A 57,671-nucleotide genomic window follows, 5' to 3' on the forward strand; every position below is an offset into this window, starting at 1 on the left:
TAGCTTCCTATCCGGAGTTTGGGACTTGTATGAGGGTAGGCGCATGGCCCTGTAAACGGCGCGTTTGGCGCAGCTAGTAAAGCAAAAACGTCGTTCCGAGCCCCGCGAGGAATCTCGCGTGCTGGCGTTGTAGTGGTAATCCAATATAAGCACGCGAGATTCCTCGCGGGGCTCGGAATGACCGTTTCTATTATTTATGCGGAGCTCGGCATACCTGTTCTTATTGGGCGGGTAACATTGCTTACTTACACACCCTAGTATCTTGCCGTATGGCTGCTACCCCTCCGCAACATCCTGTTATTCGAGGCGACGCGCTGGATTTTTACTTAAGCCAGGGCTATTACCGGATGCACCAGGACTTATTTACCTGCCGGTTTCTTCCTATCAATGACGACCTGTACACGGTGCACTGGCTGCGGCTGGAGCTGGTCACGGTGCACTACGGCCCGGCGCAGCGGCGGCTTCTGCGTCTCAATGAGCCGTTTGCCCTAACCATCCGGTCGTTCCAGCTCACCGACGAGTACGAGGCCCTTTATGCCCTTTACCGCGGCGCCATTGCGTTTGATGCGCCCGAAACGGTGGAAGCTTTCCTGCTGGCCGGCGCCGCGCACAACGTGTTCAGCACCTATATCATTGAGGTACGAGATAAAGGCCAGTTGATTGCCGCCGGCATCTTTGATAGCGGGGCCCGCAGTTTGGCCGGCATCATGAACTTCTACCATCCGGCCTACCGCAAATACAGCCTGGGTAAATACCTTATGCTGCTGAAAATTAACTACGCGCGTCAGCACCAGAAAACGTACTACTACCCCGGCTACCTGGTGCACGGCTACCCCAAGTTCGACTACAAGCTTTTCCCTTGCCTGACCGCTACCCAGGTGTTTGATGCCCTCAACGGGAGCTGGCTTCCCTTTGATTGGCAAACCGTGGCGGCTCACTCCGCGGAGCTGCTGACCGGCTGGCTCCCCGAGGACCTGGACGAGGCTACCTTCGGGTGAGTTGGGGCGCAGATACAGGTGATAATAGCCCGGAATCAAGCCAGTACGCCGTGCGGGTTCACGGCGCCATGAGCACGGAGTCACCTAAAAAAGCAGACGAGTGCCTATCTTTGCGCACGTTTTGAGCGGGTTGCGTCCGAAGTTCGGCGGCGCCTGGTCTGCTGACGGGCCTACCCGGATGCGGGTGGGTTCTGTTTGAGAAGCGGCGAACTTTCCCCCTTCTAGTTCCTGTTTCCATCCAACGGTAAAGGCCCCGCGGCGGCTACCCCCAGCGAAGTTTGAGGCAGCCGTCCGCAATCCGTGCCATTCGATAAATCCGTCTAAATCCGTGATTCATGTTTCAGCAAGAAGAGTACGACGTCATTGTAGTAGGAGCCGGCCACGCCGGGTGTGAGGCCGCCGCCGCCGCCGCCAACATGGGCTCCAAGGTTCTGCTCGTGACGATGAACATGAACACCATTGCCCAGATGTCGTGCAACCCGGCCATGGGCGGGGTGGCGAAGGGCCAGATTGTGCGCGAGGTGGACGCGCTGGGCGGGCAGTCGGGCATCATCACCGACAAAACCATGATTCAGTTCCGGATGCTGAACCGCTCGAAAGGCCCCGCCATGTGGAGCCCCCGGGCCCAGAGTGACCGGATGCGCTTTGCCGAAGAATGGCGCCTGACCCTGGAGCAAACCCTGAACGTGGACTTCTGGCAGGAAGCTGTGATGGGCATTCTGGTGGAAAATGACACAGTAGTGGGCGTGAAAACCCAGCTCGGCATTGAGTTCCGCGGCAAAGCCGTGGTGCTCACCAATGGTACCTTCCTCAACGGCCTTATCCACATCGGAGAGAAGCAGTTTGGGGGCGGCCGCGCCGCCGAGGGGCGCAGCACCGGCATCACGGAGCAGCTAAAAGAGCTGGGCTTTGAGGCCGGCCGCATGAAAACCGGCACCCCGCCCCGCGTGGACGGCCGCTCCCTGGATTATTCCAAAATGGAGGAGCAGGCCGGCGACGAGGTGCCCAGCAAATTCTCCTACCTCGATACGCCGGCCCTAACCAAGCAGCGCCCCTGCTACATCACCTACACCAACCCCGAGGTGCACGAAATCCTGAAGGAAGGCTTCGAGAAGTCGCCCATGTTTCAGGGCCGCATCAAGGGGCTGGGGCCGCGCTACTGCCCCTCGGTGGAGGACAAAATCAACCGCTTCGCCGACAAGGACCGCCACCAGATTTTTGTAGAACCCGAAGGATGGTCGACGGTGGAAGTGTACGTGAACGGCTTTTCGAGCAGCCTGCCCGAGGACGTGCAGTACCGCGCCCTGCGCAAAATTGCCGGCTTCGAGAATGCCAAGATGTTCCGCCCCGGCTACGCCATTGAGTACGACTTCTTCCCGCCCACCCAGCTGCACCTGACGCTGGAAACCAAGCGCATCCAGAACCTGTACTTCGCGGGCCAGATCAACGGCACCACGGGCTACGAGGAGGCCGCCTGCCAGGGCCTGATGGCCGGCATCAACGCCCACAACAAGGTGCACGGCAAGGAGCCGTTCATCCTGAAGCGGAGCGAAGCCTACATCGGGGTACTCATTGATGACTTGGTCAACAAAGGCACCGACGAGCCCTACCGCATGTTCACGAGCCGCGCCGAGCACCGCTTGCTGCTGCGCCAGGACAACGCTGACCTGCGCCTCACGCCCCTGGGCCATGCCCTGGGCCTGGCCTCCGACGAGCGGATGGAGTTGGTGCGCGAAAAGGAGCGCCAGACCCAGGAAGTAGCCAAGCTGCTGAAAAACTACTCCATCGAGCCCCAGGAAATCAACGACTGGCTGACGGAGCTGGGCTCAGCCACTATTTCTGAGAAGACGCGCGCCGTGAACCTGCTGCGCCGCCCCAACGTGGACCTGCCGGCCCTGGCCCGGGTGCTGCCCGGCCTGACGCTGGCCTTGGCGCCCTACGGCCCCGAAGCCCTGGAGCAGGCCGAAATTCTGGTGAAGTACGAGTCCTACCTCGTGAAAGAACACCAGCAGGCGGCCCGGGTGCAGGAGCTGGAAAACTTCCAGATTCGGGGCCGCCTTGACTACCAGGCCATGCCCGCCCTCTCGCACGAAGCCCGCGAAAAGCTGCTCAAGATTCAGCCCGAAACTCTGGGCCAAGCCTCGCGCATCAGCGGCGTTTCGCCAGCCGACGTGTCGGTGCTGATGGTGTACCTGGGCCGGTAAGCAGGCGCCTACCCTAGCAAGCAAGCCCGTCATCGGATGACGGGCTTGCGTTTGTAGTGGCAGTATGGTTTATAGTTCTATCGTTGTTGCCTGACAGCTGCCACGAATTCTCCGTGAATTTGTGGCAGCTTCGTTTTGTACCTTCGCCAGCGGGAGCAATTGGGCTTAGGCCCAATGTCAGCTTCCGCTAATCAAATTAATCAGCGCAAATCAGTGGTGTACGAGCGTTTGGAGAAGTGCCCAGTGTGTGGCAAAACGGAGTTTCGCAACAAGCTGGTCGTTGAGGATAAGTCGGTCAGCAAAGAGAGTTTTGCCATTCAGCAGTGCGCAGCCTGCTCGTTTCAGTTCACTAATCCCCGGCCCGACGCCGACCACATTGGCCGCTACTACGAGTCGGAGGAGTACGTGTCGCACAACAGTGGGGCGGGAGGGGTTATCAACCAGGCCTACAAGGTGGCTCGCTTCTTTACCATGCGCCGCAAGGTAGGGCTGGTAAACAAGCTGGCGCCGCGCAAAGGCCGCCTCTTCGATTATGGCTGCGGCACGGGGCACTTTCTGGCCGCGGCCAAAAGCAACGGCTGGCAGGTAGCCGGCTGGGAGCCCAACCCGCGGGCCCGCCAGGATGCCGCCCAGCGCGTGGGCCAGCCCCTGGACCTGGACAACCTGGCCCAGCTGCCCGCCGACTCCTTCGAGGCCATTACGCTCTGGCACGTGCTGGAACACGTTCATGAGCTGAACGATACTTTGCAGCAGCTCATTCGGTTGTTGAAGCCCGACGGCGTGTTCATCATTGCCGTGCCCAACGTCGACAGCCTCGATGCCCAGCACTACCGCCAGGACTGGGCCGCCTACGATGTGCCGCGCCACCTCTACCATTTCAGCCCTAAAACCATGACCCAGCTGCTTAAAAAGCACAAAATGCAGGTCAAGGAAGTGCTACCCATGCCCCTGGATGCCTACTACGTGAGCATGCTCAGCGAAAAACACCGCGCCGAGCGGGGCGGCGGCATGTTAACCGTACTCAAGGCGGGCTACCAGTCGAACCGCTACGCCGCCAGCCACGAAGGCCAGTACTCCAGCCTGATTTACGTCTCCCAGAAGCGCTAGGCTAGCCGGTGGGGTAGGGGAGAGGCTACTCCGTTGTTTTTAAGAACGTTGTCATTCCGAGCCGGGCGAAGAATTTGGGTTACGCACGAGAGGCTAGCCCCAATTCCTCATCCGGCTCGGAATGACAGTTTTTGGCCGTTCCAGCGTTGTGCATTGTACCTTCGATTTCCTGCTGCGGCCTGCGGCAGGCATACGGCCTGTTCTGCGGTAAGTGCGCTACCCCGCGGGAAACCTTAAGCCGCGTACTCTCTATTCTTCGCAAAATCCGCGCTTCTCTTTTCCATGACTCTACCTGCCCGAGCGAGTATCTATCTGTTATTAACGGCTGCCGCGGGCCTGGGGGGCTGCGCGGCCATCAGCTCCCCAGAGGGCGGCGCCCGCGACACGACCCCGCCCAAGTTGGTTGGTACCATTCCCGCCAATGGAGCCCGCAACGTAACGGGGCAGTCGGTGCGGCTGGAGTTTTCGGAGCAGGTGCAGCTGAAGGACCTGCAGAAAAACCTGATTGTGGCCCCGGTGCTCGGCGAGAAGGACACCTATAAAATTCGGGAAGACCGCTCGGCTATTACCCTGACCTTCGACCGGCCCTTCGCTCCAAACACGACCTATTCGTTTAACTTCGGCAACTCCATCAGCGACATTACCGAAAGCAACCCAGCCCAGAAAGTAGTGTTGAGCTTCAGCACCGGGGCCCGCCTCGATTCCGGCTCGGTGCGGGGGGTAGTGCGCGACCTGCTCACGGGCCAGCCCACCGAAAACACGGCCGTGGTGTTATATCCGGAGGCAGATACGGCCAACATCCGGCGGGGCCGCCCCTACTACCTGGCCCGCACCGATAAACAGGGCGGCTTTGAGCTGCAAAACTTAAAGGAAGGCCGCTACCGGGCGTTTGCGCTGGCCGATAAAAACCAGAGCAACCGTTACGAGGAAGGCGAAAAAATTGGCTACCTCCCCGACCTGCTCACGGTGCGCCCGGGCCTGGATAGCCTGCAGTTCCTGCTTACCCGCCCCGATGCCCGTCGCCCCTTGGTGACTACCCAGAAAACCAACCCAACGGACTTTCGCATCAGCTTTAACGAGGGCGTGGAGCGCGTAACGTTGGCGCCCCTGGGGGCAGCAGTTGCTTCGCCGGCCCTGAATGAGGCTGTGCAGCTCGCGGAAAAAGGCCGGACGGTGCTGCTTTACCGCACTCCGGCTCTCACGGAAGGTCGCTACCTGCTCGCTTCTACCGATAGTGCCGGCAACGTCGGCCGCGACACCATCAACGTGCGGTTCCAGGGCAACCCGCCCGCCCGGCGCGGGGCGGCGTACTCCGTGGAGGGTAGCCCGCGGGAAGTGTACCGGCAGGGCCAGGTGAAGTTTGTATTTACCGAGCCCGTGCGCCTGGCGCCCAACAAGCCCATCGGTACGCTGGTTGAGGACTCCCTGAAGCGGCGGCCGCTCCGCCTACCCCAGGACGGTACCCTCAGCCCCGACCGAACTACGCTGGCCCTGAACCTGAACACCAACGCCCGCAAAACCGTCATGTTTCTACTCGACAGCACGGTTATCAGCAGCATCACTGGGCAGCGGCTGGGCCTGAAGCCCCTGCGCCTGCGCGTTTCCGAGCAGACTGCTACGGGCACCCTGAGCGGGCCCTTGCAAACCAAGGCCACCCGCTACTGGGTGCAGCTACTAGAAGCCAACGGCCAAGTAGTTACTACCCTTAACAGCCCGCGGGGTACGTACCGGTTCGACAACCTGCAGCCAGGTACCTACCGGGTGCGGGTGCTGATTGACACCAACCAGGACGGGCGCTGGCAGGGCGGCGACCCGCAGCTGCGCCTGCCGCCGGAGCCCGTGTATCTGCTGCCCAAATCCATCCAGGTCCGCTCCAACTTCGATAACGTCGAAACGCTTAGTTTCTAAATCAGCCCATAGTCTTTGAACTCCAACGCCCAATTCCGAAGCCGGAATTGGGCGTTGTTGTATACGGCTGGCACCAGTTGCTCTTGGTTAAGTGCCGGGCTTGCGGGCAGACCTCGCCGCCGCTAGGAACACCTCGGGGTGGCTAGGCCTGCCGAAATCGTGCTTTCAGCTATATAGGATTCGGCCTGAGTAGATATCCACAGGTCGAATGTGGGCTTACGGGCCGGGGTGGCATTTTTCGCACCAGGTTGATTTGCAATCCACATAGTTTTCCACGGCTTTAGACCTAGCACGCATAATCTGTGGATAATAGTGGGGAAACCTGAGGATAACCCGTGGAGAACTTGCGGAAAAGTTTTTTTGGATGGGGCAGGCTCACAACAGCACCTTGGCGCAGTGCAAAGCCGGTGGATAAGGGTGGATAACTATCCCCCGAAAATCACACAATCCACAGCGGGGTGTGGATGTGAATTGTGGATTTGTGTACAAGCTATGTGGATTGTTAAAAACTAATACAAAATTCTTATAATCAATTACTTAATATCAACATACCCTGTTGATAGACGGTGCATAACTGAGTTCTTGTGCACATGTTATCCCCGGTGTGCATAACCTCATTTTCTTATCCACTTATACACAGCCCTAACGACGGATAACAAAAGAGAATTTATTTAAAGAAGACTTTTAAAAGTTATTAACCCTGTGGAAAAGCGAGCCGGGGCATCCATTTTCATGTTCACGTGCAGAGGTGCAAAACAGGTAGGCCAAGACCCGAGCAACTGAGCCGTGCAGAAGTTACCTCGGCTTCCAAAACCGGACGGGAGTTTGGGGCCACCTGCTAAAGGTCAGTGGTGTCCTTCCGCTAAGTAGGCGTGCTTACGAGTTAATAGCAGGATGAGCCCGCCGGTAGCTTGGCACTACGCAAAGGAAAAATTTGGGCATTAGGCCCGGTGGAAAATCAGAGCGTGAGTGTAGTCAGTGTTTATAATCAGATAGTTATCCACCGAAAAGCAGCGTTTATCCACAGGGCTTCTTGCGCTAGTGGAAAACATGCAGCCTCTAAGCCTAATGTGGCGTATAGAAAGGCCCATCCTCCCGCAAGCGTTCTGCTTCTTCTTATGCCGTTCGACTACACCCTGGATTTTCGAACCGTTGATTTCCGCCAGCACCCGGAACTATACCGCGTGGGCAAAGGCGAACAAGGCGTGCTACTGGTGCAACCTTACAAGGGTGAGATTTTGCCCTACTGGCGCTTCCGCACGCCGGAACTGGCCCGGGAGTCGTCGGAGCAGATTTACGCGCTGTTTGAGGCGTATCTGGAGAAACACGATTTCGTGGGAGCCGACATGGCTCGCAAGTTCCTGCAGATGGGCTTTACCCGCGCCCGGCGCTACGCCAACCACAAAGGCGGCAAAAAGTACGATGGCCCCGTGCCCGACGACAAAAAAGGCCAGAGCGGTGCCCACGGCCGGCCAGAGCTGCCTCGGGCCGAGGAAGACCCCCTAAAGGCCGAAGCTGCCGCCATCTTTAAGCGCAAGTGGGACGAGGCCAAGCTCCACCCCCGCTACGTGCAACAGCGGGCCGAATTTGAGGCCCGGTACGGCAAATGACCCTCGAGAACCCCTACCTTTACTTTCCCTGAACCCATCTTCACTCTTGAACCCACTAACGGCTATGCAGACACCAGCCCAATCCTCCAGCACCGACGAAAACGAAATTACCCTCGGCATCGGCATGGGGCCGCTTAAGTTTGGCGCCTCCATGGACGAGGTACGCGCCCTGATGGGTGAGCCCGAAGAGATTGAGGAGTCGGAAGACGACGATGAGTTTGAGCACCAGGCCTGGAACTACCTCGAAGAAGGCTACTCCCTCTACTTCGACCGGGAAGATGACTACCGCCTGAGCTGCATTGAAACCGACCACCCCGGCATTCGCCTCTACGGGGAAGCCATTCATGGCAAGAGCCCGGAGGAAATCCAGGCCCTGATGAAGCGCCACGGACACGAGCAGAGCGAAGTCGAGAAAATGGACACTGGCGAGATGCGCCTATCCTACGAAAAGGAAATGATTGACCTCTACTTCGACGAGGAGCAGTTGCAGTTTGTCAACTTCGGCGTGTTTATCAACGACGATTTAGAGGTGCAGTGGCCCGCTTAGCTTAGAGTTATCCACAAAAACGAAGAAAATTCGTGTGGATAAGTTGATAAGATGCTCATTGCTGGGAGTTTTCAACAGACTATCCCAATTTGAGAGCTAAAAAGAATAGCAAGTAAAAGCACTGACGCTCAACCTGAAAACAAAAAAGCCACTCCGGTTAGAGAGTGGCTTTTTTGTTTTATTCCAGGATATGCTTAGGAAGGCATAATGGCTCGGAACAGCAAAAACAAACCGCCCGACAGGGCCATAGTTACCGGTAGGGTTAGCACCCAGGCCAGGGCAATGTTGCGTACCATCTGGGGGTTCAGGTTCTTAATGCCGCGGTTGGCTACCATGGAACCCGCAATGGCGGAGGATAGCACGTGGGTAGTGGAGGCCGGCAAACCCAGCTGCGTGTTGGCCCCAATCATAAGGGCAGCAATCAACTCCGAGGAAGCGCCCTGAGCGTAGGTCAGGTGCTCCTTGCCAATACGCTCGCCAATGGTTTTCACGATGCGCTGCCAGCCAATCATGGTGCCCAGGCCCAGCGATACGCTGACGGCCACCAGCACTTGCCAGGGCGCGTAATCGGTAAAGCCTTTCATGTTAGTAAGGCCCGCGCTGAGCGTTTCCCGGTCGGTGGTGCTCATGCTTACCTTTTCGCTACCCAGTACGGTTTTGGCCTGGTTGCCCAGCAGCAGAATGGCCTTCCGGATTTCAAAGCGGGCGTTTTGTGGAAGCTGGGCTACCTGAGTTTTGCCGGCGAAGATGCTGTCCAGGGAGTTGGTTTGCACCTTAATGTTAGCTACTGCTTCCCGGTCTTTGGCGCTCAGCTCGGAGGTATTCACCTTCTGCATTACCTGCTCAATCTTCACCAGCGAATCGCGCATGTCCAGGGGGTTCTTGCTGTGGTCGAGGGCGAAGAAGGTCGGCACAATACCAATCAGCACCAGCATAATCAACCCCACGCCTTTCTGCCCGTCGTTGGAGCCGTGGAAGTAGCTTACCAGGGTGCAGGTAGCAATAAGAATCAGTCGGATCCAGAGGGGTGGTGGCTTGCGCTTGTGGGGTTCCTTAAAGATGGCCTTGTTGCGAACAAAACGCTTGAGCAGAAACATCATAATAATGGTCAGCGAGAAGCCGAACAGCGGACCCGTGAGCAGGGCTACCCCCGTTTCGCCGGCCTTGCTCCAGTTTACGGCCGCGTTATCGGAGCCAGGCAGAAAGCTGAAAGCTATGCCCACGCCCAGAATAGACCCAATCAGGGCGTGCGAAGAGGACGAGGGCAGGCCGTAGTACCAGGTGCCCACGTTCCAGATGATGGCCCCCAGAATCAGGGCGCCTACCATGGCAATGCCGTGGTATACATTCTGATCCACGAGGCTCTGCACTGGCAGCAGGTACACAATGCCCATGGCCACGGCAATACCGCCCGTCAGTACGCCCAGAAAATTCCAGAACGCCGACCAGATAACGGCCACCCAGGGCCGCAGGGTGTTGGTGTAGATAACCGTGGCCACGGCGTTGGCCGTGTCGTGGAAACCGTTGACAAATTCAAACGCGCAAGCTGCTACCAGACAGGCAACGAGCAGCAGTAGCACATGAGGCTCTAAGCCAAACATAAGGGGGGGATTGGTGAAGATTCAGTTTCGGTAACCAAAGGTAGGACCGCCCTAAGGGGGCGCAAGATTATGAAATTGTTACCGGACCGACCGGTTATGCCTTATTGAGCCGCTAAACGCAGGAAGTTGTTACGGGTTAGGGTGGAGGAGCTGAAGCACAGTAAATTATTGACAGGCAGAGCTTCCGCGGTATTTGTGCGGGGTAGGGTAGGCAGCAAGCTAAAGCTTCTGCTACTTTTGCCGCTGAAGTAGTTGCCATCCTGAGCGCAGCCGGGAATCTGCATGGTGGGGGCTAGTCCTTACCAAATTGCCTGCTCCGCTCAGAACAATAGGCCTATTCTATTAAACTTCCTTCCCTTATGAGCAACGAGCAGAAACCCGCCGCCACGGCCGAAAGCACCCTGGCCGATATTGTGTCGCACGCCAAGGAGTACGGCTTCGTATTCCCTTCCTCGGAAATCTACGACGGCCTGGCCGCCGTGTACGACTACGGCCCCAACGGCGTGGAGCTCAAGAACAACCTCAAGCAGCTCTGGTGGCGGGCCATGACCCAGCTCAACCAGAACGTGGTGGGTATCGACGCGGCCATCTTCATGCACCCGCTCACTTGGAAAGCCTCTGGCCACGTCGACGGCTTCTCGGACCCCATGATTGACAACCTCGACAGCAAGAAGCGCTACCGCGCCGATGTGCTGCTCGAAGAAAAAGCCGCTGAGTACGAAAACGCCGGCGACCAGGTCCGCGCCGACGCTCTGCTGGCCGAAATGGGCCGTCTGCTCACGGCCGAAGACCTGGCCGGCGTCAAGCAGCTTATCCTTGAGGAGAAGATTCTCTGCCCAGTTTCCAAAACCGGCAACTGGACCGATGTGCGCCAGTTCAACTTGATGTTCAGCACGCAGGTAGGGGCCGTGGCCGATGATTCCAGCAAGATTTACCTGCGCCCGGAAACGGCCCAGGGCATCTTCGTCAACTTCCTGAACGTGCAGAAATCGGCGCGGCAGAAGGTGCCGTTTGGTATTGCCCAAATTGGCAAGGCCTTCCGCAACGAGATTGTGGCCCGCCAGTTCATCTTCCGCATGCGGGAGTTTGAGCAGATGGAAATGCAATTCTTCGTGCGCCCCGGCACCGAGGGCGAGTGGTACCAGACCTGGAAGGAAACCCGCCGCCGCTGGCACGAGGCCCTGGGCCTGCCCGCCGACAAGCTCCGCTTCCACGACCACGACAAGCTGGCCCACTACGCCAAGGCCGCCGTCGACATCGAGTTTGAGTTTCCCTTCGGCTTCAAGGAAATCGAGGGCATCCACTCCCGCTCCGACTTCGACCTGACCCAGCACCAGAACCTGAGCCGGAAGAAGCAGCAGTACTTCGACAACGACCTCAACCCCGAAACCGGTAAGCCCTACGGCAACTACGTGCCCTACGTGGTGGAAACCTCCGTGGGCGCCGACCGTCTGTTCCTGGCTACCCTCTGCCAGGCCTACCAGGAGGAAACCATTACGGAAGGCGAGGGCGAGAAGCAGCAAACCAAAACCCGTAAGCTCCTACGTCTGCATCCGGCCGTAGCGCCCATTAAGGCCGCTATATTCCCGCTGGTGAAAAAAGACGGTCTGCCCGACAAGGCCAACGAAATCTACAACAGCCTGCGCCACGACTTCCGGCTGGTGGTGGAAGAGAAGGACTCCATTGGCACGCGCTACACCCGCCAGGACCTCATCGGTACCCCCTTCTGCATTGCCGTCGACCACCAGACCCTGGAGGATAACACCGTGACCGTGCGTCACCGTGACTCCCGTGAGCAAACCCGTATGCCCATTGCCGAGCTGCGCAGCTACATTGGGGAGGCCGTGAGCTTCTCGCGCATTTTCGAGAAACTATAGCGCACTGCTGATCAGACAGCCTTACAACTCAAACAGGCCGCCGGATTGCTCCGGCGGCCTGTTTAGTTAAAAGATATTGGCTGGCAACTTCTGCGTTAGTTCTCGCTAAGCCACTGGGTAGCGTCGCGGCGGGAGGTAAAGTAGTTGAACTCTACCTGGGAAGGAGGCAGGCTAGCCGAGGCAATTGAATTACCAACCTGGTACTGGTACTGGCCTTCCGATACGACGGCGGCAATATACAAGGGCCGCTGCAGGTGGCTGGGCAGGATGGTGGTTAGAGGCTGGAGTAAAGCATCCGCTTCGTCGGTGGGAGGAGCGTTTCGTTTCAGATCCAGCAGTAGCTTGTCCACGTTCTGGGCAAGCATTTCTTTCAACGCCCGGTGGTAAGCCTCCCCAAAGGAGCCCGACAACTGAGCAGCATTGTAGCTCAGGTGTAAGGTGTCCAAGAGTGAGTTATACGTCAGCGACGCATCAGGGGAATTGTACAATGTCATTGTAATGAGAAAATATCAACAAAGCGCGGAAAAGTGCAATTTTTTATTGCCGCAACGCCTTGAAGTGCGACTCTTTACGATATATAGTGCATAAAATGTTCCCTATATTCAGAAGAAAAAATGAGTTTGTCAATCACACAGTACTATTTGATTCGCTACCAATACTCAGGATGGGGGTTGTTTACTAACTGAGGCTCACCGCATACCTGCCCAGGGTTGCGTACCTTTGCTGCATTTTAGCAGCCTATGTGGAGAAACCTCGCCCTATTCGTCATCAAGAACCGACGCTTGCTTGTTGGGCTGTTGGCCGTTATTACGGTGTTTATGGCCTGGGAAGCCCGCAAGGTGCAGATGACCTACGATTTTGCCCAGGTTGTGTCGCCCGACGACCCGGACATGGTCTACTTCCAGCAGTTCAAGCAAACCTTCGGCGAGGATGGCAACGTGCTGGTGCTGGGCATGCAAGACAGCTCGGTGTACCAGCTCGGCAACTTCAACGAGCTGCGTACCCTCACGGATACGCTCAGCAAAGTAGAGGGCGTCAACGGGATTCTGGGCGTGACGCGCCTGCCCCGGTTGGTGAAAGACACGGCTAGCCAAACCTTTCGGGCCGAGCCCATCTTCCGCAACTTCCCCCGCACCCAACTCGAGCTGGACTCCCTGATGCGGGTAGTAAATTCCCAGGAGTTCTACAAAGGCCAGCTGATTTCGCCGAGCACCGGAGCCACGCTGCTGGCCCTGACCATGGACCCGAAGTACCTGAACTCCAGCCGGCGCGAAGCCGTGATGCAGGAAATACTAGGCCACGCCGAGCGGTTTCAGCAGAAGACCGGCATCCGGATGCACTACGCCGGCCTGCCCTACGTGCGGGCCACGATGACCACCAAGGTAGCCTCGGAAATGAAGCTGTTCGTGGCCCTGACCATTGTGATGATGGCCGTAACCCTGCTCATGTTCTTCCGGACGTGGTCGGCGGTGGTGTTTCCCCTATTGATTGTGCTGATTGTAGTGACTTGGTGCATTGGCTCCATGGTGCTGCTGGGCTACAAGATCAACCTGCTCACGGGCCTGATTCCGAGCATCATCATCGTTATCGGCATCCCGAACTGCACCTACCTGCTGAGCCGCTACCACTACGACTACCGCAAATCCGGCAACCAGGTGCTGGCCATGGCGCGGGTAGTGCGCAAGATTGGGTTGGTGACGCTCATGAACAACACTACCACGGCCATTGGCTTCGTGGTGTTTTGCTTTACCAACATTGCCATTCTGTTCCAGTTTGGGCTGGTGGCTACCGTCAATATTTTCGTGGCGTTTGCGGTGTCATTCATTCTGATGCCCATCATCTTCACCATTCTGCCGCCGCCTACCCCCAAGCAGCTGGAGCACCTCGAAGCCAAGCCCCTGACCAAGCTGCTGGAGTTCTTCGACTACCTCGTGCTGGAGCGCCGGCGCACCGTGTACCTGACGGCCCTGGCCCTGATGGTGCTGGCTTCGTTTGGGGTAATGAAGGTGAAATCGGTGAGCTACATGGTCGATGATCTGCCCAAGGATTCGTCGGTAAACTCCGATTTGAAGTTTTTCGAGCAGCACTTCAACGGCGTCATGCCCTTGGAAATGGTGGTAGATACGGGCCGCCCCAAGGGCCTACTGAAGCTCAAGAACCTGGAGCGGATTGACCGCCTCGAGAACTTCCTGCGCACCCAGCCCGTGCTTACTACCCCCGTGAGCGTGGTTACCTTTTTGAAGGCTTCAACCCAGGCCTTCTATAACGGCAGCCCCGAGTTTTACCGCCTACCCGATAACTCCGAGAAGAACTACGTGTTCAGCTACCTGGCCCACTCCCAGTCCACGGAGGGCACGGAAGGCCAGCTGACCAGCAAGCTGCTGCGCTCCTTCACTGACAGCACCATGCAGCGGGCGCGCATCTCCCTGAAGATTGCCGACGTAGGCTCCCATAACCTCGATACGCTGGTTAACAACCGCATCAAGCCCGAAATCAACCGGATTTTCAAGGGCACCGACATGAAAGTGAAGCTGACTGGCACCACCATCATCTTCACCAAGGGCAACGAATACCTGATTGGTACGCTCAAGGAAAGCCTGGTTATTGCCTTTGTGCTGGTGGGGCTGGTGGTGCTGATCTTGTTCCGCAGCGTGCGGGCGGTGGCGTTTACCCTGCTACCCAACTTCTTCACCTTGCTGCTCACGGGTGGTATTATGGGCTACTTTGGCATTCCGCTCAAGCCCAGCACCGCCCTGATTTTCAGCATTGCCCTGGGCATTGACGGCGACAACTCCATTCACCTGCTAGCCAAATTCCGGCAGGAAATGGCCGCCAACGGCCGCCGCGTAAAGGCCGCCATCAGCACCACGCTTTCGGAGGCCGGTACCAGCATGATTTACACCAGCATTGTGCTGTTTCTGGGCTTTTCGGTGTTTGCCTTCTCGGAGTTCGGCGGCACCAAGGCCCTGGGCCTCTTGATGTCGGCCAGCCTGCTCATCACCAATTTCTCCAACCTGATTCTGTTGCCCTGCCTGCTGGTTACCTTCGAGCACGGCAAGGACGAGAACGTCATCAACCAGTCGGGCATCAAGCACTACGACGATAACTACCACGAGGAAGATGACGACTTGGAACTCAACCTTAATCGGATGCAGCGGCAGCCCAAACTGAACGGATAAATCCATCATATTCCACCGTCCTGCTGAGCCTGCCGACGCATCTTTACCGCTTCGGTCTCACTACTAAGTTATTCTGAGGCAGAGATGCGTCGGCAGACTTAGCAGGACGTTCTGATACAACGACCCTCCCCACAATGAACTACCCCGAATACAAGCAGCCGCTCAACTACGGCCAGGTCGGCACCGATATCCTGGCGTGGTGGAAGCAGAACGGCATCTTTGAGAAAAGCGTGAGCACCCGCGAGGGGCAGCCCACCTTCGTGTTTTACGAAGGTCCGCCTTCGGCCAACGGCGCCCCCGGCATTCACCACGTCATGGCCCGGACGGTAAAGGACATCTTCTGCCGCTACCAGACCCTGCTGGGCAAGCAGGTAAACCGCAAAGGCGGCTGGGACACCCACGGCCTGCCCATTGAGCTGCAGGTAGAAAAAGAGCTGGGTATCACGAAGGAGGACATCGGCAAGAAAATCAGCATCGAGGACTACAACCAGCGCTGCCGCGAGACCGTGATGCGCTTCAAAGCCCAGTGGGACGACCTCACCGAGAAAATGGGCTACTGGGTAGACCTTGACGACCCCTACATCACCTTCGAGCCCGAGTACATCGAGAGCTGCTGGGCCCTGCTCAAGAAGCTCTACGACAAGGGCTTGCTCTACAAAGGCTACACCATTCAGCCCTACTCCCCGGCCGCCGGCACCGGCCTGAGCAGCCACGAGCTCAACCAGCCCGGCACCTACCGCGACGTAAAGGATACGACCATCGTGGCCCAGTTCAAGGTAAAGCGCGATGAGAAGTCGGAGAAGCTGTTTGCGGCGGTTAAGAATAGCCTACCACAAAAGTGGCACAGACTTGATGGTGACGGCCCAATTCCGGCGAACTTCTCTGAAGATATTGTCAGTGAGCTTGATGAGAGTACGGAAGTCTTTATCCTAGCTTGGACAACAACGCCGTGGACTTTGCCTGCTAACACCGGTTTGGCAGTCGGCAAAAACATTCCTTACGTACTGATTTCAACGTTTAATCCCTATACCGGTAAGCCCATCCACGTAGTATTAGCAGAGGCACTAGTAGATAAATACTTTGCTAAAAAGAACGAGGTAACTTCATGGAAAGGCTATGCTTTTTCGACTGGTAAAGAACAACCCTGGTACATTCAAAGCCACTTCACCGGCGCTGACCTGGTAGGCATTCGCTACGAGCGGCTGTTCGGGCAGGACAAGGGTTTCCCGGCCTTTGAAGGGGAGGAGCGCGCCTTCCGCGTGATTCCCGGCGACTTCGTGACGACGGAGGACGGAACCGGCATCGTGCACATTTCGCCCACGTTTGGCGCCGACGACTTCCGGGCCGCTCAGCAGGCGGATATTCCGGCCCTGATTGTGATGGACGCCGAGGGCAAGCCCACGCCCATCGTGGACCGCACCGGTCGCTACGTGCCTCAGATGGGCGAATTTGGCGGCCGCTGGGTGAAAAACTACGACGGCCACGACCAGAGCGGTGCCGACTACAAGACCCTGGACGAAAGCATTGCCATCCGCATGAAAGGCGACGGCACAGCCTTCAAAGTAGAGAAGTACGAGCACACCTACCCCCACTGCTGGCGCACCGACAAGCCCGTACTGTACTACCCCCTGGACTCCTGGTTTATCAAGACCACGGCGGTAAAAGACCGGCTCATCGAGCTCAACAAAACCATCAACTGGCAGCCGGCCAGCACCGGCACCGGCCGCTTCGGCAACTGGCTGGAAAACCTCGTAGACTGGAACCTGAGCCGCTCCCGCTACTGGGGCACGCCCCTGCCCATCTGGCGCACCCAGGACGGCTCGGAGGAAATCTGTATTGGCTCCATCGAGCAGCTCGTCGCCGAAATCGACAAGGCCGTGGCCGCTGAGGTGATGACCTACAACCCCTACCAAAAGGTTGATGGCGCCTGGGTAATGGCCGATAACTCTTCCGAGCAGCCAACAGCGAAAATCGACCTGCACCGGCCCTACGTGGACGACATCTTCCTGGTGTCGCCCTCGGGCCAGCCCATGTACCGCGAAACCGACCTCATCGACGTGTGGTTTGACAGCGGCGCCATGCCTTACGCCCAGTGGCACTACCCCCTGGAAAACGGCACCCAGTTCCAGAAGAATTTCCCGGCCGATTTCATTGCCGAAGGCGTGGACCAGACCCGCGGCTGGTTCTTTACCCTGCACGCCCTGGCCGTGATGCTGGAGGACTCGGTAGCTTACAAAAACGTGATGGCCAACGGCCTGGTGCTGGACAAGAACGGCAACAAGATGAGCAAGCGCCTCGGCAACGCCATCGACCCGTTCCAGACCATCACCCAATTCGGCCCCGACGCCACGCGCTGGTACATGATTGCCAACGCCCAGCCCTGGGACAACCTCAAGTTCGACCTGAACGGCATCACGGAGGTGCAGCGCCGCTTCTTCGGTACCCTGTTCAACACCTACTCGTTCTACGCCCTCTACGCCAACCTCGACGGCTTCCAGGCCCGCGAGTTTGATCGGGTGCCGCACGCGGAGCTAACCGAGTTGGACCGTTGGATTCTGAGCAAGCTTCAGTCGCTGATCCTGGAAGTGCGCGGCCATTATGACGCCTACGACCCCACGAAGGCCGCCCGCGCCATCCAGGATTTCGTGACCGATCAGCTTTCCAACTGGCACGTGCGCCTCTCGCGCCGCCGTTTCTGGAAGGGCGAGCTGACTCAGGATAAGAAGGCCGCCTACGAAACTCTGCAGGAATGTCTGGTAGTCGTGGCCCAGCTCATGGCGCCCATTGCGCCCTTCTTCGCCGAGTGGCTCTACCAGAACATGACTGACGGCATGCGCGCCGAAGCCATCGAGCGGAATACGCCGCTAGCTCCCGAATCCATCCACCTCACCTTGCTGGTAGAGGCGGAAACAAACCGCATCGACAAGGCCCTGGAGGAGCGCATGGAGCTGGCCCAGCGCATTTCCTCGCTCACGCACTCCCTGCGCAAGAAGTCGGTGTTGAAGGTGCGCCAGCCCCTGCAGCGCATTCTGGTGCCGGTACTTAACGACACGACCCGCGAGCAGGTAGGCAAGGTAGAGGACCTGATTTGCGCCGAAGTGAACGTGAAGCACGTGGAGTTCCTCGACGACACCAGCGGCGTGCTGGTAAAGTCGGTGAAGCCCAACTTCAAGCGCCTTGGCCAGCAGTACGGCCCCAAGCTGAAAGCCGTGGGAGCCCGCATTCAGCAGATGACGGCCGAGGAAATCAGCACCCTTGAAAAGACCGGCCAGCTGGCCGTGGAAGTTGAAGGGCAGCCGATTACCCTAGCCCCCGACGACGTAGAAATCCGCACCGACGATTTGCCCGGCTGGCTCGTAGCCACCGACGGCCCCCTCACGGTAGCCCTCGACGTGACCCTAACCGACGAGCTGCGCCAGGAAGGCGTGGCCCGCGAGCTGGTGAACCGCCTCCAGAACCTGCGCAAAGACAGCGGCCTGGAGGTACAGGACAAAATCCGGGTAACCCTGGGCCAGCAGCCCGAGCTGGAAGCCGCCGTGCAATCTTTCGGTGACTACATCCGAACCGAAGTGCAGGCCCTGGCCCTGAACTTCGCCCCGGAAATCAGCGGCGGCTCGGTGCTGGAGTTCGACGACTACAACGTGCCCGTGCAACTGGAAGTAGCCAACAGCTAATAGCCCAGATCAGTACTGAAGTCAAAAAGGCCGCGAAACATGCGTTTCGCGGCCTTTTTGTTTGCGCTGGTTATAACAAGACCGTCATGCTGAGCGCAGCCGAAGCATCTCTCCCGCTGACTACTTAACTGGCCTAGGACCGACTCAACGAAGCGGGAGAGATGCTTCGGCTGCGCTCAGCATGACGTTCCTAATAACGATATAAGCCCTACCTCACTACCAGTTCCTGCCGAACTTCCTCTTTCAGCTTCTCTGACAGCACGCGGTAGACGTAGCGGCCCGGAACCAGGCGTAGTGACAGAACCTCGTCTGAGGGCCGTATTTCGTGGGTATAAATGGGCGCTATGTCCTCCCGGATGCCCAGCTCCTGCTGCAGGTATAGCTGCAGCATCCGGCGGCCGGTGGCGGCGCTGGGTTTGTAGGGGCGGAGGTCCAGGGAGGCCGGGCGGGCTTCGCTAGCGTCGGCGTAGGGCAACGGCAGCTGCTGGGGCGTGAAATTGTTGCGCACGACGAGTTCCGCTCCCGGATACAGCGCGCGGCGCTGGCCCCGTTGCAGCCGGTACACCACCTCGGCCGTGCCGGGTGCAGTGGCTGGCAGCGTGTTGAGCGGTTCGTTGGACAACCGTGACTGGTTGATGCGCAGCACTGGCCAACCCGTCAGCTCGGTGAACTGCTCGGGCAGTGATGTAGCGGGGGGCTGGCCTTTCTTCGCCAGCCGTTTGCTCATCATGTTGCCGCCGTAAATCAGCACCCGGGCCTGGGCATCGGGGCGCAGGGCAGCGTGCAGGGCGGTGGCCTGCGCCAGCTCCGGATTGACAACGTTTGGGCGGGTGTTATAGGCAATCAGCGTGAAGCCCAGCCGGCGGGCCGTGCGCACTAGGTTGGCGAAGGTAGCTTCCCGGGTTTCCGTGCCCGCCTGTAGCGGCAACGGGCTCAACGTACTCGCCGCCGAATCGTGTAGCGTCTCCAGGGCTAGGTAGCGGAACCCTTGCTGGTAGAGGCCCGGCAGCAGGGCCGCCGCCAGGGCCCGATGCTGGGGCTGGATAGGTGATTCGTCCAGCCATACCGCCCGGGCTGGGGCCGTGTGGCGCAGAATTTCCGGTACCGCCGCCACGCTTACCAACGTATCCGGCGTAGCGCGGCGGGGCCTAGTTGGGCTGGCCAGCGGTGGCGAAGCGGGCAACCGGATGTTATCCAAGTCCTGAAAATAGGCTACCGAATCGGCGTTGCCGGCCAGGGTGTGGTACTGCAGCAGGGCGTAGCGCAGCGTACCATCCAGGGAAGGGTCGGCGGGGGCGTGGCGGCTCTGGGCCAGGGCCGAAAGCGGGGCCAGGTAGTCACCGTTAGGCCGGTTCAGAAAGGCATCATTGGCCAGCCGCACCGGCGACACTACTCGCGGCCAGCGGCCCGGCTGCACCGAAGGAAACGTGAACGTCACGAACTCCGCGTCCATTTCTCTGCTGCGGTCCTTGATGGAGGTGCCGGGGCGCGAGCTGGCTTCGTCGGTGGCAACGAGGTAGAGCCAGCCTTGCTGGTCGGGTAGGGACGCGGCGTATTCCATCAGCAAATCGGGGCCGGCGGTGCCCGTGTGCTGGTAGCGGCCCGCCCCATTCTCCTGGAACCCCAGGGCGCGCCAGTCGGGGCTGCCGGCTACCCGCAGCCCGCGCAGCCGATACGTGGGCGCTAGGTTGGTTTGGCCTGTAAACAGCACGGCTGATTGACGGCGGGAAAAGCCGAGCTGTTTTAGCCGCGCTTTCGTCACCTCATCCGGCTTGTTGCGGGGCCGTAAGTTTATATCGTAGTCCCCGTTGAGCAGCAGGCAGGTGTTGAGCTGACGGTTATAAACGGTCGTCGTCATGGTGCGCTGCTGCTCGTTGCTGCGGGTGAGCGGATGCGGGGCGGCGCAGGCCCCCAAGCCTAGCGTACCTACTAGAAGTAAACGGGTTACGGTAGCGCAAGGGCCGCCAAAATGAATAGTCGACATAAGGATACAGATGGAGGTAGTGGATATGGAAATATATAACTAAAGCTTACACTTAACTAAAGCGCCTTCTTCGTTCCTGCCAGGAAGCATGAAACCCGCTGCTCCTTCCCGCCGGTAGCCCGGCCACGCGCTGGCATTAGAACCCGCGTGCTAGCAGCGAGGGTGCGCGCTGAGGCTGCCAGGAAAAAATTGCCTCCAGTAGATCGACCTTTTCGAAGGGTGTTTGGCATAACGTCGTACAAATCCTCTGAAATCGGGTTTAAATCGGCACAAAAGCTCTTTCAGATATATACTGGCGGGGTGGAAGCTGCCACGAGACGCTGCACTAGAAAGTCAAAAATTCTGCGTCACTTTGTACTTATGAAGTATTGGAAATACTACCTCGTGGCGCTGCTGGTCATCGTCATCGATCAGCTCTCGAAATGGGCGGTGCACCGCTACATGCCCATGGGGATGCCCGGCGAAGTGCCCGTGTTCGGCGACTGGTTTAAGCTGCACTACACGCTGAACCCGGGCATGGCCTTCGGGGTGGAGTTGCCGGCGCCCTACGGCAAGGTTATTCTCACGCTGTTTCGCTTGGTAGCCGTTACGGGCATTAGCTACTACATCTACCGCCTTTGGAAGCAGCACGCGCCCAGCGGCTTGCTCATCTGCATCAGTATGATTCTGGGCGGGGCCATTGGCAACCTGGTTGATTCCATCTTCTACGGCGTCCTCTACAACAATGCGCCCTTTAATGCGCCTACCCCCTGGCTGCACGGGCAAGTGATAGACATGCTGTTTGTGGACTTCCCGGACGGATTTTTTCCAGCTTCCTGGCCCTTTGTAGGTGGAGAAATCATCCCCGACTTCCCCATCTTCAACATTGCCGACTCCTGCATCTTTATCGGGGTCGTGCTGATCTTACTTTTCCAGAACCGCTTCTACAGCCAGCATCTGGAGGAAGCCCACCCCGTAGCCGCCGATGATGCCGCCGCTGCCCAGGCCCGCCGCGACGCCGAAGCCTCGGAGCTTGCCTAAGAACCACTACTCACAGAGCCAAAAGGCCCGCCGGAATTGCTCCGGCGGGCCTTTTGGTTAGTAGCCGAGCAGATACACGTATCTTAAACTACACCGTCATGCAGAGCCGGAGGCGAAGCATCTCGCTCGGCTGACTTCTGAGTTGCTACCACAACGTCAGCACGCGAGATGCTTCGCCTCCGGCTCTGCATGACCGGTAATTTGGCAACCTTAATCCGCGAGACGCTTCGGTTTAGGCTCTGCATGACTGTTTTAATGGCCCTTTGACTACCCGTTCTTCCTACCACACCTGATGCACCAGCGGCTTGATGCGCTGCTCGTAGACGGCGCGCACAGCCTGCATTTGCTCCGAAGTCAGGGCGGGTAGCTCGGCGGCTTGCAGATTAGAGGTGAGCTGGTCGGGGCGGGAGGCACCGGGAATCACGCAGCTTACTTCCTCGAACATGAGCACCCAGCACAGGGCCACGGGAGCGAGGTTGGGCTGATCGGGAAACACCTTTTTCAGCTCTTCCACGGCGGCCAGGCCTGTTTCGTAGTCTACGCCCGAGAAGGTTTCGCCTTTGTCGAAGGCGGCGCCGTCGCGGTTGAACTGGCGGTGGTCGTCGGGGGAGAAGGTGGTCTGGGGCGAGAACTTGCCGGTGAGCAGGCCGCTGGCCAGCGGTACGCGCACAATCAGGCCTACGTCGTGGCGCTTGGCTTCCTGGAACAGCAGCTCGGCGGGGCGCTGCCGGAACATGTTGAAGATAAGCTGAATGGTGGTGACGTTGGGGAAGGCGAGGGCCTTGAGGCCTTCTTCCACCTTTTCCACGCTCACGCCCAGGTTCAGAATCTTGCCTTCCTCCTTGAGCCGGTCAAACAGCTCAAAGATTTCAGGCCGGTAGTACACCTCCGTGGGCGGGCAGTGCAGCTGAATCAGATCCAGGGTTTCGAGCTGCATGTTGCGCAGGCTGGCTTCTACAAACTGGCGGAGGGCCGCGGGCTGGTAGGCCTCGTTGGTGTGGGGCTGCAGCTGGCGGCCGCACTTGGTGGCCACGTACACCCGCTCTGAGCGGCTGCGCACCAGCCGGCCCACGGCTTTTTCGCTTTCCCCGTCGCCGTACACATCGGCGGTGTCAATGAAATTAATTCCGCTGTCAACGGCGGCGTTGAGGATGGAATCGGCGGTTTCGTGGCTGAACGGGTCGCCCCATTTGCCGCCTACCTGCCAGGTGCCCAGGCTGATTTCGGAGACGTTGAAGCCGGTTTTACCAAGTGTGCGATACTGCATAAGGGTAGGAGGTAAAGAATGATTGAAGGTGTCAGAAGTAGAGAATTGGGCTGTCATTCCGAGCCGGGCCAGGAATCTGAGGTCACGAACCCGGGTTACCTGGCGGCCGACCCCGATTCCTGGCCCGGCTCGGAATGACAACTTCTGCATACGCCAGAAGCCCGCGGCAAGCTACTGCCGGCCTGCCTATCTTTACTTTTTTCCGCCTCGTCTTTCGTCGCCGTGTCCCAGCCCATTCTCTCCGTCCGCAACCTGACCATCGACTTCCAGAGCCACCGGGGCAACACGCGGGCCGTGGCCGACATTTCCTTCGACTTGCGGCGGGGCGAAACCCTGGCCATTGTGGGCGAGTCGGGCTCGGGCAAGTCGGTTACTTCCCTGGCCTTGATGGGGCTGATTCCGCTACCGCCCGGCCAGATTGTATCCGGCGAGGCGCGGTTTCAGTCGGAGGCACTAGGGGAGGTAGACTTGCTGCAGCTTACCGATCAGCAGCTGCAGCAGGTGCGGGGCAACGACATCAGCATGATTTTTCAGGAGCCGATGACGTCCCTGAACCCCGTGTACACCTGCGGCAGTCAGGTAGTGGAAGCCCTGCGCCTGCACACCACGCTTACGGCAAAAGAAGCCCAGGCCCGCACCGTGGAGCTGTTCACCATGGCCCAGCTGCCGCGCCCCGAGAAGATTTTCACGAGCTACCCCCACGAAATCAGCGGGGGGCAGAAGCAGCGCGTGATGATTGCCATGGCCATGGCTTGCAACCCCGCCATCCTCATTGCCGACGAGCCCACCACGGCCCTCGACGTGACGGTGCAGGCCCGAATGCTCCGCCTCATCGACGAGTTGCGCCGCCAGCACCACACAGCCGTCATCTTCATCACCCACGACCTGGGGGTAGTGGCCGAAATAGCCGACCGGATTCTAGTGATGTACCGCGGCCGGGTAGTGGAGCAAGGCCCGGTCCTGGACATTTTCACCAACCCCCAGCACCCCTACACCAAGGGGCTGCTGGCGTGCCGGCCAAAACTTTCGGTTGGCAAGAAAAAATTACCGGTAGTAGCCGATTTCATGCGTGAAACGGCGGATGGAGGCTTTATAGCTACTGAAAATAGCTCAACGCAAGTGCTTGCTACTGAAAATGGTGAGGGAGAAAAGCTAAACTCTCAAAATAGCTCTGAAACCACCAAAACGTTCCCCGTGGAACATTCTGTTTCACGCCCTTCGGAACCACAGTTTGGGCTGGATGTGGCCCCGAGCATGGAATCTGGGCAGCTATTGCTGCTAGAAGCAAGTAGTCCGACCAATCCCCCGCAGGGGTTGGTAGAACCACTCTCGTTGAACGAAGGCAACCCAGCCGTCAGTAACCTCAGCAGCGAGAGTGGTGCGACCAACCCTGCGGGAATTAGTCGGACCACAGCCGATGGACCCCTGTTAAGCGTGAAAGAACTGAACGTGCATTTCCCCATTCGGAAAGGCTTCTTCAACCGGAACAAGGAATATGTGCGCGCCGTGGATGGGGTAAGTTTCAACATCTACCCCGGCGAAACGGTGGGGCTGGTGGGGGAGTCGGGCTGCGGCAAAACCACGCTGGGCCGGACCTTGCTGCGGCTGGTGGAGCCCACCTCGGGCAGCATCCTGTTCGAAGGGGTAGACCTGGCCACCCTGCCCGCCGAGGAGCTGCGCCGCAAGCGCCGGGAGTTTCAGATGGTGTTCCAAGACCCTTACGCCGCTCTGAACCCCATGATGACCGTGGGCGAGGCCATCCTGGAGCCCATGCGCGTGCACCGGGTAGGCGGCACGAAGCAGCAGCAGAAAGACCGGGTGCTGGAGCTGCTGCGTACCGTGGGGCTGAAGGAGGAACATTACCAGCGCTACCCCCACGAGTTTAGCGGCGGCCAGCGCCAGCGCATCTGCATTGCTCGGGCCCTGGCCCTGCAGCCCAAGTGCATCATCTGCGACGAGTCCGTGTCGGCCCTCGACGTGTCGGTGCAGGCCCAGGTGCTCAACCTGCTCAACGACCTCAAGCGCGCGTTCGGCATCACCTACCTCTTCATCACCCACGACCTCTCCGTAGCCCGCTTCATGTCGGACCGCCTGCTGGTCATGCGCCAGGGTCAGATTGTGGAAAGCGGCCCCGCCGCCGAGCTCTACGCCAACCCCCAGCACGAGTACACCCGGCAGCTGCTGGCCGCCATTCCTAAAGACGAGCCCGCCGACATCCGCGCCGCCGTGGCAGGTAGGGCGTAGGAGGGAAGTAGGTAGTGATGCCCTCGTCTGTTATTCCGAGCATGTGGGGCCTCCTACTTGGCTGACGTTGGGGAGTAACCTTCGAGAGTAACTGTCATGCAGAAGCGGAGCCGAAGCATCTCGCGTGCATTGTCTGGTTAGTCTAGCAATGTCAGCACGCGAGATGCTTCGGCTCCGCTTCTGCATGACATTCTGCCCCTATTGTTATTCCTGCTAGGGTGTGTGCACAGTAACTTAACAGGCCGTCATGCAGAGCGCAGCGAAGCATGACGGCCTGTTAAGTTACTGTGCACACACCCTAGCCAATTATTCATCAGCTCTGTGTACGTCTATCTGCTAACTAACCCAACTCGTACCGTCCTCTACACCGGCGTAACCAACGACCTGGAGCGGCGCTTGTATGAGCACAGCCAAGGGCTAGGCGAAGCGGGACGCTTTACGGGTCGGTATCAGTGCAACCTACTCGTGTATTTTGAAATGTTGCCCGATGCCCAGCAGGCTATAGCCCGCGAGAAGGAAATCAAAGGATGGAGCCGAGCAAAGAAGGAGCAGCTGATTGCTACGCTGAATCCGACGTGGGTACCTATCGAGTTAGGTACTTGGGATGGTGGCAACACAGCAGCCGGAAACTAATCTACCTCGCTAAACGTCGTAAGGCAGCTGACGTAAGTTGCCGCCTGTCATGCAGAGGCGTAGCTAAGCATCTCGCGTGCTGACGTTGCAACAAGTAACTCCCGATGTTAACACGCGAGATTCCTCGCACGCTCGGAATGACGGGCGGCAATTCTTCCTTCACGCGCTAGCGCCCTAGCCACGGCCGCAACCCAAGCGTAACCTCCCTTTTTCGACTAGAAATAGTTATTCCCCAATATATTCCGTATCATCTTTTCGAAGCCCGATTCCGGGCTGGATTACTTTACCCCGGGAAACCTCGTAGTACTACCAGTTTCCCACTCATTCAACCCCGCCGCCTGCGAAAAAGACAACCACTGGCGGCCCCTTTTCTACATGAAAGAAAAAGATGAATCCGCCGCCCCCCGCGCCCCTCGCGCGAAGGCAGCCCGCCGTAGCGACGCCGCTGTGGCTTCCATTTCCAAGGACTTGGTGTTTCGCGTTTTCCGCGACAACCCGGGCAAAGTATTCTCCTACCGCCAGCTCTCCCGCCGCCTCGGCGTGACGACCAAAGAGCAGCGCGAAGACATTTTTGAACACCTGAAAAGCCTCAAGAAAAGCGGCCTGCTCACGCTGCTGCAGAACGACGACTACCGCCTGACCGATGCCGCCGCTGCCCAAGCTGCTACGGAGCCCGCCAGCGGCCGCAAAACGCGCCGCAACGAGCGGGAACCCTTCGCCGGCATGACCCGCGGGGGCGGCCGCCCCGTGGAAGCTGAGTTTGGCCAAGACCCCGTGGTGCACCGTCGGCGGGAGGCGGGCTTCGACTTCCCTAATGCCGATGACCCGACTACTCCCCGCCGCGGCCGGCACGACCAGGGTGGCAGTGAAACCATCACCGGCACTGTGGCCTTAGCTACCGACAAGTACGCTTTCGTCATCTCAGAAGAAAGCGAGCAGGATGTGCGCGTGTTCACCGACCGACTCAAGTTTGCCATGCACGGCGACACGGTGCGCCTGCGCCTGCGTGGCTCCCGCGACGGCCGCCCCGTCGGCGACGTGGTGGAGGTCGTAAACCGGGTGCGTCCGGAGCTGGTGGGGCGCCTGCACCTGCAGGGCGGCATCGGCTTTGTGAAGGCTGACAACCGCAAGATTTATTTCGACGTGTTCGTGCCTTTCGAGAACCTGAACGGCGCCAACCACGGCGAAAAGGTGCTGGTGCGCATTGCCGAGTTTCCGGAGAACGATGCCGGCCAGTTGCCCGTGGGTCAGGTGGTACGCAGCTTCGGTAAGGCCGGCGAAAACGAGGCCGAAATCAACGCCATCATGGCGGAGTTCGGACTGCCGTTTGAGTTCCCGGCTGAGGTAGAAGAAGAGTCGGAAAGCATTCCGCTGGAGATTCCGCAGAGCGAGATTGAGCGCCGCCGCGACTTCCGCCACATCACCACCTTCACCATCGACCCGGTTGATGCCAAAGACTTCGACGATGCCCTCAGCATTCAGCAGCTCGAAAACGGGCACTGGGAAATTGGGGTGCACATTGCCGACGTGACCCACTACGTACGCCCCGGCATGGCCCTGGAAAAGGAGGCCCGCTACCGCGCTACCTCCGTCTACCTCGTGGACCGCGTGATTCCCATGCTACCCGAGCGCCTCAGCAACGGCCTCTGCTCCCTGCGCCCCCACGAAGACAAACTGACCTTCTCGGCCGTGTTTGAGCTCGATGAGAAGGGCAAGCTCTACAACTCCTGGTTTGGCAAAACCATCATCCACTCAGACCGCCGCTTTGCTTATGAAGAGGCGCAGGAGCGCATTGAAGGGCTGGACGCGGACTACACCGCCGAGATTCAGCTGATGAACGACATTGCCAAGAAGCTGTGTGCCGCCCGCTTCAAGCAGGGCGCCATCAGCTTCGAAACCCAGGAGGTGAAGTTCAAGCTGGATGAGCAAGGCAAGCCGCTGGGCGTGTACGTGAAGGAGCGCAAGGATGCCCACAAGATGATTGAGGAGTTCATGCTGCTAGCCAACCGCAAGGTGGCCGAGTTCGTGTTCAAGCTCAAAAATCGGAAGCCCCGCTTCACGATGGTATACCGCGTACACGACGCCCCCGATGAGGAGCGCCTGGCCAACTTTGCCCTCTTCGCCCAGAAGTTCGGCCACCAGCTCGACCTCTCGAACCCGAAGAAGCTGAGCACGGAACTAAACGATTTGAGCAGTGAGGTAGTGGGCCGCCCGGAGCAAAACGTCATCCAGACGCTGGCCATCCGGACCATGGCCAAGGCTACCTACACCACCGATCCGCGCGGGCACTTCGGCCTGGCTTTCGAGCACTATTCGCACTTCACCTCACCCATCCGTCGTTACCCCGACATGATGGCCCACCGCCTGCTGGAGCACTACCTCGAGGGCGGCAAGAACGTGGAGGTGGAGGCCATTGAGGAAGAGTGCAAGCACTCTTCGGAGCGCGAAAAGCTGGCCGCCAATGCCGAGCGCGCTAGCATCAAATACAAGCAAGTAGAGTTCCTGCAGGACCGCATCGGCGACACGTTCACCGGCGTGGTGTCGGGCCTGACGGAGTGGGGCCTCTACGTCGAAATCGAGGAGAACAAGTGCGAGGGCATGGTACGCGTGGCGGACATTCCTGGCGACTTCTTCGAGCTGGACAAAGACAACTACCGCCTAGTAGGCCAGCGTAGCAAGCGCATCATCCAGTTCGGCGACGAGCTGCAGGTGGTAGTGAAGGCCGCCAACCTGCTGGACCGCACCATCGACTTCGAGCTGGTGGACAACCGCCCCGATGCCGTGAAAAACCGCGAGCGGGAGGAGCGCGACGCCGGTCGGGAAAGCCGCCGCGGCTACCGCCCCGAGCGGAGCGGCAGTGGTAGTAAAGGTGGCAAAGGCGGCCGCCCCGGCGGCGAGAACAAGCGCCGCCGGTAAAATAAACCTGAGAATATCGGGTCTGTCATCCTGAGCAAAGCGAAGGACCTTATTACGCAGGAACCAGCCGTGAATGCGGCAGCTGTTCCTGCGTAATAAGGTCCTTCGCTTTGCTCAGGATGACAGACTTTTTTTATGGGTTTGCCTCCCACCCGTATTTAACTCCGAAACCCAAAAGGTTGTCATTCCGAGCCCCGCGAGGAGTCTCGCGTGCTGACGTTGTGGTGGTAATTCCAACGTCAGCACGCGAGATTCCTCGCGGGGCTCGGAATGACAACCTTTCACCTCATCACCTCATCACCTTTCACTCCACGACCCCATCACCTCATCTTCCGTACCTTTCCCATCCGAACTTTTACCCCATTCCGTGGATCTGTCCCAACTCACTGACCGCATCAATTCTGCCCTGGCACCTCTGCAATACGGCGAGCAGCCCACGGCCCTCTACGAGCCTATTCGCTACATCATGGCCCTCGGGGGCAAGCGCATTCGGCCCCTGCTGACCTTGCTCGGGGCCCAACTCTTTACCGATGAACTGGAGCCCGCTCTAAAGCCTGCCCTGGCTACGGAGGTCTTCCACAACTTCACCCTCCTGCACGACGACCTGATGGACCAGGCGCCCCTGCGCCGGGGCCAGGCCACGGTGCACGAGAAATGGAACCCCAACGTGGCCATTTTGAGCGGCGACGTGATGCTGGTGCGGGCCTACGAACTCTTCCTCGATGTGCCCGCCGCGCTGCTGCCCCACGTGCTGCGCCGCTTCTCCCAAACGGCCGCCGAGGTGTGCGAGGGCCAGCAGTGGGACATGAACTTCGAGACGGAAACCGAGGTCAGCATCGTGCAGTACCTAGACATGATTCGGCTGAAGACGGCCGTGCTGCTGGGCTTTGCCCTGGAGTTGGGCGCCCTGCTCGGCGGCGCTTCCCGCCAGGATGCCGACCACCTGCGCCAGTTCGGCGTGGGCATCGGGGTAGCCTTTCAGCTCCGCGACGACCTGCTGGATGTGTACGGCGACGCGGCCACCTTCGGCAAGCGTGTGGGCGGCGACATTCTCAGCGACAAAAAAACCTACCTCCTGCTCACGGCCCAGGCCCAGGCCAGCGAAGCGCAGCGGGCTACCCTGGCCCAGCACATCGGTCAGCCCGTGGCTAGTGCCGACGCCAAGGTGCAAGCCGTACGGACCATCTACGACGAGCTCGAAATTCGCCCTCAGACGGAGGCTCTCATCAATGACTACTTCCTGGATGCTTTGCAGCACTTGGAGCGCGTAGCGGCCCCCGAAACGCGTAAAAATCCCCTTCGCCAGTTGGCCTTGCAACTCATGGAGCGGGAGCAATAGCCCCACCACTTCTTTCTGCCCTTCTTTCAACCCGTATGGAATTGTCTCCTACCCTAATCCTGACCGTGCTGACGGCGGGCATCTCTCTTTACGCTTGGTCGAATCCGGCCTTTCTGGATAGCTGGATTCTGGAACCCTACCGCGTAAAGCGCAACAACGACTACTACCGCTTTATTACCTCGGGGTTTCTGCACGCCGACTTTGGGCACTTGCTGTTCAATATGCTGGCGTTCTACTCCTTTAGCCAGATAGTAGAAACCGTATTTTTCGGCGTCTTCGGACCCACGACCGGCCTGCTGTACTTTCTGCTGCTGTACTTAGGCGGCATTGTGCTGTCGGATGTGCCTACCTACCTGCGCCACCGCGACGACCCCAACTACCGCAGCCTTGGGGCTTCGGGGGGCGTTGCTTCCGTTGTGTTTTCGGCTATTCTGTTCAACCCTACCGCCGGTATCCGAATTTTCCCGATTCCCGTGGCCATTCCAGGCTTCATTTTCGGCTTTCTATACCTGGCTTACTCCTACTACATGGGCCGCCGCCGGGGCGACAACATCAACCACGACGCCCACTTTTACGGGGCGCTGTACGGTATCGTACTGACTCTCATTCTGATACCAAAAGTTGGGCCGCTGTTCTTTGACAAGATTCGGGAGTTTATTAATTAAGTAATTGATTATAAGATATTTAGCAATATAATGCTTGCCTGATAATATCCATTTCAGGTGATGTGCGTACAGAACGACATACTCTCTACCATTCTACACACTCCCTGCACCATGAATAAGCTTGTTTCCTCACTCACCAGCAACCGTTCCTTCACCCTGACCGGTATTCTGGCCTTCCTGATGTCATTTGCGTTGAGCAGCTGCGGCCGCACTCGTAATGCTGACGGCTCCTTGACTACGGCTGGCGTTATTCACTTGATTCTGGCCGTATATGCCTTGTTCAAGTTGTTCCAGCAGCCGTGGTCAATCGGTAAGAAAATCGTGTGGGGTCTGATCATCTTCTTCTTCCCCTTCCTTGGCTCACTAGCCTTCCTGCTGTTCGGCAAAGACAAATAGTGGGTAATTACCTTCCACGAAAAAGCCCCTACACTCACTGAGTGTCGGGGCTTTTTCGTGGAAGGTAGTTGCGTAAGCTACTGTCTTACTTGCCGACTAGCCGCTGCTTTTCCAGGCGCGCTACTTGCTTCAGAATATCACCTGTATTCGTAATTTCCGTAGCCTGCCAATAGTCGCCCTGGTCACGCATTTTTACTTCTAGCACGAGGGTAGTATCGTAGCGAGGTTGCGTAAACTCCAGGCCCACCAGCGCCTGCTCGCCCTCCTCGTGGGTGTACTTCACCCCCTTAAACCTGCTGTCAGGGCCTACTACCTTGCCCACCACGCCTAGCACTGATACGCCCATTGGTTTAGGCGCCGCCGCTGCGGCTTCTACTGAACCCGTCTCAACGTAGCGCTGCACTTCCTGGCGAGCTGCCTGTGCCAGCTGGGGCTTTAGCAGGCGCAGAGCTCCTTTCATAGCCAGTCCTCCCGGGTTCAGCATTCCCAGAACCGAGCTTTGCGCCGTAACCTGGTCAACCAGGTTGCTAGTCACGCTGCTCACGTCTACGTAGCGCTCAAAAGCCGCCGGGTCGTGGTCTTGCACCGCCTTTGCGGCCTGCAGCAGCGAGTATTCAGGGCCCGTCGTTAGGTTTTTGTAGTAGAGGTAGGCGCCAATTGCCAAGCCAATGAGAAGCAGGCTCAGGATGGTTTTTTTCATAAGTGAAGAGGTAGAGGGGGAAAAGCCGTACACGGGTAAAAATAGAAGGATTTTGCCCGGTTTTGGCGTGCTCATCTGGGCTGCCTGCTTCTCATTGTAGCTCTGTACTCCACCTCCTACTCTTAATATGTATGGCTACTACGCCTTTCCCTGAAGTGCACGGGCACCGTGGTTGCCGTGGTTTGCGACCAGAAAATACTATTCCTGCCTTCCTACACGCCCTAACGTTGGGAGTTGATGTGGTAGAAATGGACGTGGTCATCTCGGCCGATAACCAGGTAGTCGTATCACATGAGCCCTGGATGTCGGCTGCTATTTGTCGTACTCCAGTGGGCCAGCCAATCTTAAGCGAACAGCAGAAGCAACATAACTTATATCAGCTGCCTTACACCGCCATCCGGCAGTACGACTGTGGCCTAACCCGGCATCCGTACTACCCTGAACAGGTACCCGAGCCTGCCAGCAAGCCGCTACTGCGCGAGGTAGTGGAGGCCCTCGATAAGCTTGCGTATCAGCTCGGCCGCTGGCCGGTACGCTTCAGCATTGAGCTCAAAAGTACCCCCGAAGACGACGGCTTATATCACCCGGCGCCCTCACGCTTTTTAGAGCTGGTCTTGCTCGAACTACACGCCTTATCCCTGCTGGCCCGCACCACGCTGCTGTGCTTTGACAAGCGTGTTCTACAGGCTGCCCGGCAGGTAGTCCCAGGCGTGCCTTTGTGCCTGTTGGTAGAGGATGAGAAGTCCTTGTCAACTCACTTGGCGGAGTTAGGTTTTATGCCCTCTGTTTATGGCCCCAACTTCCACTTGCTGACTCCGCAGCTAGTGGCTGAACTGCGCCAACTGCACATTGAATTGGTGCCCTGGACTGTGAATGAGCCCACCGATTTACGCAGCATTCTGGCCTACCAACCCACGGGAATTACTACTGACTATCCGGACCGGCTATTGGCCCTGCGGAACACTGTACGATAGCCTGTTCAGCTGCTCCAGAAAGGCTTTAGGCAGTAACGCATCAACTGGCAAGGAATACAGGTTGTTTAGGACACAATGCATTCTAATAGTGTGTACCTGTTACGTGTTCAGCCCCTTGTTATATATGTTACATTAATTTCTGTAACACGGCTACCTTTGTAAAGTGTATCATTGTACCTATATTACAGTGATACACGTGTAATATTGATTTGCTGTGAATCATAATTGTAGCCATTGTATTGTGTACATGTGACACTATGTTATATTTACAGACCCATCTTTTGTCACCCGTCATTCTATGCCACATCAGGGCGAAATACTGCAGGAAGCCATCAAAAACAGCGGAATATCAATCACGCGAATAGTGGACGAACTGGGTATTACACGTCCGACCATATACCGCAAATTCAAAGAAGAGACACTTGATTACGCTTTTGTAAAGCGAGTGGGTGATATAATATCTCACGACTTTTCTCAAGACTTTACAGTCACACAACAATCTGCTTTTCTTTTTGTAACACCAAGTGTTTCAAGTAATGTTGCATCTGTGCCGGATAAAGTTGTAACACCTCGTAACGTGCCTCTTACTGTAACAGAGCCTGACTTGGGAAAACAGCTTCTGGCGCTTCAGCAGAAGTATATCGCCTTATTAGAAGCTTACAATGAGCTTTTATTGAAGGTGTATGGCCCAAAGTGACAAAAACGTTCCACGTGAAACATATTTGTTCGCTTAACAGTGGTCTTGCCTGTTACTAAGCCATGTCAATGGGTAGGAGTAACCGAAGGGAGAGGGTAATCGGCGGAACGAGCAAAGACAAGCGGATAGTAGTCTGGGCTGCTAGGTAGGAACGGTAGAAGGAGGTAAGGGAAGCTCGAATTGTTAAAGTCGCCGCCGTACAGAGTGGCGCTACTTTGCGGGCTAAATCCGCCGTCATATTTCACCAATAGTTATAATCCCCAACACCCTGCCGGAATACCGTTCAGTGCCTTATTCCCGAGTAACGCTAACGGAGTTGATGATTCCTTCTTATACCAGTTTTGGCGGCACCATTCACGGTGGTATTCTGCTCTCGCTAACAGACAAAGTAGCCTACGCCGCCGCCTCAAAGCACGCCGGTAACTACTACGTTACGGTGAGCGTGGATGGGGTAAACTTTCTGCAGCGGGTGGAGGTAGGTGAGTTGGTTTCCTTGCTGGCTTCCGTAAACTACGTAGGCCGAACCTCCCTGCTGGTCGGCATCAAGGTAATTGCCGAAGACGTTCGGAATGGTAGTGTCAACTACACCAACACCTGCTACTTCACTAGGGTAACCAAAGACGATGCCGGGAAGCCAACCACAGTGCCCAGCCTAATATTGGAGACCAGCGAGGATACCCGTCGTTTCCTGGAAGCCATCAAACGACGGGAGTTCAAGGAACAGTACAGCCGCGAGTTCAATAATGCCCGCTCGGTACTTGCCGCTGAGCAGCAGTTGCACCTCCTGTAGCGGGAGCGGTGCCAGCTGGGGTACTAAGTGAACGATGATATCGTAGGAGTAGGGGAGGAGGTATAGTCAATAAAGCCAAGTGCCGCGCCGCCAAAACTTTGCCAACCTGTAGTGGGGTTGGGTACTGCACAAGGCGAGAGGCCTCCTGCTACAGGAATACTACTTCCTTAATAATGTCTTCTCCAACCTCGGCATTCAAATTCTCTAGAACCCGGGTCTTGGCCATAATGAGTTCGTGCTTGAGCGGAGCCGAAGTTAAGCGCACAAAAAGCTTGTGGTTGCTAACATAGACCTCCTGGGTTTTCATAGCAATTGCCTTGCCCATGACCCGCTCCCAGCTAGCAACGACTGTCACCTCATTGAGCTTTCCCTGCAACCGATAAGCGCGCAGCAACGCCGTAATACCATCCTTCAGCGGGACGATGTCAGACTTGCGGGAATTTTCGGAGGGGAAAGGTTTTTTGAAAGCCATTGTATTTCTTAACGCGCGAAGGAGCAGCTTGTTGTTGCTCTTTTCAAAGGTACTACGGCCCTGCTGCTAAAGCGGCGTAACAGTGCCAGATTCAACCCGAAACCGGCGGATATCATCAGAGAGGGTAGCCAAAACCCGGTCAGTTCGCTCTAGGTGTGTATCGGTTAGAAAGATTTGCCCGAAGGTGTGATTGGCTACTAACTGCATCAGCCGGGTAATACGCTTTTCATCAAGCCGATCAAAAATATCATCGAGTAGCAGCAACGGCTTGTGCTGCTTGTGCTGGGCCAGCACTTCAAATTGGGCTAGCTTCAGAGCTATGGCGAAGGATTTTTGCTGACCCTGCGAGCCGTAACCTTTTACCGCCAGCTCATCCATAAGAAAGGTCACATCGTCGCGGTGGGGGCCTGCACTGGTGCGTTGCAATAAGAGGTCCTTGCGCTCATTCAGGCGAAGCAGCTTTAGAAAATCGGAGTTAGGTAATTCGCTCTTATACGCCAGGGTCACCTGTTCCCGGGCATCGGCAAGTTGCTCGTAGTGGCGCTGAAACACCGGCTCGAACTCGGCCAAGAACTCTTGCCTCCGTTTTACCAACTGTTCCCCAATCGGCGCCAACTGCTCATCCAGTACCAAGAGGTAGTCCCGGTCATAACCGGCCTGACGATCCGCTGCCAACTTAAGCAAGGAGTTGCGTTGCTTGAGCAGGTGAGTGTAGCGGATCAAGTGCTCCAGGTATTCGTGGTCGAGCTGGGAGATGAGGCTATCGAAGTACTTGCGGCGCTCCTCACTACCCTGCCGGATAAGGTCGGTATCATAAGGAGAAATCAGCACAACTGGGTAGCGGCCGATGTGATCCGAGATTCGCTCGTAGGGCTGCTTGTCGTGGGTGAGGGTTTTCTTCTGACCCTGGCGCAAACTGCACTGAATGGTTTCGGACTTCTCTCCTGGTTCTGTACGGAACCGGCCTTTCACCACAAAGAACTCAGCACCCTGGTTGATGCTGTGGGCATCGGAGCTAGTAAAAGCACTCTTGGTTAAGGAGAGGTAGTGAATGGCATCCAGCAGATTCGTCTTACCACTTCCGTTGTCACCCACGAAACAGTTGATGTGGGGCGAGAGGCCTAAGTTGGCTTCTTCGTAGTTTTTGAAAAACAGTAAGTGGAGGCTTTCGAGTATCATGCGTAGGGTTCGGAATTGCAATCCTTTTACGTACTTTCGCATCCCAAACGCGAACAACCGAAAGCAAGATGGCGGAGACGAAAGTAAAGGCTGCCCCCAAGGCTTCCAATTCGACGAACAAATCGTCGGCCCCGAAAGCTGCCCCCAAAGGCAAGGCTGCTACCGATACGGTAAAGCAGCCCGATCCAGTGTTGCCCCCCGCAAATAGCGAGGCCGCAGCAGCTACCGGTGCTCCTAAAGCAACTACTCCGGCCCAGCCGGAATTCCCAAAGGAGACCTACCTGCAGTGGTATGAGCAAATGCAGCTCATGCGTAAGTTTGAAGAAAAGGCCGGCCAGCTGTATGGTCAGCAAAAGATTAAAGGTTTCTGCCACCTCTACATCGGGCAGGAAGCGTGCGTAGCCGGTGCCGTGTCGGCCCTGACTAAGGGTGATAAGTGGATTACTGCTTACCGGGACCACGCCCACCCGCTGGCCCTGGGCACCTCGCCCAACGCCATCATGGCTGAATTGTTTGCGAAGGCTACCGGTTGCTCCAAGGGGAAAGGCGGCTCCATGCACATCTTCGATAAGGAAGTAAACTTTATCGGCGGCCACGGCATCGTGGGCGGTCAGGTTCCGCTCGGGGCCGGCATTGCCTTTGCCGAGAAGTACAACAAGACAGGCAACCTCTGCATTTGCTACATGGGCGACGGGGCCGTGCGCCAGGGCGCTTTGCACGAAGCCTTCAACATGGCCATGCTCTGGAAACTGCCCGTCATCTTCGTGGTGGAAAACAACGGGTATGCCATGGGTACCTCGGTGCAGCGGACCTCCAACGTGACGGAACTGTACACCCTGGGTGAAGGCTATGACATGCCCTCCGAGCCGGTGAATGCCATGAACGTAGAGGACGTGCACAACGCCGTTGCCCGGGCTGCCGAGCGTGCCCGCGCTGGAGAAGGCCCAACCTTCCTGGAGTTTAAGACCTACCGTTACAAGGGTCACTCCATGAGCGACCCCGCCAAGTACCGCACCAAAGAAGAGCTGGAGGATTACCGTTCCCGCGACTCTATCGAAGCTGTCCGCCACACCATCCTGACCCACAACATGGGCACAGAGGAGGAGCTAACGGCTATCGACGAGAAGATCAAGGCGCAGGTGCAGGAGTCGGTGGAGTTTGCGGAAAACTCGCCCTATCCTACGGCCGATGAGCTGTACAAGGATGTGTACGTGCAGCAGGACTATCCCTACATCCGCGACTAGTAGCGCGGGAGTTTATCAGGCCTTAACGGGGCCGCCTTTTTGAGTAACGCTCATGTCAAAAATTCCTTTCACAGGTAAAAGCCAACAGGCCCGCCAGCCGCAACAGCAGCGCGTCGTGTCCTCGGATCCGCTGCAGCCGGCGGAAGCATACAACCCGGAGCACCCGCTGCTGGAAGACCCCGATGCGTTGGCCATCCGTTTGGCCGAATCGGAAGACTTCCTGCGCCGCAACAAAAACGTACTGCTGGGCCTGCTGGCCTTGGTAGTGCTGGCCGTAGCCGGTGGCTTTGGCTACTACCTGTGGCGGGGTTCTCAGGATACCAAAGGGCAGGCCTCCCTGTTCCAGGCGGTAAACTACTGGGAAGCGGACTCTCTGCAGAAAGCCATGAAGGGCGACGGCAAGAACCTCGGTCTGGAGCGGGTAGCCTCGGAGTACAGCGGCACGGCTGCTGGCAACTTGGCTAACTTCTACGCCGGAGTAGCGGCGCTAAAGCAAGGCCAGTACAAGCAGGCCATTGATTACCTCGAGGACTTTAGCTCGGATGACTACCTGGTACAAGCCCGGGCCTACTCCCTGCTAGGTGATGCTCACCTGGAATTGAATCAGGCCAAGGAAGCGGCCGACTTTTACAACAAGGCCGCCAACCACAATGCCAATGAGCAGTTCTCGCCCGGCTACCTGCTGAAGGAAGCCACGGCCCGGGAACTGGCTAAGGACAATGCCGGCGCAATTGCCGCCTACGACAAAATCTTGACGGACTACCCTACTGCTGCCGAGGCTAACGAGGCCAAGCAGTACAAAGCCCGCGCCGAGGCACTGGCTGGTAAATAGCTATAGTTTTCTACGCAACAAAAAAGGACGGGCTAGCCCGTCCTTTTTTGTTTTCAGCGGGTAGCTGCGCCCCAGGCAACTCTAGGGAAACTTACCAGCCGGCAAAGCGGGTGGGTATCGTACCTTTGCCTACCATTCGTTTTTTACCTCAACCGCACTTCTGGCCCATGGCTACCTCCCTGAAAAACCTGAGCGACTATACCTCCGATAACTTCATTGACATTTCCGAGAAGCGCTTCGGGCTGGTGGTGGCCGAATGGAACCGGGAAATTACCGACACCCTGGCCCGGGGTGCCTATGATACGCTGATTAAGCACGGCGCTAAGCCCGAGAACATCTTCCGCAATACGGTACCGGGTAGCTTCGAGCTGACCCTGGGCGCCCAGCTGCTGGCCCAGCACGAGGAAATTGACGCCGTGATTTGCCTGGGGGTGGTCATCAAGGGCGAAACCAAACACGATGACTACATCTGCCACGCCGTGGCCAGTGGCATCACCAACGTGGGCCTGAAGTTCAATAAGCCCGTCATCTTCGGGCTGGTAACTACCAACACGCTGGAGCAGGCCTGGGACCGGGCCGGCGGGCAGCACGGCAACAAAGGAGTGGAGGGTGCCGTGGCGGCCATTCACATGCTCGGCTTTTAGGTTCACGCAACCGCTGAGCTTACTTGTGGCCGATAACGTGGGCTGGGGGCAACCCGTAGGGTAGCATGCTGATTAGCGGACAAAACCGTAGCTTTGCGCCCACATATGCTTGGCCAACGGGATGCTTCCGGGGCTAGCAGGAAGGCCAGGCAGTTCCGGGTAGGCGAGAAGGTAAACTTATTCGCACAGGCATCTGTTGGGGCGTAACTGCTAGTCGGTTGCATCTGCGGCGGCCAATCTAGCTACACATCATTCTTACTAACCTCTCCCTGCACCAACATGAGTGAAGAACCCCTACGCTATTCCAGGGAAGAACTGGCGGAGTTTGAGCAAATCATCCAAGATAAGCTCACCGCGGCCCGCAAGGAAGTGGCGTTCATCAAGGAAACCCTGAGCCGTAAAAACGACACGGGCACCGACAACACGGCTTCTTCTTCGAAGGTGCTGGAAGACGGGGCAGATACGGCTGAGAAGGAAAGTCTGAACCAGCTGGCCTCGCGCCAGATGAAGTTCATCCAGCAACTCGAGAATGCGCTGATCCGCATCAAGAATGGCACCTACGGGGTCTGCATTGGTACTGGCAAGCTGATTCCCAAGGAGCGCCTGCGCGCCGTGCCCCACACGCAGCATTCCATTGAAGCCAAAATGGCCCGCCGCGACTAGCCTCGCTGCCCGCCTACCTGCTGCCCGGACTCGTGACCGGCATCCGCTTGCGCGGAGCTGAGTTGCTGGTCCGGGCACTGTTTTCAGAAGCCAGTGGTTACTGGCTTCATACGTTCTCTATCTGATTTTTCTACTGTACCGTAGCGATACGGCACGCACGCTTCTTCCATATGGGCAAGAAACACTTCTCCGGCGATACGCCCGGCCGCCGTGGCCGCTCCACTGGCCGCCCTACCGGCAACTCCAACGGCCCTGAGGGCTTCCGCAAATTCACCCAGCCCGGCCGCGGCCGCGACGACCGGGGCGCTGGCGATGCTCCCCGTTTTGGCGGGCGAGATGAGGCCCGCGGGACTGACCGTCCTTCCTTCGGCCGGCCGGCTGAGGGTAGCTTCACGGGGCCCAAAAAGTTTGGCACCAGTAACGCGGGTGGCCCCAAGAAATTCGGAAACGGCGGCGGTGGCTTTACCCGCGGCGGCGAAGGCCGGCCCGGCGGATTTGGGCAGCGCAGTGGCGGCCGTGACTTCGGTGGCAACAACCGTCGCTTCGAGGGTGACAGCCGCCGGCCCGGTGGCTTTGGCGGGGAGGAGCGCCGCGACGAGCGGCCGGTTCGGCCCTTCGAGCCCAAGAAATCCTGGGGCGGCCAGCCCTACAGCCAAGACGGTAAGCCCACCGTACCCCGCGGCATGCCCGGCGAGCGGAACCGCCGGTTTGTCAAGCAAAACCCCAACGAGCAGGATCAGCCCCGGCCCGAGAACTTCCGGCCGCGCGAAACCCGCCCCGACGCGGACCGCGCTGGCTTTGGTGGCGAGCGGGAAGTGCGGGCAGCGCGCCCCTTCGATTACCGTGGCCGCCCTGAGGACCTGCCTGCTGACCGCAGCGAGGGGAGGGCAGACAGCCGGGGGAACAATGACCGCCGCAACGAGCGGCCCGCCCGCCGCGACAACGACTTTGGCAACGACCGGCCCGCGCGTCGGGAAGGTGGTTTTGGGGGCGGCAGCTTCGGGGAGAAGCGCACGGCCCGGCCCGGCAGCTTTAACGGCGACAAGCGCGAAGGCCGTTCCTTTGGTGCTGAGCGGTCGGAAGGCTTCCGCTCGCCGCGCGAGGAGCGTCCCAGGCGTGCCCACGATGAATTTACGGGACGCGGCGCGCAAACGCCAAATCCCAACCAGGCTGGTAAGCGCAAATTCGGCGAGGTAGAAGGCCAGGCTCCGGATTACAAGAACCTGAAGTTTTACGAAGAGGATAAATCCCGCGGCAACAAGCGCCGGCGCGAAGAAGATGACCTGGGGGCTGATGAGGTGCGGTTGAACCGCTACATTGCCAACGCCGGCATTTGCTCGCGCCGCGAAGCTGACTCTCTGATTGCCGCCGGCGAAATCAAGGTCAATGGGCAGGTAGTAACCGAAATGGGTTACAAGGTGCAGCCCTCCGACACGGTACAGTACGGCAAGACTAACCTGAACCGGGAGAAGCTGGTGTATGTGTTGCTCAACAAGCCCAAGGACTACATCACGACTACGGATGACCCGGAGGGCCGCCGTACGGTAATGGAACTGGTAAAGGGTGCCTCCAAGGAGCGCGTGTTCCCGGTGGGCCGCCTCGACCGGAACACTACCGGCCTGCTACTCTTCACCAACGACGGAGAAGTAGCCCAGAAACTCTCGCACCCTTCTCACCGCAACAAGAAGATCTACCAGGTAGAGCTGGACAAGCCTCTGACGGAAGAGCACCTGCGGCAGATTGCGGAAGGCTTGGAGCTGGAAGACGGCAAAGCTGAGGTAGACGATGTGGCCGTAGTAGCTGGCAACCCCCATTTCGTGGGCGTGGAAATTCACATCGGCCGCAACCGGATTGTGCGCCGCATCTTCGAACACCTGGGCTACGACGTGGTAACGCTGGACCGAGTGCAGTACGCGGGCCTCACGAAAAAGGACTTGCCCCGCGGCAAGTGGCGCTTCCTCAATGAGAAGGAAGTTATCCGCCTCAAGTATTTCATGTAAGCACGCAACCGCCGGCCCGGCTGGTGGCTCTTACGGGTGAAGGTGTCAGATGGTGAAATGGTGCGTTTGATGTTGTAGTGGCCCGGCAAGCGCTACTGGCGCAATCTGCGCTACCGCAACATCAAACGCACCATCTCACCATTTCACTGTCTTATCATTTCATTCCTACCTATTCAGTGCGCACGCTTTCCCTTGATATCGGCAACACGGCGGTTAAGTACGGCTGCTTCGAAGCTGATGTGCTGGTGGAATCGGCTACTGGCCAGACGCCCGAGCAAGTTCGGGCGGCGGTAGCCCGGCTGCGGCCCGAACACGCGGTGGTAGCCTCCGTCGTGGAGCCTACGGCGCAGTGGGCGACGGAGCTTCGGACGCTGGTGGCGGGGCAGGTGCTGGAGTTTATGCCGGCTACTACCGCCTTGCCCATCCGCAACGGCTACGCTACCCCGCACACGCTGGGCGCCGACCGTTTGGCGGCGGCCGTGGGAGCGGCCTGGTTGCTACCAGGCCGGGATGTAGTGATTGTGGATGCCGGCACCGCCATTAAGTGCGACCTGGTGGAGGGCGGGCATACCTTTCGGGGGGGCAGCATTGCCCCGGGGGTGGCCATGCGCTTCCAGGCCCTGCATACGTTTACCGGCCGCCTGCCGTTGGTAGCCAATCTGCCCGAGGCCACGGCTCCCGTTCCTCTGACCGGGGTTGACACCGAATCGGCTATCCGGAGTGGGGTAGTAAACGGGGCGGTGGCGGAAGTACGCGGGCTGCTGGCCGAGTACGCTGCCCAGTTTCCGCAACTGGCCGTGGTATTGGCCGGGGGCGACGCGGCTTTTTTCCGAGCCCGGCTGAAAGGGCCTATCTTTGTTGTTCCGGAGCTCGTGCTGATTGGGCTCCACCGAATTTTAGTACACCATGTCTCAACCTAACTTCACTGGCCTGGCCGGTGGTCTTTCGCTGCTGGGCTTGCTGGTGGCTGCGCCGGCTGCACTGAGCCAGGGCCTCGGTAACTCGCCTTACTCGCGCCTGGGCCTGGGCGACGCCAGCATGAACGCGGGCGGGGTGCGGCAAATGGGCATGGGCGGCATTGGGGTAGCAGCTCCCAACAGCATAAACGTCAACGAAATCAACCCGGCGCTGCTATATTACACGGCCCGGACGACCTTCGAGGCCGGTTTCACGGGGCAGTTCAAAACCCTGCGCAACACGGTTAGCCGCCAACGCACCGGGTCTGCTAACCTGGGTTACTTGGCCTTGGCCGTGCCCATTAACCGGCGCTGGGCTGGGGCCATTGGCTTGAAACCCTACAGCGGAGTTGACTACGAATCAACCACGCTCGACAATAGCGTCATCGGCGACCCTACCGCTCAGGTGGAAAAACAATACAAGGGCAGCGGGGGACTGGCCGAGGCCTATATGAGCCACGGCGTACGGCTGGCTACTGGGCTGACCGCCGGCGTTTCGGTTGGCTATGTGTTCGGTAGTATCGACCAGGAAGCGGGCACCCGTGTTGGCACCGCCACCATTCCAGTGGAGCTGGCGAACAAGGATATCTATCAGCAACACATCTACTACTCCGACTTCACGTTTCGGGCCGGACTGCACTACCGCGGTAAGTTCACCGACAAGCTGAACTACAACATCGGTGGGACGCATAGCTTCCAGTCCAACCTGAACGGGGACCGGAGCCTAATCCTGATTCGGCAGGATTTTCAGGGGATTCAGTCCTCCGCCACGGCCATCGAGACGGATGCTCCCGGCAAAGCCCAGGTGCCTGCCCTCAGCCAGGTCGGCATTAGCCTCGACAACAACCGGAGCTGGAGCGCTAGCCTGGAAGGAACCCGGCAGCAATGGTCCCAGTTTCGGGCCTTTAACGAGCCGGGCGGCTCCTCCGGGGTTCAGCTCAGCGACACCTACCGGATGGCCGTGGGCGGGGAGCTTACTCCTGATGCCGCTTCCGTCGACAGCTACTTCAAGCGGGTAACGTACCGGGCTGGCCTCAGCCTGGCGCAAATGCCCTACCGGCCCGGTGGGAAAACCCTCTACGACCGTTCTGTAAGCTGGGGCTTTGCCTTTCCCTTGCCCACCGCTACCCCTCTTGATGCCACCACTATCAGCTTGGCCTTCATGTATGGGCAGCGCGGCAACACCAATGTTCGGCAACTCTCCGACGGCTCCTTGGAGCGCAACGTGAAGGAAGACTACGTGCGCATGCAGTTGGGCGTCACGCTCAACAACCGCTGGTTTATCAAGCGTCGCATCGAATAAGGCTGCCATGAAGCTGGGCCATTACCGTTACCTACTGTTGGGGCTGCTTCTGGCGGGTCCGCTGGCCGGCTGCCGCAAGCACGCCGACGAGGTAGTAGCCAAAAAGACTACCTACACCGGGCCCATCATGGAAACCGAGAACCTGCTCATGATTGTGAGCGACTCGGCCAAGCTCCGCATCCGCCTGACGGCCCCATTGCGGCAAGACTTCGAGAATAGCAACCAGCTCTACCCCAAGGGCGTGAAGATTACCTTCCTGGGCGAGGACGGCCAAACGGTAATCAACACCATTGTGGGTAACTACGGCCTGTACGAGAAAAGCAAGAACCTTTACACCCTGCGCGGCAACGTGCGCGTTACCAACGTGCCCAAGCAGCAGAGCATGAATACCGAGGAAGCCTTTTTCGACCAGACCAAGGCCCTCATCTACACCAAAGAGCAAACGGAAATCCGGGTGACTACTCCCACGGAAGTGCTGACAGGCCGGGGACTCACGGCCAACCAGGACTTCTCGCGCTACGACATCCTGAATCCTACGGGCATTTTCACTCTTCAAAACGCGCCCGCAGCCGCTCCGGCCGCTACCCGCTAACTGCCACATGAAACGTTTCTGGGACCCTGGCATCAGCCGCACCATTCTCCTTGTCCTGGCCGTGATGACCTTCGTAATTGCGGCCTACCAAACCCTGGTAGTAGGCAAAATGGAGGGCTTGTACCAGAACTACTGGCTATTCATGATTTCCTTCGGTCTGGTTATTGGCCTACGCTACCTGCGCCAGCGCGACAAAGTGGCGGCGGCCGAAGCCGAAGCGGCGCGCAAAGCCGCTGAAGCTGCCGCCCGCAAGCCCGCTAAAAAGCAACCGAAAAACAGGCGCTAGGCCCCAGCCCCTACCTCAGCGGCCTGCTCGTAATATGGCCTCTTGGCCGGTTACCAGCAGGCCGCTAGTGCTCAACCAGAAAAGCCTTTTCCTGTGGTTTGCGGGAGGGCTTTTTTGTTTTTTACGGCTTCCTGCCTTTCGCCACGGGCTTATCTAGCTGATGCAGGGGACTTTCATTATCTATTGACCATCTTTTTTGGTTATTTTGCACCTCATTCCACTTTTCTACCTGCGCTTTTTTCAAGTAAATGGCATTAATTAACACGATTCGAGAAAAATCGGGCTGGGCAGTCGGGGCCATCATTATTGGCCTGCTGCTCTTCATGCTGGGGGGCGACTTCCTGTATGGCCGCAGCAGCATCTTCGGCAAGAACGATCTGACGGTCGGCGAAATAGCCGGTGAGAAGGTGGAGTACGACCAGTTCAATGCCACGCTGGAGCAGGCCAAGCAGGCCTTCATTCAGCAGCAGCAGCGCCAGCCCGACGAGCAAGCCATGGGCTACCTGCGCGACCAGGCCTGGAACCAGACCATTTTCCGCATTGCCTTCCAGCAGGAGTTCGATAAGCTGGGGCTGAAAGTGTCGGATGAAGAACTCACCGACATGGTGCAGGGCAACAACGTGCACCCCAGCATCCGCCAGGCCTTTACGGATCCGGCTACCGGCCAGTTCGACCGCACCAAGGTGATTGAGTACCTGCGCAACCTCGATAAGCTGCCGCCCCAGGCGCAGGATGCGTTCCGCAACTTCGAGGCTAACCTGGGCCCGGAGCGCCAGGCCGCCAAGTACAACAACCTGCTGAAGCTGAGCACCTACGTAACCGCGGCGGAGGCCAAGCGTTTCGACCAGGGCCAGAACACTCGCGCAACCGTTCGCTACCTGATGGTACCGTACTTCGCCCTCTCCGATTCGAGCGTGAAAGTAAGCGACGAGCAGCTGCAGGCCTACCTCGACAAAAACAAAGGCCGCTACAAGGTCGAAGATGGCCGCACCATTGAGTACGTGTCGATTCCGGTAACGGCCTCCCCCGAAGACAGCGCCACCGTGCGCAAAACCGTGGATGAGCTGGCTACCCAGTTTGCTTCGGCCCCGGTTGACTCGGCTTTCGTGAAGCTGAATTCCGACCAGCCCACCAGCCCCGCCTTCCTCTCGCCGGCCGACATGCCCGAGAAGCTCCGCGCCCAGCTGCCCCTGCAAGTAGGCAAAGTGTACGGCCCCTACGCCGAGAATGGCACCTACTCGCTCTATAAAGTGTCGGGTCAGAAAGCCGGCGCGCAGGCGGCTGCCCGGGCCAGCCACATCCTCATCAAGCCCGAAGGCACTACGCCCGAGGCCGATGCCGCTGCCAAAGCCAAGGCCACGGAAGTACTAAACAAAATCAAGGGTGGGGCCGATTTCGCTGCCATGGCGCGCCAGTACGGCACCGATGGTACCACTGCTACCGGCGGCGACCTGGGCTGGTTCCAGCAGGGCCGTATGGTTCCTGAGTTCGAGAAGGCCGTGTTTGGCGCTACTGCAGCCGGTTTGCTGCCCGCCCCGGTAAAGACGTCGTTCGGTTACCACATCATCAAGATTACGGCTCCGAAAACCACGCAAACCTACCAGATTGCAACGGTGCAGAAGAGCATTCAGCCCACCGACGCTACCCGCGACGCCGCCTACCAGAAAGCCCAGGCCCTGAAAGGCGAAGCTACCAGCCTGGAAACTTTCCGCGCTGCCGTCGCCAAGGATAAGAGCCTGCAAAAGGTGGAAGCCAAGGGCCTCGGCCGCGGCGACCAAGCCGTGAACAACCTCCAGGGCGCCCGCCAGTTGGTGCGCTGGGCCTACGGGGTAAACCCCGAGGGTGAGCCAACCAAAGTGGGGGATGTGTCGGAGGTGTTTGAAATCGGTGACCAGTACGTTATTGCCGTTCTGACCAGTGAGCGCACCAAAGGCACCGCCGACGTAGCCAGCGTGAAGCCGGAGATTACCGCCCTGGTGCGCAACGAGCTGAAAGCCGAGCAAATCATGAAGAAGCTTAGCGCCTCGAAAGGCACGCTGGAGCAGATTGCTCAGGCCTACGGCAACGGTGCGCAAGTGAAAACGGCGGAAGGGGTAGTGCTGGGTCAGGGCCTAATTCCCGGCCTCGGCAACGAGCCCGTAGCCGTGGGCAAAGCCTTCGGCCTGAAGCCCGGCCAGAAGTCGGCCCCCTTTGCGGGTGAGCAGGGCGTCCTGATTGTGGAACCGGTGAGTGTACAGCCCGCCACAGCTGCTACCGACGTGAAAGCAGTACGCCAGCAGCTGACGGCTCAGCGCACGGCCCGCACCGACGGCCTCACCTACGAGGCCATCAAGCAGCACGCCAACATCAAGGACAACCGCACGAAATTCTTCTAAGCCGCGCGCTGTTTAGCACAAGCAAAAGGGCCGTACCTTAGGGTGCGGCCCTTTTGTTTTGTGGGGCGAAACAGGGAGGTAGTTCACTGAGTCACTACCTCACCATCCGGCACTCCGGGGCTGTTCTTTTCGTTATAGCGCTTATGAAAAAGTCGTTGCGTTCGGGTTTAGGAAAAAGCACGCTGGCGGTGCTGCTGTTGCTGGCTGGGCCAGCGGTAGCTCAACAAGCGGAAGACAATGCGGTGCAGCTGGCCCGCGAGTATGAGCGCACGGGGGAGCACGAAAAGGCCGCCTACCTGTTCGGTCGGCTGCGCACCGAGGAGCAGACCTCCCCCAATATCCTGCCCGACTATCTGGCCGCTCTCCAGGCCCTGAAGCGCGACAAGGACGCCGAGAAGCTGGTAAAGCGGGCCCAGCGCCAGCGCCCCGACGACCTCACCTTGGGCGTAACGCTGGGGCAGGTGTACGCCAAATCCGGCGACCAGCCCGCGGCCCAGAAGCAGTGGGAGCGGGTGATCAGCCAGCTGACCAGCGCGCAGGTAGTGCCCGTGGCAACGGAGTTTCAGAAGGTGGCCCTGCCCGACTGGGCTACCCGCGCGTACTTGCGCGGCCGGGAGCTAGCCAAAAACGAAACCGAGTTTGCGCCCCAGCTGATTCAGCTCTACACCCAAAGCGGCCAGACCGATAAGCTTATGGGCGAAACCCTGCGCCTGGTGCAGGACAATGAGCAGCAGCTTCCCTTCGTGCGCAACATGCTCCAGAACAGCCTGCAGGACGACAAAGACTTCGCGGCCCTGGAAAAGGAACTGCTGAGCATGGTGCAGAAAAACCCTGACCGGGGAGTGTACAGTGAGTTGCTGCTGTGGCTGCAGGTGCAGCGCCGCGACTTTACCGGTGCTCTGGTGCAAGCCAAGGCCCTGGACCGCCGCGGCCGCACCGACGGGCAGCGGGTGCTGGAAGTGGCCGAAATTGCCCGCCGTAACAAGGACTACGAAAGCGCCATTCAGGGCTACGACTACGTGGTGCGGGAGTACCGGGGCCGGCCCTACTACGCCCTGGCCCGGCAGCGCCTTGTGCAAACCCGCGAGGACCAGGTGCGCACTACCTACCCCGTAAACGTAGCCCAACTGCGTAGCCTGCTCCAGGAGTACCAGCAAGTGCTGCAGGACCTGGGCCGCACCCCGGAAACGGCCCCCGTGCTGCGCAGCATGGCCTCGCTGATGGCCTTCCAGCTCGATGAGAAAGAAAGCGCCATCAAGCTCCTGAACGAGGTAATTCAAATGCCCCGCGCCAGCCTCGACGTAGTAGATCAGGCCAAAATTGACTTGGCGGATATCTACTTGCTGCGGGCCGAACCCTGGGAAGCTACTCTGCTGTATTCGCAGGTCGAGAAGTCGCACAAAGACACGCCCCTGGGCTACGATGCCAAGCTTCGGAACGCCCGCCTGAGCTACTTTGCCGGCGACTTCAAACTGGCCCAAAGTCATCTGGACATTCTGAAGCAAGCCACCAGCCGCGAAATTGCCAACGATGCCATGCAGCTCAGTCTGCTCATTACCGATAATACGGCCATGGACACCGCCGGTGTGGCCCTGCGCGACTACGCGGTGGTGGAGCAGCTGGTATTCCAGAACAAGATTCCGGAGGCCCTACGGGGCCTCGATGGCCTGCTTCAGAAATACCCCGGCCACGCCCTGCAAGACGAAGCCTGGCTGCTTAAAGCCCAACTGCTGCGCCGCACCGGCGACTACCAGGGCGCCCTCACGGCCCTCGAAAGTATCACGGCTAACCCCAAGTACGATGTGCTCAGTGATGATGCGCTGTTTCTGGCCGCCAGCATCCAGGAGGAAAACCTGCGGGATGTCAGCAAAGCCCAGCAACTCTACAACCAGGTGCTGGTGAAATACCCGGGCAGCATCTACGTAGCCGAAGCCCGCAAGCGGTTCCGCAAGCTCCGCGGCGATGTAGTCAACTAAGCCTGCTTTAAAAAGCCTTCAGACGTGTCATTGCGAGTGGAGCGAGGAATCCGGATAACCTTTCGTGGGCTACCCAGATTCCTCGCTCCACTCGCAATAACGGCTATATCCCTTATCAGGCGCACAGAAATTGGCTTTGTTTATAGTTTGTAGAAATGAAAATAAGTAAAGCAGATTAGCGCACAGGATGCAAAAATATACTTGCTTTACATTTAATTAATAATTTAAAAAGAGAAGCAACGCGAATAGGTGGTAGGGTGTTCGTCTTCTTGCAGAAATTTTTGGTGGACGTGTCTGGCTCACTGCTTTCACCTGAGCGGTTGCAGGTTATGCGGCGGAGTAACTGTGGAGCGCGCTTTTGAGGGAGGAAATATTAGCTTCCATCCGGTTGTAGGGGCTGCCGGACGCGCCATTTTTCTTTGTACTTTTGAAGATATAGCCCCCAGTGGCCCCCGGTACAAGTATGGAAAAACGATGGATTCGCAAGCCCGCGCCCGACGCTGAGAAAGTCCGGCACTTGGCCGACGCCTTGCGCGTCAACGAGGCTATCATTTCTCTGCTGTGCCAGCGCCACGTCTGCAGCTTCGAGGAAGCCCGCGCGTACTTCCGCCCCAGTCTGGATTCCTTGCCCGATCCGCTACTCATGCAGGACATGGACCGCGCCGTGGAGCGTCTGGTGCGCGCCCTGCACCTGGGCGAGCGGGTACTGGTGTTCGGCGACTATGACGTAGATGGGACTACCTCGGTGGCATTGGTGTATAGCTACCTGCGGCAGTTCTTCGGCCCCGAGCGGGTTGATTACTACATTCCGGACCGGTATAAAGAAGGCTACGGCGTATCGGAGGCGGGCATTGATTTCGCGGCCGACTTTGGCTATGAGCTCATCATCGCCCTCGACTGCGGCGTGAAAGCCGTGGATAAGGTTGCCTACGCCAACCAGCGGGGCGTTGACTTCATCATCTGTGACCACCACTTGCCCGGCACTGAGCTGCCGGCAGCCGTAGCCGTGCTCGACCCCAAGCGCGCCGATTGCGCCTACCCGTTCAAGGAGCTGTCGGGGTGCGGAGTGGGTTTCAAGCTGATGCAGGCCTTTACCCAGCACCAAGGCTGGCCCGAAGACGACCTGTACGAGCTGCTGGACCTGGTAGCCGTGAGTATTGCCGCCGATATCGTGCCCATTTACGGCGAAAACCGCACGCTGGCCTACCACGGTCTGCGCCTCATCAACGACCGGCAGCGCCTGCAGCGCCCGGGCCTGGACGCGTTGCGGGAGCTGGCAGGACTGCAGACGGCTGAGCTGAACATCAGCAGCCTGGTGTTTGGCTTTGCGCCGCGCATCAATGCTGCCGGCCGCATGGGCGACGCCAAACGTTCCGTGGCCATGCTCCTGGCCCAGAGCACCGACGAAGCCAAAGAGAAAGCCGGGGTAGTCGACAAGACCAACCAGGAGCGCCGCGGCTTCGATACCAGCATTACCAAGGAGGCTCTGGAAATGATTGAGCAGGATGCGCTACTGCGCACGGCCAGCTCCACGGTGCTTTTTAAGCAGGATTGGCACAAGGGCGTGGTCGGGATTGTAGCCTCGCGCTGCCTCGATAAGTATTACCGGCCCACTATTATTCTCACCGAAAGCAACGGCAAGGCTACCGGCTCAGCCCGCTCCGTAGTGGGTTTTGATGTGCACCAAGCCATTGAGGAGTGCGCCGAGCTGCTGGATCAGTTTGGGGGGCACATGTACGCCGCTGGCCTGACCCTGCCCGTGGAGAACGTACCGGCCTTCCGCGAAAAATTCGAGCGCATCGTGGCCGGGCGGATTTTGCCCGAACAGCTGATTCCGCCCGTGGAAATCGACCATGTGCTGCAGCTCACGGATGTTACGCCTTCGTTTTTTCGGCTGCTGAGTCAGATGGAGCCTTTCGGACCCGGCAATCCTAATCCCGTGTTTGCGTCCGAGAAAGTGTACGCTACTCCCGATTCGGCGCGGGTAGTGGGCAATTCCCACCTCAAGCTCACCCTCACCCAGGATGGCCGCCACACCGTAGACGCCATCGGGTTTGGCCTGGGCGAGTACCACGAGCAAATCCAACAGGGCCAGCCGTTCAGCGTCTGCTACACGGTGGAAATGAACGAGTTTCGGGGGGTAAAGAACCTGCAGCTGCGCATAAAGGATATTCGCTGGGAGTAGCCCAGGCTACTGTTCCTCGGCGAGCCGGGAGGCCCACCACACCCAAACAATCAGCCCGAGCTGTAGGGGTAGGCGCAGCCACAGGGCCCACAATGGCACGGCCAGTCCGGCGCCCTGGCTTTGTAGCATGTACACGTTGGCCGGAAATACGGCTATTAGTAAAAGCACCAGGCCCCAGCCGGCCAGGCGGCGGGTAGCTGGCATCAGCAGCCCAAGTCCGCCGACTATTTCAGCGGCCCCGCTCAGGTACACCAGCAAGAGGGGAGCGGGCAGGTAGGGCGGCACAATGCGCATGAACGGGCGGGGGGAAACAAAATGCAAAACGCCGGCCCCGAAAAAAAGCAAAGCCAGCACGTAGCGGCTATAATGTCTGAGGTGGCGCATAAGCTGATGTCTAGGTTTGACGCTGTGGGTAGGGGGTAGGGGGGCATAGGCTCGCCATAAGATATTGCGTAACCCAGCAGGCGGGCAGTACTTATGCATACCGGCGCGGCGGTGAAAGTACGCCTGAACCGCAATGCTTACCTTCGTGCAGGCGTTATCTGCCTTCCATCCTGATTGATTCCTAATGAAGACGCTTTATCTGGCGCTTGGGCTCAGCCTAGCCACTCTTGGTACGGCCGCCGCCCAGCAGCCCGCTGGTTATCAAATTAATCTCGACCTACAGAACGTCCAGAACGACCGGGTGCGGGTGGTTATCACCACTCCGGTCATCAAGGAGCAGCAGGCTACCTACGTCATTCCGTCGGTAGTGCCGGGGTCTTACTCCAAGAAAGATTACGGCCGCTTTATAACCGATTTCAAGGCCTTCGACAAGCAAGGCAAGCGGCTGAAGGTGCGCAACAGCGGCCCCAACCTGTTTCTGATTGACGACGCCAAAAAGCTGGCCCGCCTAGAATACCTCGTCGATGACACCTGGGATGCCAAGCAGGACGACGCGTTTATCTTCCAGCCCGGCGGCACCAACATTGAGGCCGGCCGCAACTTCACCATCAACCATTACGGGTTCTACGGCTACCTGGAAGGCTACAAAATGGAGCCCTACCAAGTGAGTGTGCTTAAGCCCGCCGCCCTCTACGGTGCTACCGCCCTTGATGTGCGCCGCGAGTCAGCTACCAAGGACGTGTTTACGGCTCCCAACTACGTAACGCTCGCCGACGGTCCCATCCTGTACGCCAAGCCCGACACGGCCAGCTTCAGCACCGGCGGGGCGCGCATCTCGGTGGCGGTTCTCTCGGAAACGGGCGTGGTGAAGGCCGCCGAAGTCAGCCAGATGCTGCGGCCCATGTCGGAGGCCCTGACCAAGTTTTTCGGCAACATGCCCGTGCCCAGGTACCAGTTCCTGTTCTATTTCCCGGGCCTGAACTCGCCGCTGAACAGCAAAAACGGCGGCTACGGGGCCATGGAGCACAGCTACTCCTCGCTTTACTTCCTGCCCGAAATGCCCGACCCGGACCGCCTGCGCAGCATGGTGCTGGAGGTGGCCTCGCACGAGTTTCTGCACATGCTGGCCCCGCTCAACATCCATAGCCGCGAAATCGGGGAGTTCGACTTCCGCAACCCGCAAATGTCGCAGCACCTGTGGCTCTACGAGGGCGTAACGGAGTACGTCTCGCAGCTGGTGCAGGTGCGCGGCGGCCTGATTACGCCCGAGGAGTTTCGCAGCCGGATGAAGGACAAGATTGACAAGGCCGGCAAGTTCGAGAACGTATCGTTTACGGAAATGAGCCGCCGGATTCTGGAGGCTCCCTACAAGGATATGTACCCGAACGTGTACGAAAAGGGCGCCCTGATGGGGTTGCTGCTCGATATTCGGATTCGGGAGCTGAGCCAGGGCCGCCAGACCCTGCGCGACGTGCTGCTGGCCCTGCGGAAAAAGTACGGCCCCACCCGCTCCTTCGAGGACAACCAGCTGATTCCCGAAATCGTGGCCCTGACCAGCCCTGAGCTTCAGCCCTTCTTTGACCGCTACGTGGTAGGCAAGGAGCCGCTGCCGCTGGCCGAATACTTCGGTAAAATTGGCTGGGTGTACGCGCCTGTGGGCCAAACCCGCGTGAAAGCCTTCGGCAACCTGGGCTTCGGCTACGACCAAGGCAAAAACCAGTTCCGGGCCGTGAAAACCAAGGCCGATGAAAACGCTTTCGGGCTGAAAGAAGGCGACGTGATTGTGGCCGTGAACGGGCAGGCCGTCACCATGCAGAACGCCGAGAAGCTGCTGCGCCCCCTGGTAGAGCCCAAAACGGCCGACCCCGTCCGGGTGAAATTCCGCGACGGCGCCACCGGCCCCGAGCAGGAGCGCCAGGCTACCCCCCGCGAGTTTGAGGTAGAAGTAAAAAACCTGGTGGAGGCCGTGCCTACCCCCACGCCCGCCCAACAGACGCTGCAAGATGCGCTGCTGAAAGGGTAGAAAGTGACGAAGTGATGGGGTGAAGAGGTGATGAGGTAAAGAGCACCGTCATGCTAAGCGAAGGCCCAGCCGTAGTCGAAGCATCTCTACCGCTGGCTAACTCCTGATACCCGAATGAGAACCGCTCCAGAGCCCAGGGTTTACACCTTAGGCTAGTGAACCGCCCACAAAAGGCGGTAGAGATGCTTTGACAAACTCAGAAGGACGGTTCTCTTTACCTCATCACCTCATCACCTCATCACCCCATTACCTTTGCCCTATGATTCTGCGAGCTGAACACCTGGTCAAGAAATACAAGTCGCGCACGGTGGTGAACGACATGTCGCTGCACGTGGAGCAGGGCGAGATTGTGGGGTTGCTGGGCCCGAACGGGGCGGGCAAAACCACCTCCTTCTACATGACGGTCGGCATGGTGAAGCCCAACGAAGGCCGCGTGTTTCTCGATGACAAGGACATTACCAAGCTGCCCATCTACCAGCGGGCCCGCCTCGGCATCGGCTACCTGGCCCAGGAGGCGTCGGTGTTTCGCGACCTGACCGTGGAAGAAAACGTGCTGTCGGTGCTGGAGATGACCAACATGCCCAAGCAAGCCCAGCGCGACAAGGTAGAGGAACTGCTCAACGAGTTCAGCCTGACCCACGTGCGCAAAAACTTGGGCCGGGTACTAAGCGGGGGCGAGCGGCGCCGCACCGAAATTGCCCGTGCCCTGGCCGTTGACCCCAAGTTTGTGCTGCTGGATGAGCCTTTTGCCGGCGTCGACCCCATTGCCGTGGAAGAAATCCAGGGCATCGTGGCCAAGCTCAAGCACAAGAACATCGGCATTCTCATCACTGACCACAACGTAAACGAGACGCTCAGCATCGTGGACCGGGCCTACCTGCTCTTCGAAGGCAAGCTATTGAAAGCCGGCACCGCCGAAGAGCTGGCCGAGGACGAAATGGTACGGCGCGTGTACCTGGGCAAGCACTTTGAGCTGAAGCGCAAGATTTAACCGGTGAAGCAGGGGTAGCCCCTCCGCCAATTTCTACGGCCAGCAAGGGCGAAGCACTGCTTCGCCCTTTTTCGGGCTGGCTGGTCCCGCCGCAGATTTCGCGGCAGTCTGGTAACTTTCCGGAGCGCACGAGGGTAGAGACAAGCCCTTTCTTACAAGTACCGTATGTTTCTACCTATTCTCCCGCTGTGATTAGTACCGTTCTGACCTGGGCCGTTCAACGACGGCTGGCCACTGTGGAGCACATCCGCCAGTACCCCCACGAGGTGCAGCAGCAGGTGCTGCGGGAGCTGCTGCACACGGCCCGGGCTACGGAATGGGGGCAGCGCTACGGTTTCGCCGACGGCCTGACGGCCCGGGAGTTTGCCCAGCGCGTACCCATCAGCAGCTACGAAGAGCTTTACCCCGAAATTGAGCGGGTGCTGCGCGGCGCGGCCAACGTGCTCTGGCCCGGGGTAGTGCAGTGGTTTGCCAAGAGCAGCGGCACCACCAACGCCCGCAGCAAGTACATTCCCGTCACCCGCGAATCGTTGCAGGAGGGCCACTACCGCGCCGGCCGCGACATGACGGCCCTGGCCACGCTTTACTACCCCGAGGTTAACATTCTGGGTGGCAAAACGCTCTCCCTGGGCGGTACCCACGGCCCTAATCCGTTCCGCGCGCCGGAGGCTGGCTCCCGGGTTGGCGACGTTTCGGCCGTTATCATGCAGAACCTGCCGGCCTGGGCCGAGTTTGTGCGCACGCCGCCCCTGGAGCTGGCCTTGCTGGATGAGTGGGAGGAAAAGATTGAGCGCATTGCCCGCCACGTGCTGAATGCCGATGTGCGCGTGCTGGCCGGCGTGCCTACCTGGATGATTGTGCTGCTGCGCCGTGTAACGGAAATGGCCGGTGCAGCTTCTATTCTGGAGGTGTGGCCCCGGCTGGGGCTGTTTCTGCACGGGGCGGTGGCTTTCGGGCCCTACCGGGAGCTGTTCCGGCAGCTGATTCCGGGTCCGCAGATGCACTACCTGGAAATCTATAACGCCTCTGAGGGCTACCTGGCCCTGCAGGATGAGCCCAACTCCGAAGACCTGCTGCTGCTGCTCAACCACGGCATCTACTACGAGTTTCTGCCCCCCGATCAGTGGGAAGCCGAGGAACCCCAGGCCATTGGCCTGGAAGCCGTGGAGCTGGGCAAAACCTACGCCCTCATCATCAGTACCAACGCGGGCTTGTGGCGCTACAAAATCGGCGACACGGTGCGCTTTACCAGCCTGGCTCCTTACCGCATCCGCATTTCCGGCCGTACCAAGCACTTTCTGAATGCCTTCGGGGAAGAAGTAGTCGTAGAAAATGCCGATGCGGCCATTGCCGCCGCCTGCCAGGCCACCGGCACCACGGTGCGCGACTACACGGCCGCGCCTATCTACTTCTCTTCCCAGGATGGCGCTTCCCGCGGCAGCCACCAGTGGCTAGTAGAGTTCACCCAACCCCCCGCCGATACCGCCCAGTTCGCGCAGACCCTCGACCACACCCTGCGCCAGCTTAACTCCGACTACGATGCCAAACGCCACCGCGACCTTGCCCTAACGCCCCCCGAACTGACGGTGGCCCCGGCGGGTACGTTTGAGCGGTGGCTGGCTGGCCGGGGCAAGCTGGGCGGCCAACACAAGGTGCCGCGCCTAAGCAATTCCCGGGAGCTGCTAGATGAAATTCTTGTTCAACTAAAAAAATAGTTTACATTCGGAAGTCATCTTTTTCGCTTCTGATGTTCTTCCCCAAGCAAGTATCCGCGTGCCTGCTACCCTGCAGGGTAAGGTGGCTTTCAACGGTTGTGCTACTGGTAGTCGGCGCTGGGCTAAGCTCGTGCACCGGGATGCGCCACGGCCCCGTCGGGTTTTGGTCACGCAACCGGTATGATGGCGGGGACCAGCGGCATGGGCCCTGGCGGGAGTACTTCGACCAGGAGGAAAAGCAGTTGGCTAATCGGGGCCGCTACCGGCACGGCCTCCCGGTGGGTGTGTGGCGTAACTACAACCCTGGGGGCCAGCTAGAGCACACCGAGCGGTTTTACCGGCACCCCTACGGCCTTGTTACGCTGGCCTACTACCATCCTAACGGAAAACTCGCCAAGCGCGGGCGGGCCCGCTACCGCGCGGAGCCTACGGGGGCGCACTTTTTCTGGTTTGGCGAATGGCAGCGCTTCGGTCCAGATGGCCAGCCCTTACCGTCAGAATGGTACCAGGATGGTACGCAGACGGCACCACCAGCTAGCCAGCCACATCCCGGAACGACAATAAAATTACCTTAATCCATAACAGTCCGAAAATTGTACTGCTACCATTAGTTAAGGCATGGGTTTTTTCGGTCGAATGATGGGTAGGAATGCACGTGTTAGCTACTTACGCGGCCGCTAATCTGGGTTGTTGGTCGGGCAGAAGAAGCTGATAATCGAATGCTCCTGCATTTTTATGGGGCCTGATATAGATTCGTACATCAGTTCTGTCCTAAAAACTCCCTGCTCCTGATGTCTGTCACTACTACTACTTCTACGCACCGCCCGGGCAAAAGCCGTCGTCGTCGCAGCTTGAAAACAGATGATACCGTCTCCGTCCGGAAAATGCGCGCTACTGCCGGCTTCTTAGGGTTACTGGTGCTGGCGCTGCTCGCTAGTCTGGGCGTTATTGCCGCTTCGGCCAGCCAATAGATACTGCCTAGGTAAGCTGAAGCGGCCCCGCGAACCGGAATCCATTTCCGGTTCGCGGGGCCTGCTGGCAAACAGACCCATTGCTTACTCGTCCAGAACGCCGCCTACCAGCCGGCCAAAAACGCCGCCGCTTTCCTTCTGCATGTTGCCGCCCCCGGGCGCAAGGGCCTGAATCAGCTTCTTAATCGGCATAGATTGGAGCCATACGCGGCCCGTACCGCGCAGCGTGGCCAGCAGCAAACCTTCCCCGCCAAATATCATCGACTTGAGGCCCCCGGCCCGGGCAATGCTGAAGTCAATACCGGGCTCAAAGGCGACTACGCACCCCGTGTCCACGCGCAGCAGCTCGTTGTTGAGGCGCTTCTCAATGATGGTGCCTCCGGCGTGAATAAAGGCTTTGCCGTCGCCGGTAAGCTTCTGGAGAATGAAGCCTTCCCCACCGAAAAAGCCCGCGCCCAGCTTCTGGTTGAAGTGAATGTTCATTTTCGTGCCCCGGGCCGCAGCCAGAAACCCGTCTTTCTGCACAATCAGGCCCTGGGGCAGCTCGCCT

General features: G+C 58.6%; 45 protein-coding genes (1 of these 45 only partly in view). 36 read left to right on the forward strand and 9 right to left on the reverse strand.

What is annotated here, in order from left to right; translation table 11 throughout:
- Positions 1-269: 269 nt before the first annotated feature.
- The 6 genes from IEW18_RS07600 (at position 270) to IEW18_RS07625 (ending at position 8,374) form a co-directional block, all read left to right on the forward strand.
- Complete coding sequence (locus IEW18_RS07600; protein ID WP_229728634.1) at positions 270-998, forward strand: GNAT family N-acetyltransferase; 729 nt, start codon at positions 270-272, stop codon at positions 996-998.
- Positions 999-1,333: 335 nt separating this feature from the next.
- Positions 1,334-3,202, forward strand: coding sequence for a tRNA uridine-5-carboxymethylaminomethyl(34) synthesis enzyme MnmG (gene mnmG / locus IEW18_RS07605; RefSeq protein ID WP_188557233.1), 1,869 nt, complete (start codon positions 1,334-1,336; stop codon positions 3,200-3,202).
- A 174-nt stretch (positions 3,203-3,376) separates the two neighbouring features.
- Positions 3,377-4,309, forward strand: coding sequence for a class I SAM-dependent methyltransferase (locus IEW18_RS07610; protein ID WP_229728636.1), 933 nt, complete (start codon positions 3,377-3,379; stop codon positions 4,307-4,309).
- Positions 4,310-4,591: 282 nt separating this feature from the next.
- Positions 4,592-6,217 carry an Ig-like domain-containing protein gene (locus IEW18_RS07615; protein ID WP_188557234.1) on the forward strand — a complete coding sequence of 542 codons (1,626 nt, stop codon included), beginning with the start codon at positions 4,592-4,594 and terminating at the stop codon, positions 6,215-6,217.
- Positions 6,218-7,335: 1,118 nt separating this feature from the next.
- Complete coding sequence (locus tag IEW18_RS07620; RefSeq protein ID WP_188557235.1) at positions 7,336-7,827, forward strand: DUF4385 domain-containing protein; 492 nt, start codon at positions 7,336-7,338, stop codon at positions 7,825-7,827.
- A gap of 46 nt (positions 7,828-7,873) precedes the next feature.
- Complete coding sequence (locus IEW18_RS07625) at positions 7,874-8,374, forward strand: hypothetical protein (RefSeq protein ID WP_229728637.1); 501 nt, start codon at positions 7,874-7,876, stop codon at positions 8,372-8,374.
- A 194-nt stretch (positions 8,375-8,568) separates the two neighbouring features.
- Here IEW18_RS07625 and IEW18_RS07630 read toward each other — a convergent pair whose 3' ends face one another.
- Complete coding sequence (locus IEW18_RS07630; RefSeq protein ID WP_188557236.1) at positions 8,569-9,975, reverse strand: inorganic phosphate transporter; 1,407 nt, start codon at positions 9,973-9,975, stop codon at positions 8,569-8,571.
- A 359-nt stretch (positions 9,976-10,334) separates the two neighbouring features.
- On the opposite strand from IEW18_RS07630, the gene IEW18_RS07635 reads away from it, so the two are divergent.
- A complete protein-coding gene (locus tag IEW18_RS07635; protein WP_188557237.1) occupies positions 10,335-11,852 on the forward strand; it encodes a glycine--tRNA ligase in 1,518 nt (505 codons plus the stop codon).
- A gap of 95 nt (positions 11,853-11,947) precedes the next feature.
- On the opposite strand, the gene IEW18_RS07640 is transcribed toward IEW18_RS07635, so the two are convergent.
- The gene (locus IEW18_RS07640; RefSeq protein WP_188557238.1) at positions 11,948-12,298 is read right to left on the reverse strand and encodes a hypothetical protein; all 351 of its coding nucleotides are present in this window, start codon (positions 12,296-12,298) and stop codon (positions 11,948-11,950) included.
- A 294-nt stretch (positions 12,299-12,592) separates the two neighbouring features.
- Here IEW18_RS07640 and IEW18_RS07645 point away from each other — a divergent pair, with 294 nt between their 5' ends.
- Both IEW18_RS07645 and ileS read left to right on the forward strand, forming a co-directional pair.
- Positions 12,593-15,031 carry an efflux RND transporter permease subunit gene (locus IEW18_RS07645; protein WP_188557239.1) on the forward strand — a complete coding sequence of 813 codons (2,439 nt, stop codon included), beginning with the start codon at positions 12,593-12,595 and terminating at the stop codon, positions 15,029-15,031.
- Between the two features lie 134 nt (positions 15,032-15,165).
- Complete coding sequence (ileS, locus tag IEW18_RS07650; RefSeq protein WP_188557240.1) at positions 15,166-18,705, forward strand: isoleucine--tRNA ligase; 3,540 nt, start codon at positions 15,166-15,168, stop codon at positions 18,703-18,705.
- 208 nt (positions 18,706-18,913) lie between these two features.
- Here ileS and IEW18_RS07655 read toward each other — a convergent pair whose 3' ends face one another.
- Complete coding sequence (locus tag IEW18_RS07655; RefSeq protein ID WP_188557241.1) at positions 18,914-20,689, reverse strand: hypothetical protein; 1,776 nt, start codon at positions 20,687-20,689, stop codon at positions 18,914-18,916.
- A gap of 360 nt (positions 20,690-21,049) precedes the next feature.
- Between IEW18_RS07655 and IEW18_RS07660 the strand changes: the two genes are divergently transcribed.
- The gene (locus IEW18_RS07660) at positions 21,050-21,709 is read left to right on the forward strand and encodes a lipoprotein signal peptidase (protein WP_188557242.1); all 660 of its coding nucleotides are present in this window, start codon (positions 21,050-21,052) and stop codon (positions 21,707-21,709) included.
- A 280-nt stretch (positions 21,710-21,989) separates the two neighbouring features.
- On the opposite strand, the gene IEW18_RS07665 is transcribed toward IEW18_RS07660, so the two are convergent.
- Positions 21,990-22,976: an aldo/keto reductase gene (locus tag IEW18_RS07665; RefSeq protein ID WP_188557243.1), complete on the reverse strand. Its 987-nt coding sequence runs from the start codon at positions 22,974-22,976 to the stop codon at positions 21,990-21,992.
- A 222-nt stretch (positions 22,977-23,198) separates the two neighbouring features.
- Here IEW18_RS07665 and IEW18_RS07670 point away from each other — a divergent pair, with 222 nt between their 5' ends.
- From IEW18_RS07670 to IEW18_RS07695, 6 genes are all read left to right on the forward strand, one after another.
- The gene (locus IEW18_RS07670; protein ID WP_188557244.1) at positions 23,199-25,220 is read left to right on the forward strand and encodes an ABC transporter ATP-binding protein; all 2,022 of its coding nucleotides are present in this window, start codon (positions 23,199-23,201) and stop codon (positions 25,218-25,220) included.
- A gap of 321 nt (positions 25,221-25,541) precedes the next feature.
- Positions 25,542-25,853, forward strand: a complete 312-nt coding sequence (locus IEW18_RS07675; protein ID WP_308428044.1) for a GIY-YIG nuclease family protein — start codon at positions 25,542-25,544, stop codon at positions 25,851-25,853.
- 375 nt (positions 25,854-26,228) lie between these two features.
- Positions 26,229-28,769 (forward strand): ribonuclease R, encoded by a 2,541-nt coding sequence (rnr, locus tag IEW18_RS07680; RefSeq protein WP_188557245.1) that lies wholly within the window; start codon positions 26,229-26,231, stop codon positions 28,767-28,769.
- A gap of 367 nt (positions 28,770-29,136) precedes the next feature.
- On the forward strand, positions 29,137-30,108 hold the full coding sequence (locus IEW18_RS07685) for a polyprenyl synthetase family protein (RefSeq protein WP_188557246.1): 972 nt from the start codon (positions 29,137-29,139) through the stop codon (positions 30,106-30,108).
- Positions 30,109-30,143: 35 nt separating this feature from the next.
- The gene (locus IEW18_RS07690; RefSeq protein WP_308428045.1) at positions 30,144-30,773 is read left to right on the forward strand and encodes a rhomboid family intramembrane serine protease; all 630 of its coding nucleotides are present in this window, start codon (positions 30,144-30,146) and stop codon (positions 30,771-30,773) included.
- A gap of 111 nt (positions 30,774-30,884) precedes the next feature.
- Positions 30,885-31,169, forward strand: coding sequence for a PLD nuclease N-terminal domain-containing protein (locus IEW18_RS07695; RefSeq protein WP_188557247.1), 285 nt, complete (start codon positions 30,885-30,887; stop codon positions 31,167-31,169).
- Positions 31,170-31,254: 85 nt separating this feature from the next.
- Here IEW18_RS07695 and IEW18_RS07700 read toward each other — a convergent pair whose 3' ends face one another.
- The gene (locus tag IEW18_RS07700; RefSeq protein WP_188557248.1) at positions 31,255-31,869 is read right to left on the reverse strand and encodes a DUF2939 domain-containing protein; all 615 of its coding nucleotides are present in this window, start codon (positions 31,867-31,869) and stop codon (positions 31,255-31,257) included.
- 131 nt (positions 31,870-32,000) lie between these two features.
- Here IEW18_RS07700 and IEW18_RS07705 point away from each other — a divergent pair, with 131 nt between their 5' ends.
- The 3 genes from IEW18_RS07705 to IEW18_RS07715 all read left to right on the forward strand — a co-directional run bounded on the left by IEW18_RS07705 (position 32,001) and on the right by IEW18_RS07715 (position 34,330).
- Positions 32,001-32,843 (forward strand): glycerophosphodiester phosphodiesterase family protein, encoded by an 843-nt coding sequence (locus IEW18_RS07705; RefSeq protein ID WP_188557249.1) that lies wholly within the window; start codon positions 32,001-32,003, stop codon positions 32,841-32,843.
- Positions 32,844-33,141: 298 nt separating this feature from the next.
- On the forward strand, positions 33,142-33,540 hold the full coding sequence (locus IEW18_RS07710) for a helix-turn-helix domain-containing protein (RefSeq protein WP_188557250.1): 399 nt from the start codon (positions 33,142-33,144) through the stop codon (positions 33,538-33,540).
- A 319-nt stretch (positions 33,541-33,859) separates the two neighbouring features.
- Positions 33,860-34,330 (forward strand): acyl-CoA thioesterase, encoded by a 471-nt coding sequence (locus IEW18_RS07715; RefSeq protein WP_188557251.1) that lies wholly within the window; start codon positions 33,860-33,862, stop codon positions 34,328-34,330.
- Between the two features lie 148 nt (positions 34,331-34,478).
- On the opposite strand, the gene IEW18_RS07720 is transcribed toward IEW18_RS07715, so the two are convergent.
- Positions 34,479-34,802 carry a DciA family protein gene (locus tag IEW18_RS07720; RefSeq protein ID WP_188557252.1) on the reverse strand — a complete coding sequence of 108 codons (324 nt, stop codon included), beginning with the start codon at positions 34,800-34,802 and terminating at the stop codon, positions 34,479-34,481.
- Between the two features lie 66 nt (positions 34,803-34,868).
- On the reverse strand, positions 34,869-35,981 hold the full coding sequence (recF, locus tag IEW18_RS07725; protein ID WP_188557253.1) for a DNA replication/repair protein RecF: 1,113 nt from the start codon (positions 35,979-35,981) through the stop codon (positions 34,869-34,871).
- A gap of 68 nt (positions 35,982-36,049) precedes the next feature.
- Between recF and pdhA the strand changes: the two genes are divergently transcribed.
- The 12 genes from pdhA to recJ all read left to right on the forward strand — a co-directional run bounded on the left by pdhA (position 36,050) and on the right by recJ (position 51,037).
- Complete coding sequence (pdhA, locus tag IEW18_RS07730; protein WP_188557254.1) at positions 36,050-37,225, forward strand: pyruvate dehydrogenase (acetyl-transferring) E1 component subunit alpha; 1,176 nt, start codon at positions 36,050-36,052, stop codon at positions 37,223-37,225.
- A 52-nt stretch (positions 37,226-37,277) separates the two neighbouring features.
- Complete coding sequence (locus tag IEW18_RS07735) at positions 37,278-38,057, forward strand: tetratricopeptide repeat protein (RefSeq protein WP_188557255.1); 780 nt, start codon at positions 37,278-37,280, stop codon at positions 38,055-38,057.
- Positions 38,058-38,224: 167 nt separating this feature from the next.
- Positions 38,225-38,701, forward strand: a complete 477-nt coding sequence (ribH, locus tag IEW18_RS07740; RefSeq protein WP_188557256.1) for a 6,7-dimethyl-8-ribityllumazine synthase — start codon at positions 38,225-38,227, stop codon at positions 38,699-38,701.
- A gap of 279 nt (positions 38,702-38,980) precedes the next feature.
- A complete protein-coding gene (locus IEW18_RS07745; protein WP_188557257.1) occupies positions 38,981-39,364 on the forward strand; it encodes a TraR/DksA family transcriptional regulator in 384 nt (127 codons plus the stop codon).
- 170 nt (positions 39,365-39,534) lie between these two features.
- A complete protein-coding gene (locus IEW18_RS07750) occupies positions 39,535-41,364 on the forward strand; it encodes a pseudouridine synthase (protein WP_229728638.1) in 1,830 nt (609 codons plus the stop codon).
- 176 nt (positions 41,365-41,540) lie between these two features.
- A complete protein-coding gene (locus IEW18_RS07755; RefSeq protein WP_188557258.1) occupies positions 41,541-42,284 on the forward strand; it encodes a type III pantothenate kinase in 744 nt (247 codons plus the stop codon).
- Positions 42,271-43,623 carry a BamG family beta-barrel-assembly machinery protein gene (gene bamG / locus IEW18_RS07760; protein WP_188557259.1) on the forward strand — a complete coding sequence of 451 codons (1,353 nt, stop codon included), beginning with the start codon at positions 42,271-42,273 and terminating at the stop codon, positions 43,621-43,623. The genes IEW18_RS07755 and bamG overlap by 14 nt, the downstream gene beginning before the upstream one ends.
- A gap of 37 nt (positions 43,624-43,660) precedes the next feature.
- Complete coding sequence (gene lptC, locus IEW18_RS07765) at positions 43,661-44,215, forward strand: LPS export ABC transporter periplasmic protein LptC (RefSeq protein WP_188557260.1); 555 nt, start codon at positions 43,661-43,663, stop codon at positions 44,213-44,215.
- A gap of 7 nt (positions 44,216-44,222) precedes the next feature.
- A complete protein-coding gene (locus tag IEW18_RS07770) occupies positions 44,223-44,501 on the forward strand; it encodes a hypothetical protein (RefSeq protein WP_188557261.1) in 279 nt (92 codons plus the stop codon).
- 248 nt (positions 44,502-44,749) lie between these two features.
- Positions 44,750-46,876 (forward strand): peptidylprolyl isomerase, encoded by a 2,127-nt coding sequence (locus IEW18_RS07775; RefSeq protein WP_188557262.1) that lies wholly within the window; start codon positions 44,750-44,752, stop codon positions 46,874-46,876.
- Between the two features lie 143 nt (positions 46,877-47,019).
- The gene (locus tag IEW18_RS07780) at positions 47,020-48,852 is read left to right on the forward strand and encodes a tetratricopeptide repeat protein (protein WP_188557263.1); all 1,833 of its coding nucleotides are present in this window, start codon (positions 47,020-47,022) and stop codon (positions 48,850-48,852) included.
- A 463-nt stretch (positions 48,853-49,315) separates the two neighbouring features.
- A complete protein-coding gene (gene recJ, locus IEW18_RS07785; protein WP_188557264.1) occupies positions 49,316-51,037 on the forward strand; it encodes a single-stranded-DNA-specific exonuclease RecJ in 1,722 nt (573 codons plus the stop codon).
- 6 nt (positions 51,038-51,043) lie between these two features.
- Here the strand turns inward: recJ and IEW18_RS07790 are convergent, their stop codons facing one another.
- The gene (locus IEW18_RS07790; protein ID WP_188557265.1) at positions 51,044-51,421 is read right to left on the reverse strand and encodes a DoxX family protein; all 378 of its coding nucleotides are present in this window, start codon (positions 51,419-51,421) and stop codon (positions 51,044-51,046) included.
- 184 nt (positions 51,422-51,605) lie between these two features.
- On the opposite strand from IEW18_RS07790, the gene IEW18_RS07795 reads away from it, so the two are divergent.
- From IEW18_RS07795 to IEW18_RS07815, 5 genes are all read left to right on the forward strand, one after another.
- Positions 51,606-53,444: a M61 family metallopeptidase gene (locus IEW18_RS07795; RefSeq protein ID WP_188557266.1), complete on the forward strand. Its 1,839-nt coding sequence runs from the start codon at positions 51,606-51,608 to the stop codon at positions 53,442-53,444.
- A gap of 259 nt (positions 53,445-53,703) precedes the next feature.
- Positions 53,704-54,435, forward strand: coding sequence for an LPS export ABC transporter ATP-binding protein (gene lptB / locus IEW18_RS07800; protein WP_188557267.1), 732 nt, complete (start codon positions 53,704-53,706; stop codon positions 54,433-54,435).
- Positions 54,436-54,623: 188 nt separating this feature from the next.
- Positions 54,624-56,150, forward strand: a complete 1,527-nt coding sequence (locus IEW18_RS07805; RefSeq protein WP_188557268.1) for a GH3 auxin-responsive promoter family protein — start codon at positions 54,624-54,626, stop codon at positions 56,148-56,150.
- Positions 56,151-56,290: 140 nt separating this feature from the next.
- Positions 56,291-56,725 (forward strand): toxin-antitoxin system YwqK family antitoxin, encoded by a 435-nt coding sequence (locus IEW18_RS07810; protein ID WP_188557269.1) that lies wholly within the window; start codon positions 56,291-56,293, stop codon positions 56,723-56,725.
- Positions 56,726-56,941: 216 nt separating this feature from the next.
- Positions 56,942-57,121, forward strand: a complete 180-nt coding sequence (locus IEW18_RS07815; protein WP_188557270.1) for a hypothetical protein — start codon at positions 56,942-56,944, stop codon at positions 57,119-57,121.
- 84 nt (positions 57,122-57,205) lie between these two features.
- On the opposite strand, the gene IEW18_RS07820 is transcribed toward IEW18_RS07815, so the two are convergent.
- Positions 57,206-57,671: the 3' portion of a TIGR00266 family protein gene (locus tag IEW18_RS07820; RefSeq protein ID WP_188557271.1), read on the reverse strand. It continues 317 nt past the right edge of the window; the window shows 466 of its 783 coding nt (coding positions 318-783); the start codon falls outside the window, past its right edge; its stop codon occupies positions 57,206-57,208.

The sequence above is a fragment of the Hymenobacter glacieicola genome (assembly GCF_014640315.1).
GTDB lineage: Bacteria > Bacteroidota > Bacteroidia > Cytophagales > Hymenobacteraceae > Hymenobacter > Hymenobacter glacieicola.

What these genes read in the sequence shown, in the direction of transcription:
- IEW18_RS07720 (WP_188557252.1), bottom strand. Translation starts at nt 34,802, where the DNA reads ATGGCTTTCAAAAAACCTTTCCCCTCCGAAAATTCCCGCAAGTCTGAC.
- bamG (WP_188557259.1), top strand. Translation starts at nt 42,271, where the DNA reads ATGTCTCAACCTAACTTCACTGGCCTGGCCGGTGGTCTTTCGCTGCTG.
- ileS (WP_188557240.1), top strand. Translation starts at nt 15,166, where the DNA reads ATGAACTACCCCGAATACAAGCAGCCGCTCAACTACGGCCAGGTCGGC.
- IEW18_RS07655 (WP_188557241.1), bottom strand. Translation starts at nt 20,689, where the DNA reads ATGTCGACTATTCATTTTGGCGGCCCTTGCGCTACCGTAACCCGTTTA.
- IEW18_RS07710 (WP_188557250.1), top strand. Translation starts at nt 33,142, where the DNA reads ATGCCACATCAGGGCGAAATACTGCAGGAAGCCATCAAAAACAGCGGA.
- IEW18_RS07815 (WP_188557270.1), top strand. Translation starts at nt 56,942, where the DNA reads ATGTCTGTCACTACTACTACTTCTACGCACCGCCCGGGCAAAAGCCGT.
- IEW18_RS07660 (WP_188557242.1), top strand. Translation starts at nt 21,050, where the DNA reads ATGAAGTATTGGAAATACTACCTCGTGGCGCTGCTGGTCATCGTCATC.
- rnr (WP_188557245.1), top strand. Translation starts at nt 26,229, where the DNA reads ATGAAAGAAAAAGATGAATCCGCCGCCCCCCGCGCCCCTCGCGCGAAG.
- IEW18_RS07775 (WP_188557262.1), top strand. Translation starts at nt 44,750, where the DNA reads ATGGCATTAATTAACACGATTCGAGAAAAATCGGGCTGGGCAGTCGGG.
- IEW18_RS07600 (WP_229728634.1), top strand. Translation starts at nt 270, where the DNA reads ATGGCTGCTACCCCTCCGCAACATCCTGTTATTCGAGGCGACGCGCTG.
- IEW18_RS07780 (WP_188557263.1), top strand. Translation starts at nt 47,020, where the DNA reads ATGAAAAAGTCGTTGCGTTCGGGTTTAGGAAAAAGCACGCTGGCGGTG.
- IEW18_RS07810 (WP_188557269.1), top strand. Translation starts at nt 56,291, where the DNA reads ATGCGCCACGGCCCCGTCGGGTTTTGGTCACGCAACCGGTATGATGGC.
- IEW18_RS07790 (WP_188557265.1), bottom strand. Translation starts at nt 51,421, where the DNA reads ATGCGCCACCTCAGACATTATAGCCGCTACGTGCTGGCTTTGCTTTTT.
- IEW18_RS07770 (WP_188557261.1), top strand. Translation starts at nt 44,223, where the DNA reads ATGAAACGTTTCTGGGACCCTGGCATCAGCCGCACCATTCTCCTTGTC.
- pdhA (WP_188557254.1), top strand. Translation starts at nt 36,050, where the DNA reads ATGGCGGAGACGAAAGTAAAGGCTGCCCCCAAGGCTTCCAATTCGACG.
- ribH (WP_188557256.1), top strand. Translation starts at nt 38,225, where the DNA reads ATGGCTACCTCCCTGAAAAACCTGAGCGACTATACCTCCGATAACTTC.
- recJ (WP_188557264.1), top strand. Translation starts at nt 49,316, where the DNA reads ATGGAAAAACGATGGATTCGCAAGCCCGCGCCCGACGCTGAGAAAGTC.
- IEW18_RS07745 (WP_188557257.1), top strand. Translation starts at nt 38,981, where the DNA reads ATGAGTGAAGAACCCCTACGCTATTCCAGGGAAGAACTGGCGGAGTTT.
- IEW18_RS07750 (WP_229728638.1), top strand. Translation starts at nt 39,535, where the DNA reads ATGGGCAAGAAACACTTCTCCGGCGATACGCCCGGCCGCCGTGGCCGC.
- IEW18_RS07630 (WP_188557236.1), bottom strand. Translation starts at nt 9,975, where the DNA reads ATGTTTGGCTTAGAGCCTCATGTGCTACTGCTGCTCGTTGCCTGTCTG.
- IEW18_RS07705 (WP_188557249.1), top strand. Translation starts at nt 32,001, where the DNA reads ATGGCTACTACGCCTTTCCCTGAAGTGCACGGGCACCGTGGTTGCCGT.
- IEW18_RS07695 (WP_188557247.1), top strand. Translation starts at nt 30,885, where the DNA reads ATGAATAAGCTTGTTTCCTCACTCACCAGCAACCGTTCCTTCACCCTG.
- lptB (WP_188557267.1), top strand. Translation starts at nt 53,704, where the DNA reads ATGATTCTGCGAGCTGAACACCTGGTCAAGAAATACAAGTCGCGCACG.
- IEW18_RS07645 (WP_188557239.1), top strand. Translation starts at nt 12,593, where the DNA reads ATGTGGAGAAACCTCGCCCTATTCGTCATCAAGAACCGACGCTTGCTT.
- IEW18_RS07700 (WP_188557248.1), bottom strand. Translation starts at nt 31,869, where the DNA reads ATGAAAAAAACCATCCTGAGCCTGCTTCTCATTGGCTTGGCAATTGGC.
- IEW18_RS07610 (WP_229728636.1), top strand. Translation starts at nt 3,377, where the DNA reads ATGTCAGCTTCCGCTAATCAAATTAATCAGCGCAAATCAGTGGTGTAC.
- IEW18_RS07620 (WP_188557235.1), top strand. Translation starts at nt 7,336, where the DNA reads ATGCCGTTCGACTACACCCTGGATTTTCGAACCGTTGATTTCCGCCAG.
- mnmG (WP_188557233.1), top strand. Translation starts at nt 1,334, where the DNA reads ATGTTTCAGCAAGAAGAGTACGACGTCATTGTAGTAGGAGCCGGCCAC.
- IEW18_RS07615 (WP_188557234.1), top strand. Translation starts at nt 4,592, where the DNA reads ATGACTCTACCTGCCCGAGCGAGTATCTATCTGTTATTAACGGCTGCC.
- IEW18_RS07795 (WP_188557266.1), top strand. Translation starts at nt 51,606, where the DNA reads ATGAAGACGCTTTATCTGGCGCTTGGGCTCAGCCTAGCCACTCTTGGT.
- IEW18_RS07635 (WP_188557237.1), top strand. Translation starts at nt 10,335, where the DNA reads ATGAGCAACGAGCAGAAACCCGCCGCCACGGCCGAAAGCACCCTGGCC.
- IEW18_RS07665 (WP_188557243.1), bottom strand. Translation starts at nt 22,976, where the DNA reads ATGCAGTATCGCACACTTGGTAAAACCGGCTTCAACGTCTCCGAAATC.
- IEW18_RS07715 (WP_188557251.1), top strand. Translation starts at nt 33,860, where the DNA reads ATGATTCCTTCTTATACCAGTTTTGGCGGCACCATTCACGGTGGTATT.
- IEW18_RS07735 (WP_188557255.1), top strand. Translation starts at nt 37,278, where the DNA reads ATGTCAAAAATTCCTTTCACAGGTAAAAGCCAACAGGCCCGCCAGCCG.
- recF (WP_188557253.1), bottom strand. Translation starts at nt 35,981, where the DNA reads ATGATACTCGAAAGCCTCCACTTACTGTTTTTCAAAAACTACGAAGAA.
- IEW18_RS07690 (WP_308428045.1), top strand. Translation starts at nt 30,144, where the DNA reads ATGGAATTGTCTCCTACCCTAATCCTGACCGTGCTGACGGCGGGCATC.